50 protein-coding genes (2 of these 50 running past the window's edge) are annotated in these 57,671 nt (G+C 66.8%); 17 read left to right on the top strand and 33 right to left on the bottom strand.

The annotated features are described in order from the left end of the window. On the top strand, window positions 1-793 hold the 3' portion of the coding sequence (gene fdhD, locus AC5ZH6_RS19080) for a formate dehydrogenase accessory sulfurtransferase FdhD (protein ID WP_014360941.1). It extends 50 nt beyond the left edge of the window; only the last 793 of its 843 coding nucleotides appear in the window; its start codon lies off the left edge, out of view; its stop codon occupies window positions 791-793. 34 nt (window positions 794-827) lie between these two features. Here fdhD and AC5ZH6_RS19085 read toward each other — a convergent pair whose 3' ends face one another. The 14 genes from AC5ZH6_RS19085 to AC5ZH6_RS19150 form a co-directional block, all read right to left on the bottom strand. Continuing rightward, a complete protein-coding gene (locus AC5ZH6_RS19085; protein WP_006370398.1) occupies window positions 828-1,892 on the bottom strand; it encodes an ABC transporter ATP-binding protein in 1,065 nt (354 codons plus the stop codon). After that, the gene (locus AC5ZH6_RS19090; protein WP_006370399.1) at window positions 1,892-3,202 is read right to left on the bottom strand and encodes an ABC transporter substrate-binding protein; all 1,311 of its coding nucleotides are present in this window, start codon (window positions 3,200-3,202) and stop codon (window positions 1,892-1,894) included. Before AC5ZH6_RS19090 ends, AC5ZH6_RS19085 begins: the two co-directional genes overlap by 1 nt. Before the next feature lie 80 nt (window positions 3,203-3,282). Then, window positions 3,283-4,203: a carbohydrate ABC transporter permease gene (locus tag AC5ZH6_RS19095; RefSeq protein ID WP_006370401.1), complete on the bottom strand. Its 921-nt coding sequence runs from the start codon at window positions 4,201-4,203 to the stop codon at window positions 3,283-3,285. Beyond that, a complete protein-coding gene (locus AC5ZH6_RS19100) occupies window positions 4,200-5,117 on the bottom strand; it encodes a carbohydrate ABC transporter permease (RefSeq protein WP_020170473.1) in 918 nt (305 codons plus the stop codon). The genes AC5ZH6_RS19095 and AC5ZH6_RS19100 overlap by 4 nt, the downstream gene beginning before the upstream one ends. 132 nt (window positions 5,118-5,249) lie before the next feature. Continuing rightward, window positions 5,250-6,044: a type I methionyl aminopeptidase gene (map, locus tag AC5ZH6_RS19105; protein WP_014360942.1), complete on the bottom strand. Its 795-nt coding sequence runs from the start codon at window positions 6,042-6,044 to the stop codon at window positions 5,250-5,252. Between the two features lie 101 nt (window positions 6,045-6,145). After that, window positions 6,146-6,700: an adenylate kinase gene (locus AC5ZH6_RS19110; protein ID WP_014360943.1), complete on the bottom strand. Its 555-nt coding sequence runs from the start codon at window positions 6,698-6,700 to the stop codon at window positions 6,146-6,148. Continuing rightward, on the bottom strand, window positions 6,697-8,019 hold the full coding sequence (gene secY / locus AC5ZH6_RS19115) for a preprotein translocase subunit SecY (protein WP_006370409.1): 1,323 nt from the start codon (window positions 8,017-8,019) through the stop codon (window positions 6,697-6,699). The genes AC5ZH6_RS19110 and secY overlap by 4 nt, the downstream gene beginning before the upstream one ends. A gap of 335 nt (window positions 8,020-8,354) precedes the next feature. After that, on the bottom strand, window positions 8,355-8,795 hold the full coding sequence (gene rplO / locus AC5ZH6_RS19120) for a 50S ribosomal protein L15 (RefSeq protein WP_006370411.1): 441 nt from the start codon (window positions 8,793-8,795) through the stop codon (window positions 8,355-8,357). After that, complete coding sequence (gene rpmD / locus AC5ZH6_RS19125; RefSeq protein ID WP_006370412.1) at window positions 8,792-8,977, bottom strand: 50S ribosomal protein L30; 186 nt, start codon at window positions 8,975-8,977, stop codon at window positions 8,792-8,794. The genes rplO and rpmD overlap by 4 nt, the downstream gene beginning before the upstream one ends. Before the next feature lie 5 nt (window positions 8,978-8,982). Then, complete coding sequence (rpsE, locus tag AC5ZH6_RS19130; protein WP_006370413.1) at window positions 8,983-9,630, bottom strand: 30S ribosomal protein S5; 648 nt, start codon at window positions 9,628-9,630, stop codon at window positions 8,983-8,985. A 43-nt stretch (window positions 9,631-9,673) separates the two neighbouring features. Beyond that, entirely contained in the window at window positions 9,674-10,078 is a 405-nt protein-coding gene (gene rplR / locus AC5ZH6_RS19135) for a 50S ribosomal protein L18 (RefSeq protein ID WP_006370414.1), read from the bottom strand. A 3-nt stretch (window positions 10,079-10,081) separates the two neighbouring features. Continuing rightward, window positions 10,082-10,618, bottom strand: coding sequence for a 50S ribosomal protein L6 (rplF, locus tag AC5ZH6_RS19140; RefSeq protein WP_006370415.1), 537 nt, complete (start codon window positions 10,616-10,618; stop codon window positions 10,082-10,084). Between the two features lie 16 nt (window positions 10,619-10,634). Beyond that, entirely contained in the window at window positions 10,635-11,033 is a 399-nt protein-coding gene (rpsH, locus tag AC5ZH6_RS19145; protein WP_006370416.1) for a 30S ribosomal protein S8, read from the bottom strand. Between the two features lie 340 nt (window positions 11,034-11,373). After that, a complete protein-coding gene (locus AC5ZH6_RS19150; protein WP_014360944.1) occupies window positions 11,374-12,135 on the bottom strand; it encodes a hypothetical protein in 762 nt (253 codons plus the stop codon). 37 nt (window positions 12,136-12,172) lie between these two features. Between AC5ZH6_RS19150 and AC5ZH6_RS19155 the strand changes: the two genes are divergently transcribed. Together AC5ZH6_RS19155 and AC5ZH6_RS19160 are read left to right on the top strand one after the other, a co-directional pair. Beyond that, window positions 12,173-12,934 (top strand): DUF2127 domain-containing protein, encoded by a 762-nt coding sequence (locus AC5ZH6_RS19155; protein WP_079930639.1) that lies wholly within the window; start codon window positions 12,173-12,175, stop codon window positions 12,932-12,934. Between the two features lie 80 nt (window positions 12,935-13,014). After that, window positions 13,015-13,344, top strand: a complete 330-nt coding sequence (locus AC5ZH6_RS19160) for a cupin domain-containing protein (RefSeq protein WP_006370419.1) — start codon at window positions 13,015-13,017, stop codon at window positions 13,342-13,344. A 592-nt stretch (window positions 13,345-13,936) separates the two neighbouring features. On the opposite strand, the gene AC5ZH6_RS19165 is transcribed toward AC5ZH6_RS19160, so the two are convergent. Genes AC5ZH6_RS19165 through AC5ZH6_RS19185 form a run of 5 tightly spaced genes read right to left on the bottom strand, consistent with a single transcriptional unit; the run spans window position 13,937 to window position 21,742 of the window. Further along, window positions 13,937-14,428, bottom strand: coding sequence for a hypothetical protein (locus AC5ZH6_RS19165; RefSeq protein ID WP_006370420.1), 492 nt, complete (start codon window positions 14,426-14,428; stop codon window positions 13,937-13,939). Then, window positions 14,425-15,282 carry a ParA family protein gene (locus AC5ZH6_RS19170; protein WP_006370421.1) on the bottom strand — a complete coding sequence of 286 codons (858 nt, stop codon included), beginning with the start codon at window positions 15,280-15,282 and terminating at the stop codon, window positions 14,425-14,427. Before AC5ZH6_RS19170 ends, AC5ZH6_RS19165 begins: the two co-directional genes overlap by 4 nt. Window positions 15,283-15,306: 24 nt before the next feature. Continuing rightward, a complete protein-coding gene (locus AC5ZH6_RS19175) occupies window positions 15,307-18,258 on the bottom strand; it encodes a Z1 domain-containing protein (RefSeq protein WP_265076811.1) in 2,952 nt (983 codons plus the stop codon). Further along, window positions 18,255-19,703, bottom strand: a complete 1,449-nt coding sequence (locus AC5ZH6_RS19180) for an ATP-binding protein (protein WP_265076812.1) — start codon at window positions 19,701-19,703, stop codon at window positions 18,255-18,257. Before AC5ZH6_RS19180 ends, AC5ZH6_RS19175 begins: the two co-directional genes overlap by 4 nt. After that, window positions 19,700-21,742, bottom strand: coding sequence for a hypothetical protein (locus AC5ZH6_RS19185; RefSeq protein ID WP_265076813.1), 2,043 nt, complete (start codon window positions 21,740-21,742; stop codon window positions 19,700-19,702). Before AC5ZH6_RS19185 ends, AC5ZH6_RS19180 begins: the two co-directional genes overlap by 4 nt. Before the next feature lie 212 nt (window positions 21,743-21,954). Between AC5ZH6_RS19185 and AC5ZH6_RS19190 the strand changes: the two genes are divergently transcribed. From AC5ZH6_RS19190 to AC5ZH6_RS19200, 3 genes are all read left to right on the top strand, one after another. Beyond that, entirely contained in the window at window positions 21,955-22,563 is a 609-nt protein-coding gene (locus tag AC5ZH6_RS19190; protein ID WP_026919943.1) for a DUF4262 domain-containing protein, read from the top strand. 102 nt (window positions 22,564-22,665) lie between these two features. Beyond that, window positions 22,666-24,027 carry an AIM24 family protein gene (locus AC5ZH6_RS19195; protein WP_020170469.1) on the top strand — a complete coding sequence of 454 codons (1,362 nt, stop codon included), beginning with the start codon at window positions 22,666-22,668 and terminating at the stop codon, window positions 24,025-24,027. A gap of 201 nt (window positions 24,028-24,228) precedes the next feature. Then, window positions 24,229-25,323 carry an esterase/lipase family protein gene (locus tag AC5ZH6_RS19200; protein WP_020170468.1) on the top strand — a complete coding sequence of 365 codons (1,095 nt, stop codon included), beginning with the start codon at window positions 24,229-24,231 and terminating at the stop codon, window positions 25,321-25,323. 108 nt (window positions 25,324-25,431) lie between these two features. Here AC5ZH6_RS19200 and AC5ZH6_RS19205 read toward each other — a convergent pair whose 3' ends face one another. Beyond that, on the bottom strand, window positions 25,432-26,856 hold the full coding sequence (locus tag AC5ZH6_RS19205) for an aspartate ammonia-lyase (protein ID WP_026919942.1): 1,425 nt from the start codon (window positions 26,854-26,856) through the stop codon (window positions 25,432-25,434). Between the two features lie 121 nt (window positions 26,857-26,977). Between AC5ZH6_RS19205 and AC5ZH6_RS19210 the strand changes: the two genes are divergently transcribed. After that, a complete protein-coding gene (locus AC5ZH6_RS19210; RefSeq protein ID WP_020170467.1) occupies window positions 26,978-27,667 on the top strand; it encodes a FadR/GntR family transcriptional regulator in 690 nt (229 codons plus the stop codon). Window positions 27,668-27,697: 30 nt separating this feature from the next. Here AC5ZH6_RS19210 and AC5ZH6_RS19215 read toward each other — a convergent pair whose 3' ends face one another. The 6 genes from AC5ZH6_RS19215 to rplN all read right to left on the bottom strand — a co-directional run bounded on the left by AC5ZH6_RS19215 (window position 27,698) and on the right by rplN (window position 30,823). After that, window positions 27,698-28,117, bottom strand: a complete 420-nt coding sequence (locus tag AC5ZH6_RS19215) for a hemophore-related protein (RefSeq protein ID WP_006370430.1) — start codon at window positions 28,115-28,117, stop codon at window positions 27,698-27,700. Window positions 28,118-28,281: 164 nt separating this feature from the next. After that, window positions 28,282-29,094, bottom strand: coding sequence for a thioesterase family protein (locus tag AC5ZH6_RS19220; RefSeq protein WP_020170465.1), 813 nt, complete (start codon window positions 29,092-29,094; stop codon window positions 28,282-28,284). A 274-nt stretch (window positions 29,095-29,368) separates the two neighbouring features. Beyond that, a complete protein-coding gene (locus tag AC5ZH6_RS19225) occupies window positions 29,369-29,554 on the bottom strand; it encodes a type Z 30S ribosomal protein S14 (RefSeq protein WP_006370432.1) in 186 nt (61 codons plus the stop codon). 1 nt (window position 29,555) lies between these two features. Beyond that, window positions 29,556-30,134: a 50S ribosomal protein L5 gene (gene rplE / locus AC5ZH6_RS19230; RefSeq protein WP_006370433.1), complete on the bottom strand. Its 579-nt coding sequence runs from the start codon at window positions 30,132-30,134 to the stop codon at window positions 29,556-29,558. Between the two features lies 1 nt (window position 30,135). Then, window positions 30,136-30,453: a 50S ribosomal protein L24 gene (rplX, locus tag AC5ZH6_RS19235; protein ID WP_006370434.1), complete on the bottom strand. Its 318-nt coding sequence runs from the start codon at window positions 30,451-30,453 to the stop codon at window positions 30,136-30,138. A 1-nt stretch (window position 30,454) separates the two neighbouring features. Beyond that, complete coding sequence (gene rplN, locus AC5ZH6_RS19240; protein ID WP_006370435.1) at window positions 30,455-30,823, bottom strand: 50S ribosomal protein L14; 369 nt, start codon at window positions 30,821-30,823, stop codon at window positions 30,455-30,457. A 463-nt stretch (window positions 30,824-31,286) separates the two neighbouring features. Between rplN and AC5ZH6_RS19245 the strand changes: the two genes are divergently transcribed. From AC5ZH6_RS19245 to AC5ZH6_RS19270, 6 genes are all read left to right on the top strand, one after another. Beyond that, entirely contained in the window at window positions 31,287-45,128 is a 13,842-nt protein-coding gene (locus tag AC5ZH6_RS19245) for a non-ribosomal peptide synthetase (protein ID WP_496167674.1), read from the top strand. A gap of 62 nt (window positions 45,129-45,190) precedes the next feature. After that, the gene (locus AC5ZH6_RS19250) at window positions 45,191-45,445 is read left to right on the top strand and encodes an MbtH family protein (protein ID WP_006370437.1); all 255 of its coding nucleotides are present in this window, start codon (window positions 45,191-45,193) and stop codon (window positions 45,443-45,445) included. A 1-nt stretch (window position 45,446) separates the two neighbouring features. Continuing rightward, window positions 45,447-46,571 (top strand): ABC transporter ATP-binding protein, encoded by a 1,125-nt coding sequence (locus AC5ZH6_RS19255; protein ID WP_014360964.1) that lies wholly within the window; start codon window positions 45,447-45,449, stop codon window positions 46,569-46,571. Further along, window positions 46,561-47,343 (top strand): ABC transporter permease, encoded by a 783-nt coding sequence (locus AC5ZH6_RS19260; RefSeq protein ID WP_020170462.1) that lies wholly within the window; start codon window positions 46,561-46,563, stop codon window positions 47,341-47,343. Before AC5ZH6_RS19255 ends, AC5ZH6_RS19260 begins: the two co-directional genes overlap by 11 nt. 34 nt (window positions 47,344-47,377) lie before the next feature. After that, window positions 47,378-48,070 carry a sigma-70 family RNA polymerase sigma factor gene (locus tag AC5ZH6_RS19265; RefSeq protein ID WP_014360966.1) on the top strand — a complete coding sequence of 231 codons (693 nt, stop codon included), beginning with the start codon at window positions 47,378-47,380 and terminating at the stop codon, window positions 48,068-48,070. Continuing rightward, a complete protein-coding gene (locus AC5ZH6_RS19270) occupies window positions 48,063-49,037 on the top strand; it encodes an anti-sigma factor (protein WP_496167677.1) in 975 nt (324 codons plus the stop codon). Before AC5ZH6_RS19265 ends, AC5ZH6_RS19270 begins: the two co-directional genes overlap by 8 nt. A 109-nt stretch (window positions 49,038-49,146) precedes the next feature. Here the strand turns inward: AC5ZH6_RS19270 and AC5ZH6_RS19275 are convergent, their stop codons facing one another. Beyond that, window positions 49,147-49,593 carry a response regulator transcription factor gene (locus AC5ZH6_RS19275; protein ID WP_496167678.1) on the bottom strand — a complete coding sequence of 149 codons (447 nt, stop codon included), beginning with the start codon at window positions 49,591-49,593 and terminating at the stop codon, window positions 49,147-49,149. Between the two features lie 372 nt (window positions 49,594-49,965). Here AC5ZH6_RS19275 and AC5ZH6_RS19280 point away from each other — a divergent pair, with 372 nt between their 5' ends. Further along, complete coding sequence (locus AC5ZH6_RS19280) at window positions 49,966-50,748, top strand: acetoacetate decarboxylase family protein (RefSeq protein WP_496167679.1); 783 nt, start codon at window positions 49,966-49,968, stop codon at window positions 50,746-50,748. Window positions 50,749-50,877: 129 nt separating this feature from the next. Continuing rightward, window positions 50,878-51,930 (top strand): pirin family protein, encoded by a 1,053-nt coding sequence (locus AC5ZH6_RS19285; RefSeq protein ID WP_496167680.1) that lies wholly within the window; start codon window positions 50,878-50,880, stop codon window positions 51,928-51,930. 72 nt (window positions 51,931-52,002) lie between these two features. Here AC5ZH6_RS19285 and AC5ZH6_RS19290 read toward each other — a convergent pair whose 3' ends face one another. The 3 genes from AC5ZH6_RS19290 to AC5ZH6_RS19300 all read right to left on the bottom strand — a co-directional run bounded on the left by AC5ZH6_RS19290 (window position 52,003) and on the right by AC5ZH6_RS19300 (window position 54,706). Further along, window positions 52,003-52,731 carry a PIG-L deacetylase family protein gene (locus AC5ZH6_RS19290; RefSeq protein ID WP_231386619.1) on the bottom strand — a complete coding sequence of 243 codons (729 nt, stop codon included), beginning with the start codon at window positions 52,729-52,731 and terminating at the stop codon, window positions 52,003-52,005. A gap of 200 nt (window positions 52,732-52,931) precedes the next feature. After that, complete coding sequence (locus AC5ZH6_RS19295) at window positions 52,932-53,585, bottom strand: CE1759 family FMN reductase (protein ID WP_496167681.1); 654 nt, start codon at window positions 53,583-53,585, stop codon at window positions 52,932-52,934. Next, complete coding sequence (locus AC5ZH6_RS19300; protein ID WP_020170455.1) at window positions 53,582-54,706, bottom strand: LLM class flavin-dependent oxidoreductase; 1,125 nt, start codon at window positions 54,704-54,706, stop codon at window positions 53,582-53,584. Before AC5ZH6_RS19300 ends, AC5ZH6_RS19295 begins: the two co-directional genes overlap by 4 nt. A gap of 147 nt (window positions 54,707-54,853) precedes the next feature. Between AC5ZH6_RS19300 and AC5ZH6_RS19305 the strand changes: the two genes are divergently transcribed. Together AC5ZH6_RS19305 and AC5ZH6_RS19310 are read left to right on the top strand one after the other, a co-directional pair. Then, the gene (locus AC5ZH6_RS19305; protein ID WP_496167682.1) at window positions 54,854-55,360 is read left to right on the top strand and encodes an MTB12 C-terminal domain-containing protein; all 507 of its coding nucleotides are present in this window, start codon (window positions 54,854-54,856) and stop codon (window positions 55,358-55,360) included. Window positions 55,361-55,533: 173 nt separating this feature from the next. Further along, the gene (locus AC5ZH6_RS19310; protein WP_496167683.1) at window positions 55,534-56,100 is read left to right on the top strand and encodes a DUF4190 domain-containing protein; all 567 of its coding nucleotides are present in this window, start codon (window positions 55,534-55,536) and stop codon (window positions 56,098-56,100) included. Window positions 56,101-56,149: 49 nt separating this feature from the next. Here the strand turns inward: AC5ZH6_RS19310 and AC5ZH6_RS19315 are convergent, their stop codons facing one another. The 3 genes from AC5ZH6_RS19315 to AC5ZH6_RS19325 form a co-directional block, all read right to left on the bottom strand. After that, window positions 56,150-56,455, bottom strand: coding sequence for a hypothetical protein (locus AC5ZH6_RS19315; protein WP_238534739.1), 306 nt, complete (start codon window positions 56,453-56,455; stop codon window positions 56,150-56,152). Between the two features lie 315 nt (window positions 56,456-56,770). Continuing rightward, window positions 56,771-57,004: an MbtH family protein gene (locus AC5ZH6_RS19320; protein WP_006370451.1), complete on the bottom strand. Its 234-nt coding sequence runs from the start codon at window positions 57,002-57,004 to the stop codon at window positions 56,771-56,773. Window positions 57,005-57,102: 98 nt separating this feature from the next. Next, a protein-coding gene (locus tag AC5ZH6_RS19325) for a non-ribosomal peptide synthetase (protein WP_496167686.1) crosses the window boundary here: on the bottom strand, window positions 57,103-57,671 show its end. 13,195 nt of this gene lie beyond the right edge of the window; the window shows 569 of its 13,764 coding nt (coding positions 13,196-13,764); its start codon lies off the right edge, out of view; its stop codon occupies window positions 57,103-57,105.

Here is a 57,671-nt window from a genome sequence, read left to right on the forward strand (position 1 = left end):
ACCCACGGCGCGCGCCGACGTGCTGGCCGTCGAGGAACCACTGGAGATCCGGATCGGCGGTCGGGCACTGGTCGTCACCATGCGCACACCCGGCCACGACGTCGAGCTCGCGACCGGCTTCCTGGTGTCGGAAGGGCTGATCGCCCGCGCCGAGGACGTGGTCTCGGCCCGCTACTGTGCGGGTGCCCGGGCCCCCGGCGAACCCAACAGCTACAACATTCTCGACCTCACCCTGGCCGACGGGATCGGTGCGCCCGACGCCGTACCCGCCCGACGCTTCACGATGAGCAGTGCCTGCGGAGTCTGCGGCAAGGACAGCATCGACGCGGTGGCGACGGCGTCGCGCTTCACCGTCGACGACGACCCGCTGGCCCTCGACACCGACACCGTCCTCGCACTCCCCGACCGTCTCCGTGAGGGACAAAAGGCATTCGACCGGACCGGCGGCATTCATGCCGCAGGTCTGTTCGACGGCACCACCGGCGAGATGCTGGTGATCCGAGAGGACATCGGACGTCACAACGCCGTCGACAAGGTCGTGGGCTGGGCCCTGACCCAGGATCGACTTCCGTTGCGCGGCACCGTCCTCCAGGTCTCGGGACGGGCCAGCTTCGAGCTCGTGCAGAAGGCGGCGATGGCCGGCATCCCGATGCTCTCGGCGGTGTCCGCTCCGTCCTCTCTTGCCGCGGACCTCGCCGAACAGCAGGGGATGACGCTGGCCGGGTTCGTGCGCGGTGATTCCCTGGTGCTCTACAGCCGACCCGACCGCGTCCTGGGATCACCGGCCCGGTGAGCCGCCCACATCCCCGCTTCCGACACCGCCGCTCTCACACCCGCTCCCCCGTCTGCCCGTCGAACCAGTGAACCTCGTCGGCGACGGGCAGCAGACCGATCTCGTCACCGACGGTGAACATCTGCCGGTGATCGGCACGCACCACCACCCGCCCGTCGCGCACCGGCAGATCGGCTGCGCTGTAGACGAATTGCTCGGCGCCGAGTTCTTCGACCAGTTCGACCCGTGCAGTCACCGACCGCGGTGTCCCGGCCGCGACCAGCTCCCAGGATTCGGCGCGCATCCCGACCACCGCCTTCCCCGGCACCGCCCGCGGCGCCGGCAGGTCGGCACCACCGAGATCGACGTGCCCGTCGTGCACCTCGACGTCGATCAGACACATCTGTGGCGTGCCCATGAAACCGGCGACGAAGACATTGGCCGGATGCCGATAGATCTCCCGCGGCGTCCCGACCTGTTGCAGCACACCGCGATCGAGGACCGCCACCCGATCGCCCATGGTCATCGCCTCGACCTGATCATGGGTGACGTAAAGCGTGGTGGTGTCCAGCTTGCGCTGCAACGCGGCGATCTGCGCACGTGTGCTCACACGCAGCTTCGCGTCGAGATTCGACAGTGGTTCATCCATGCAGAACACCTTGGGGTGCCGGACGATCGCCCGACCCATCGCGACCCGTTGACGTTGCCCGCCGGACAGTTTCGCGGGTTTGCGGTCGAGCAGTTCGTCGAGTTCGAGCATCGCCGCCACCTCGTTGACCCGGGCGGCGGTGTCGGCCTTGCTCATCCCCGCGTTGCGCAGCGCGAATCCCATGTTGTCGGCGACCGTCATGTTCGGGTACAGCGCATAATTCTGGAACACCATCGCCACGTCACGGGACTTCGGTGGCAGACCGACGACGTCGGCGTCGTCGATGAGGATGGCGCCCGATTCCACCGACTCGAGGCCGGCGACCATGCGCAGGCTCGTCGACTTGCCACAGCCCGACGGGCCGACGAGCACCATGAACTCGCCGTCGGCGATCTCGAGGTCAAGGGCGTCGACGGCGGGCGAACCGTCGCCGAATCGCTTGGTGGCCTTGGCGTAGGTGACCGAAGCCATTACTTGGGCAGCTTCGGCTGGATCTGGGTGGTGTAGATCTGCTCGATCTGCTTCTGCGTATCGGCCATCGTCGCGGCGACGTCGGCGTTCTGCAGACCGATCTTCTCGAAACCGGTACCGATGATCTTGTCGCCGCCGGGAATGAACACCCGAGCGTAGTTCTGCGGCTTGGTCTTCGGCAGTTGTTCGATCGCGGTCCGGAAGTTCGGGTTCTTGTCCAGGAATGCGGTCATCGACGGCGCGGTGACCGCGGCCTTGCGCACCGGCATGTAACCGACGTTCTGCGAGAAGTAGGCCGTGTTGTCGGTGTTGGTGATGAAGTCGATGAACTTCAGCGCGTTGACCTTGCGCTCGTCGGAATTGCGGGCCGGGATGGCCAGTCCCGCACCACCGGTCGGGCAACCGATCGTGCCGTCCGGGGCCGGAAGGAACGCCGTCGAGAACCGGAATTTCGCATCCGAGGTGATACCCGAGAGGTCACCGGTGGAGGCGACCGTCGAGGCGAGGAGTCCCGCGCTGAAATCACCGGCGATGTCGTTGGAGATCTTCGCGTACCGGTCCTTGTTGATCGTGTCGCTCAGATACTGCGCAGCGGCAACGGTTTTCGGGTCGGTGAACGTCATCGTCCAGTCGTCGGAGTAGGCGCCACCGAAGGTCCAGGTGGGTCCTTGGAAGGTCCAGCCCAGGTAGTCCACGGCGTTGCCCCACCCGTGCGCCGACTTGCCCGAGCCCACCACCGACTGGATGCGCGGACCCCACTCGGCGAACTCCTGCCACGACGCCGGACCGCGGGCGGGCAGCCCGGCCTGGCTCCACACATCGGCGTTGTAGTAGAACAGCGGGGTCGACCGCGCGTACGGCAGCGCCCACGTCTTGTTATTCCACTTGTAGTCGCCGACAAGGGAATCGACGTAGCCCGACGGATCGACGCCGGCCTTGCCGAAGAGGTCGTCGAGCGGTGCGATCGCACCGATCAGGGCGAAGTTGAACCACCACACATCGCTGAGGATGATGATGTCGGGCAGTGCGCCGCCCGACAGTGCGGCGTTGAACTTCTGCGCCGCCTCCTCGTAGTTCTTTCCCGCATCGATCAACTGCACCTTGATGCCCGGGTTGGCCGCCTCGAACCGCTTGATGAGTTCCTTCTCGACGTCGGTCGACTTGCCGGGATGGTTCGACCAGAAGGTCAGGTTGTTGGGATCACCGTCATTGCTCGAGCCGCCACCCGAGCCGGCACATGCAGCGAGGGCGGCCGCAGCGGCCACGGTCAGTCCGGCGCCGAGGAATCCACGGCGGGTCAAGTCGGTCATGCGCATTCTCCTGGATGTGTGATGAGTGATGAGAGTGGGTCGGGATGGTCAAACAGGTGGGGCCACAACGGTGTACGCGATCACCCCTTGACCGCACCGGAGGTCAGGCCCTTGATCATGTGGCGTTGGAGTGCGAGAAAGACGATCAGCATCGGCAGCATCGCCAAGACCGTCGCGGCCATCACCGGTCCCCAGTTGGTGACGCCGTCGTTGTTCTGCAGCTGCGTCAGTCCCACCGGCAGTGTCGCCACGCTGTAGTCGTCGGCCATCAAGAACGGCCACAGGTATTCGTTCCATTCGTTGACGAGGGTGATGAGGGCGAACGCCACCATCGTCGGAATCGACAACGGCAACACCACACGCACGAGCAACCGGATGTGCCCGGCGCCGTCCATGCGGGCGGCCTCGATGATCTCCGGTGGGATCGACAGAAAGTGGTTGCGCATCAAGAAGGTTCCGAACGCGACCCCGGCCAGCGGCACGATGATCCCGGCGAAGGTGTTGCGGAAACCGAGTTGGGCGACCAGCGAGTAGTTGGTGATGACGGTGATCTGATTGGGCACCATCAGCGCCGCGATGATCACCAGGAACACGAGGTTCTTGCCCGGGAATCGCAAGAAGACCAGACCGTAGGCGCTGAGCACGCCGAGCACGAACTTGATGACACCGAGGATCAGCGTGACGATCAGCGAGTTGCGCAGGAACTGCCAGAACGGTACCGAGGTGGTGGCCTCCCGGTAGTTCTCGGGATGCCACGTCGAGGGCCACCACACCGCGGGCTGTACGTAGATCTCGGATCGATCCTTGAAGGAGGTCAACACGATCCACGCCAGGGGCACCACGACGACGGCCAACGCGACGAGCATCGCGAGATAACCCAGCACCTGCACCGTCCGCCGACGCCTGCGCGCACGTACGGCAATCCGTCCGCGCTCGTCGGAGACGATCGCCCCGCCGCGTCGGTGCGCGTCCGCAACCGGTGTGTCCGTGGTCGAGGTCATCGTGCGCCCCGATCCATCAGCCGTACCTGGGCGACGGTGACCACGAGCAGGATCAGGAACATGATGGTGGCGACGGTCGCACCGTACCCGGCGCGGAAGTTGCGGAAGGTCTCCTCGTAGACCTGGTAGACCATCGTCGTCGTGCCGTTACCCAGGGGACCACCGCGGGTCATCACGTTGATGATGTCGAAGACCTGTAATGAGTTGAGCAACACGGTGATCGAAAGGAAGAACGTCGTCGGACGCAGCTGCGGCAGGAGCACCTTGCGGAAATGTGTCCAGCCCGAGGCGCCGTCGACGGCTGCCGCCTCGTCGAGATCTGCCCGTTTACCCTGTAGCGCAGCGAGATAGATCACGAACGCGTATCCGAGGTTCTTCCACACGTAGGTGACGGTGATCATGAACAGCGCCCAGTGGGGTTGCTGATAGAAGTCCGGCGCCGACCCCAGTCCGAGCCGATGCATCAGGTCGTTGATCAGGCCGAAATTCGGGTCGAACACGAACTGGAAGGCGATGCCGACCGCCGCGCCCGACAGCACGAACGGGGCAAAAACCACCGACCGCACCAGGTTTCGGCCCTTGAGCTGCCGATCGAGCAGTAACGCCAGCGCCAGTCCGAGGGCCATGCTGCCGACGACCGCGACGACGGTGAACACCACCGTGTTCACGACGATGGTCGCGGTGTCCTCACGGGTGAACCATTCGCGATAGTTCGCGAGGCCGATGAACGTCGAGCCGGGCGAGGAGATGTTCCAGTCGTAGAACGACATCCGGATGTTCTCGATCAGCGGCCGATAGGTGAACACCGCCAGCAGAACGAGATTGGGGCCCACGATGGCAAGGAACAGGGCATAGGACTTCCACGGCCGACGCCGGCCCGCGCGGGGCAGCACATGTTCGTTCACCGATGGCACCCGGCGAGTATTCAGCCGGCACCTGACCGGACGCGAACGGCTGCGTTGAGCGCCGGTGAGCGATACGTGTCCGGCAGGTGTCGCCGCCTGAATCGGATACGGCGCGTCGCCGCGGTCAGCTGGGCCGAAAGATCAGGACGGTCGGTTGGTGAGGATTCGCGGCCCGTCGGCGGTGACGGCCACGGTGTGCTCCCAATGTGCGGCACGCGAGCCGTCGTCGGTGACGACCGTCCAGTCGTCGTCGAGAACGCTTGTCTCGGTCGTGCCCAGGGTGAGCATCGGCTCGATCGCGAGGGTCGACCCGACGACGAGCAACGGGCCCGAGCCGGGCGCACCCTCATTGGCCAGGAACGGTTCCATGTGCATCTCACGACCGATACCGTGACCGCCATAGCCGTCGACGATCCCGAACGCACGATCGAACTTTCGCTCGGCGTCGTGGGTGCCGGTCTCGATGGCGTGCGAGATGTCGGTGAGGCGTGCGCCGTCGATCATGGCGGCGATCCCGGCCTCCATCGACAGCCGGGTTGCCTCGGAGAGCTCGGCATCGGCCTGCGACAGTTCACCGACCCCGAAGGTCCAGGCCGAATCCCCGTGCCAGCCATCGAGAATGGCACCGCAATCGATCGAGACCAGATCGCCCTCGGCGAGAATGACAGTGCTCGACGGGATTCCGTGCACCACCACGTCGTTGACCGACGAGCAGATCGATCCCGGGAATCCGTGGTAGCCCTTGAACGACGGCACCGCCCCGGCCTGACGGATCACGGTCTCGGCGACCTCGTCGAGTTCGAGGGTGCTCACCCCGGGCGCTGCCGCCGCGCGCACGGCAACGAGCGCGGCACCCACGACGGCACCGGCGGCTTCCATCGCGTCGAGTTCCCCGGCGCTGCGGAACGGCACGCGCTTGCGTTTACGGAATCCCATCACCACACCTCATCCGATCGTCTCGGCTGGAAGAAAAGGCGCCGGGCCACACCGATCGTGCGGTGTGGCCCGGCGCCGGAAAATACTTGTGTCGGTGGACGTCAGGAGACGCCGGCACCGAGTGCGCTCAGCACCCGCTGATGCACGTCCTGGATGTCGCCGACCGCGTCGATCGTCTTCACCTGATCGCCGTAGTAGTCCAGCAGCGGCGCGGTCTCCTTCTGATACACCGACATCCGATTGCGGATGACCTCTTCGGTGTCATCGGCACGGCCACGGGCCAGCATGCGCTCGACGACGACGTCGGGGTCGACCACGAACGACAGCACCGCATCCAGCGAGGAATCGAGACCGTCGAGGATCTCGGCGAGGGCGTCGGCCTGCTCGGTCGACCGCGGGAATCCGTCGAGGATGAATCCCTTCGACGCATCCGGCTCGCCGACCCGGGCGCGCACCATGTCGACGGTGATCTCCGAGGGCACGAGGTCACCGGCGTCGAGATACCGCTTGGCTTCGATGCCCACGGCGGTGCCCTGTGAGATGTTGGCGCGGAACAGATCACCGGTGGAGATGTGCGGGATGCCGAGCGATTCGCTCAACAGTTCCGCCTGGGTACCTTTGCCTGCTCCGGGGGGGCCGAGAATGACAAGTCTCACTTCAGGAATCCTTCGTACTTGCGTTGCATCAATTGACTGTTGACCTGCTTCATCGTGTCCAGTCCCACGCCGACCATGATCAACACGGCCGTGCCCCCAAATGGCAGGTTCTGAACACCACCACTGTTCCCGATCTCCAGGAACAGGTTCGGCAGTACCGCGATGATACCCAGGTAGATCGAACCCGGCAGGGTGATGCGACTGAGCACATACCCGAGGTAGTCCGCGGTCGGTTGCCCCGGGCGGATACCCGGGATGAAGCCACCGTACTTCTTCATGTCATCGGCACGTTCCTCCGGATTGAAGGTCACCGCCACGTAGAAGTACGTGAAGAAGATGATCATCAGGAAGTACACGATGATGTAGACGTAGTTGCTCGGGTCGGCGAGATAGGTGCTGACCCAACGCTGCCAGCCCGACGGCGCCTCCGACGAGCTCTGCGTGAGCTGCACGATGAGCTGCGGCAGATACAGCAGTGACGAGGCGAAGATGACCGGGATGACGCCGGCCTGGTTGACCTTGAGCGGCAGGTAGGTCGACGACCCGCCGTACATCTTGCGGCCCACCATGCGCTTGGCGTACTGCACCGGGATGCGCCGCTGGCCCTGCTCGATGAAGACCACACCGGCGACGATGATGAGCACCGCGACCACGACGAGCCCGAAGACCAGGCCGCCTCGGCTGGTGAGGATCGTGCGGCCCTCGGCGGGGATGCGGGCGGCGATGCCCGCGAAGATCAGCAACGACATGCCGTTGCCGATGCCGCGTTCGGTGATCAGCTCACCGAACCACATCACCAGGCAGGCGCCTGCGGTCATCACCAGGACGATGATCGTCAGGCCCAGGATCGACTTGTCGTTGAGGATGTTGTCGCCGCAGCTCGAGGGCAGCAGGTTGCCGCGCACGGCCAGTGCCACGATGCCGGTGGACTGCAGCAACGCCAGCGCGACCGTCAGGTAGCGGGTGTACTGCGTCATCTTGGCCTGACCCGACTGGCCCTCCTTGCGGAGTTGCTCGAAGCGCGGGATGACCACCGTCAGCAACTGCACGATGATGCTGGCCGTGATGTAGGGCATGATGCCGATCGCGAACACCGACAGCTGCAGCAGTGCGCCGCCGGAGAACAAGTTGATCAGCGAATAGACCTGGTTGCCGCCACCACTGTTGATGGTGTCGATGCACTTGTGCACCTCGACGTAGTTCACGCCCGGTGAGGGAACCGTCGCCCCCAGGCGATACAGCACGATGATGCCGATGACGAAGAGGATCTTCTTCCTCAGATCGGGCGTCCTGAAGGCCGCGATGAGGGGGGAGAGCACTAATTCCTCCTAGAACGACCACGCGTCATCTTGCACCGGGTGTCCGGCTCACGTGCTCGGCAATCGACATTGATCAGTGGTTGCGGGGCAACAACGGTGAAACTCTAACAGCCGCTCGCGCGCGGCCCGTCCGACGTCTGGTGTGACGTCGTCGGCCGGGCACGGCCGTCGCGGCCGCCACCTTCCGATGGCGGCCGACGCTCGGACGTCATCCCCCCCGGGCGCCGGTGACCACAATAGACGTCGTGGTCGGCCGGGTGCCCCGACGCCGAGGTCCGCAGCGGCGACGACGCGGTGTCGCATCCGCTGCGGACCTCGGCTACCTGCATTTTTTCTTACTGCTCGGTCGCGCTGCCACCGGCAGCTGCGATCTTCTCCTTGGCCGATGCGGTGAATTTGTCGGCGGTGACGTTGACCGCCACACCGAGTTCACCGTCGCCGAGGACCTTCACGAGCTTGTTCTTGCGGACGGCTCCGGCGGCGACGAGCTCGTCGACGCCGATGGTGCCGCCCTGCGGGAACAGACGGGCGATGTCGCCGACGTTGACGACCTGATACTCGATCCGGTTGCGGTTGGTGAAGCCCTTGAGCTTCGGCAGCCGCATGTGGATCGGCATCTGGCCACCCTCGAAGGCGGCGGGCACGTTCTTGCGTGCCTTGGTGCCCTTGGTGCCGCGGCCGGCGGTCTTGCCCTTGGAGCCCTCGCCGCGACCCACACGGGTCTTGTCGGTCTTCGCGCCCGGAGCGGGGCGAAGATGGTGGAGCTTGATGGTCATGACTTAACCTCTTCGACTGTCACGAGGTGCGAAACCACGTTGATCAGACCGCGGTTGATCGGGGTGTCCTCGCGGGTGACCGACTTGCGGATGCCCTTGAGGCCGAGCGTCCGCAGGCTGTCACGCTGGTTCTTCTTGGTACCGATGGTGCCCTTGACCTGGGTGATCTTCAGCTGTGCCATCTCTCTCACACTCCCTGGCCGGCACGGGCGCGGAGCATACCGGCCGGTGCCACGTCTTCGATGGGGAGACCACGACGAGCCGCGACCTCTTCCGGACGCTGCAGCATCTTCAGGGCGGCCACGGTGGCGTGGACGACGTTGATCGCGTTGTCCGAGCCGAGGCTCTTGGCGAGAACGTCATGGACGCCCGCGCACTCGAGCACGGCACGCACCGCGCCACCGGCGATCACACCGGTACCGGGGCTGGCCGGACGCAGCATCACGACACCGGCGGCGGCCTCACCCTGAACCGGGTGGGTCACGGTGCCACCGATCAGCGGCACGCGGAAGAAGTTCTTGCGAGCCTCTTCGACGCCCTTCTGGATCGCGGCCGGGACTTCCTTGGCCTTGCCGTAGCCGACACCGACCATGCCCTGGCCGTCGCCGACCACCACGAGAGCGGTGAAGGAGAACCGGCGGCCACCCTTGACCACCTTGGAGACACGGTTGATCGCGACGACCCGCTCGAGCTGGTTGCGGTCGTTGTCGCGGCCACCGCGGTCACCGCCGCGACGGTCACGGCCGCCCCGGCGATCGTTGCGGTCTCCGCTTGCGTTGTTGTTGTTGTCGTTTCCGGCGGGTCCGTTTCCGCCGTCACGCTGACGTCCGGGCATCAGAGGATCCCTCCGGTCTTGGTTTGGGTACATGTGGTCATCATCAGAACTGCAGGCCTCCCTCACGGGCGGCGTCGGCGAGCGCGGCGATCCGGCCGTGGTAGTCCTTGCCACCACGGTCGAACACGACGGCGTCGATGCCGGCGGCCTTGGCGCGCTCGGCGATCAGCTCGCCGACCTTGCGGGCCTGGGCGGACTTGTCGCCACCGGCCGCGCGGACGTCGGCCTCGATGGTCGACGCCGCGGCCAGCGTGTGGCCGGCGAGGTCGTCGATCAGCTGCACGTGGATGTGGCGGCTGCTGCGCTTGACCGCGAGACGCGGACGCACCGGCGTGCCGGCGACCTTCTTGCGCAGGCGGAAGTGACGACGGTTGGTCGCGGTGCGACGGCGGGTCGACACATCCTTGCCGAGGGGCTTGCGGACTGTCTTGGCTGCTGTATCACTCATGGCTTACTTACCCGTCTTTCCGACCTTGCGACGGATCTGCTCGCCTTCGTAGCGAATGCCCTTGCCCTTGTACGGGTCCGGGCGACGCAGGCGGCGGATGTTCGCCGAGATCTGGCCGACTTGCTGCTTGTCGATACCCGACACCGAGAACTTGGTGGGCGACTCGACGGCAAAGGTGATGCCCTCGGGAGCCTCGATCGGCACGGGATGGCTGTAACCGAGCGCGAACTCGAGGTCCTTGCCCTTGGCCTGGACGCGGTAGCCGACACCGAAGATTTCCATCTTGTTGGTGTAGCCCTTGGTCACGCCCTCCACGAGGTTGGCGACCAGCGAGCGGTTCAGGCCGTGCAGGGCACGGTTGCGGCGCTCGTCGTTGGGCCGGGTGACCACGATGGTGGCGTCTTCCTGCGCGACGGTGATCGGCGCGGTGACGGTGTGGCTGAGTTCGCCCTTGGGTCCCTTGACGGTGATGGTCTGGCCGTCGATGGAGACGGTGACGCCCGCGGGGATCTCGATCGGGTTCTTACCGATACGCGACATGTTTGTGTACCTCCCCTTACCAGACGTAGGCGAGGACTTCGCCGCCCACGCCCTGGTTGGCTGCCTGGCGATCGGTGAGCAGACCGGACGACGTGGAGATGATGGCCACGCCGAGGCCACCCAGGACCTTGGGCAGGTTGGTGGACTTGGCATACACCCGCAGACCCGGCTTGGACACGCGGCGCAGACCGGCGATGCTGCGCTCCCGCGAGGGGCCGTACTTGAGGGCGACGACGAGGTTCTTGCCGACCTCCGCATCTTCGGTGCGGTAGTCGGTGATGTAGCCCTCACGCTTGAGGATCTCGGCGATGTTCACCTTGATCTTCGACGAGGGAAGAGTCACCTCGTCGTGGAACGCCGAATTGGCGTTACGCAGACGTGTCAAGAAGTCTGCGATCGGGTCAGTCATGGTCATGGTTGACCGTCAACCTTTCTCGTAGCGGTTCCCATACAGCGCCGGTCAGCGATGTGACTCCAGAGGATCGCTCCCCTGACCTGCGGTGGGCCTTCCACGAAGTGGATAGTTGTTATCTGTTCTCGTCGCCGATGCCCTTGGCTTTTCACCAGCACCGGAGACTGTTCAGTTATGGTCCACACGCGTACGTGTGGTGAGTCCCTGGCACCTGAGGCGCACAGGCAACCGGTCTAGTGTAGAGAATTCGCTGGCCAGACCCAAATCGCCGCCGGCAGCGCCGTCTCCACCGCGACAGCGCCCGTCCCCACCGCGACAGCGCCCGTCTCCACCGCGACAGCGCTCAGGGCGTGAGTGAGAAGTCGTATCGCGAGGTCGGCACGACGTCGAGTTCCCGGTCGGCGCCGAAGCGCGCGACGCTGGCCAGCATGGCGGTCAGCCGCCGCTGCAGTTCTTCGTCGTCGCCATCGCTGCCATAGAACGCGTGGGGATCGGAGATGGCCGCCATCGGGAACAGCTCTTCGACGATGCCGGTCACCCGCACATCTCCTCGGTCACCGGAATCCGTTGTCAGACAACGCTCGACGATGTTCTGGTAGTAGCCGAAAGTCGCCTGGGTGTCGATGGCCACCTGTGTGTGCTCATCGAGCCAGATCCGCAACCATTCGTCATAGGCGAGATCCTGCGGCCGTCGCAGGAGGGCGATATTGGCCAGTGCGTCGACGCGCGTGCCGTCGGCGGTCGGCGGCGGGTCGAGCGGCGCACGGGTCTGCACCTCCCACGCCGCGAAGCTGTCCACATGTGCGTCGATGCTCTCGAGCGCTGCGGCGGCATCAGGGGCCCACACGCTGATCACCGCATCGATCGGCGGGTCGAAGGTGGAGATCCGCATCGCCCCCTGCACCGCGTCGTCGGAGATGTTGATCTGGAGACGTCGGACTCCCGCGGACGCGCAGTCGGCTCGAAATGTCGGGGTCAGTAGCTGCCCGCTCCCCCAGACCGCCACCATCACCTTTCGATCCCCGAGACGCCGGCTCATGTCGGTGAGGGTAGCGGCGCCGAAGCCGCCGGCGGTCGAGATCGGCTCGACCGACCGGATGACCATCGGCCCCGTGCGGCGGGTTCGGCGTTAGTCTGCCGAAGTGAACTGGGAAGTGTTGTCATGCGGCCTGCGCGGTCACGAGACCTATCGCCCCGACGAGTCCGAACTCGCCGATCGCCTGCACGTCGACAGCGCCGCCGGCCAGGCGTGGCGGTGTCTGCGATGCGGCGACTTCGCCGTGGGTGAGCCCCGACGCAGCGGTCCTGCCGACCACGCACCCGAGGTTCCACGCGGCGCGCTGCTGCGCGACCTGATCATCATGCGGGTGCTGGCCGTCGAGCGGCTGCTCCGCGGCCTGTTCCTGGTGCTCGCGGGGGTCTTCGTCATCGAGCTACGCCACAGCCAGCAGACCCTGCAGGAGAAGTTCGACGCCGAGCTGCCCTTGTTGCGGCCGATCGCCGACCAAATCGGCTGGAACATCGACGATTCCAAAGTCGTCAGCTGGATCGAGAAGGCGACGACGCTCTCGAGCACGACGATCGTCCTTGTCGGATGCGCCCTGCTCGCTTATGGCGCAAGCCAATTCGTCGAGGCTTTCGGTTTGTGGTTCGCCAAACGATGGGGCGAGTACTTCGCGGTGATCGTCACCAGCATCTTCATCCCGCTCGAGGTCTACGAACTCGTCGAGCGTGTGACGGTGTTCAAGGTGCTGCTGCTCGCCGTCAACGTGGCCGCGGTCATCTGGCTGATCTGGAGCAAACGCCTGTTCGGGGTGCGCGGCGGCGGGGAGGCCTACCACGCCCAGCACAGCGCCGAGAGTCTGCTGACGGTCGAGCGGGCAGCCGTCGCCGACGGACACTGATCCACAGCCGCCGAAAGGCACGATCCACAGTTCCCTCGCGGTTGGTTCCGAACCCGGCCCCCGGGTGCAAGAGTGAAGGCATGGACACCAGCCACCTGACCTCGCTCGTCGACCAACTGATCGGGACCGCCCACCGCAGCCGCAGCGGCCGGGCGGCGCAGACCCTGCACGGCGACTCCTCACATCGGCTTCGGCACACCGTCATCGCCCTGGTGGCCGGGCGTGAACTGGCCGAACACGAGAGCCCCGCGGAGGGCAGCGTGCAGGTGCTGCACGGCCGGGTGACCATCACCGCCGGCGACGATGTCTGGAAGGGGCGTCGGGGCGATCTGGTGATGCTGCCCGACGCGCGGCACAGCCTGTCGGCACAACAGGATTCGGCGATTCTGCTGACGGTGATCACGGGGTAGGGCTTTCGGGTCCGCTGAAGAGACCGAAAGCACCTACTCCTCGCACCTCGTCAGGATTTGCCTTACCTCACGGTGGGCAGGCCGAAGAGTGTCGATCGTCGCTGTAGCCCTCTCCGAAACCGTGAATGGAACCCGGCCACACCTTGGCGATCCCGTGTCGACGGCCGTGGAAGCGCCATTCTCCCGCAATGGAACCCAGCTGCGAAGACCGGGACCATCAGCGCGCCGCCATCAATCGACGACGACACCCTCATCGGCTCAATGGAACACGGATCGAACTCAGGGCGACACGCAACCGCAGCTCGGACGCAGGTTTTACGCTCTCCATGCCAACCACACCAGCCATGCCGAGGTTCGTCAGCACACGGCGGTCTTACATACAGGTGACGTAAAATACTGGGAGCGTATGTTGAGACGTTGGTATGCACTTCGTCAACCGCAGGCGCGAATTAGCGGACCTCGGTCGCTGGTCGACAACGCCTTAGCGGTGACCTCGAACGATGTGCTCGAACCGGATTCCTGACCACTCGAGGACAACTCACGGCTGCCTGATCTGGACGCTCTTCGTTCGAACGACCTCGGCAGCGATGTCCTACCGGAACACACTCCCCTTGTTCTCCGACGCCTCGACGCGCTCGACGATCCACTCGGCGATCACTTCGGCCTTGCGCTTACGACTGGTTTCCTTGCGGGTGTCGAGTTCTTGCTCGGCGATGATGTCGCGGAGCTGATCAACCGTGAGCTCCCCCAACCGTGCCGTGAGACCTTGGGCACCGGATTCTCGGTAGACCACGAACGGGTCGAAGGCACCGGGCTGCCGTGCCACCCGCTTCTTCGGTGCCGGCGCGCGTTTGCGAGGTGTCGGCGCGGGCACAGCCAAAGCGGTGCCGTCGCCCGGCCGCAAAGCGTCGATCACGCCGGTCAACGCAGCGGCGAACCGAGACGATCGGTCCGCCTCGTCGATGATCACCCGCGTCAGCCCGGCGATCAACTGGGCTGCCTGCGGATTCTTGCTGTCGAGCTGGGCGAGGGCTCCTCCGATGGCGGAGTACTCCATGCGGCGGCGTGCATCGTCGGAACTCATTCGATCTTCCCCTGTGCTTCGGTCATCACATCAACGGTGAGGGCGCGGAACTGGTCGAACTGCCCCTGCGTGCCGTACTTGGTCTTGAGTGTTCCGTAGCCGGCGAATTCCGCCGCCGCAGCCACCGAGTTGGCCTCGTTGATGTAGCTGGGCAGGACGTTCTGGATGGTGGGGTCACGGCGTAGACGTTTGGTCGTCGACCGGTGCACCGCGGAATTGGCCTTGTACTTGGTGATCACCACGCCCAGTTCGACGATGGTCCGTCCGATCTCCTCGCTGAACTTGCGCACGCGATTCTGGATCTGCGGAATTCCATAGGTGGACAACACATCCGGGATCGTCGGGATGATGTAGGCGTCCGCCGCGGCCAGACCGTTGAGGGTCACCGGTCCGATGTTCGGCGGGCAGTCGATCAGGACGTAATCGTAGAAGTCGATGACCGGCGCGATCGCCTGCCGCAGAAAGCCGGTGCCCCCGTCTGCTACCCCGCCCTGCACGCGCAGGGCGCTCAGTTCTTCCTGCACCTCGATGAGATCGAGCGACGACGCGAGCAAATCGACGGTCGTCACCCGCTTCACCGGCGACACGCCCCGCTCGATCGCCTCGTCGAGCCGGAAGTACTCGGTGCCGTTGACCGCGTCGGAGAACAGCGTTGCCAGGGTCCGGCCGTTGGTGTTGAGCTCGAACCACCGTGCCTCGCTGATCATCATCGTGGTCAGGTTGATCTGCGAGTCGAGGTCGATGAGCAGCACTCGCTGACCGAACTCCGCCGACATGAACTCAGCGAGTCCGCCGGTGACTGTGGTCTTGCCGACCCCGCCCTTCAAGCTGATCGTCGCGATCACCTTTGCCATCGGGAACTCTCACCTTTCGTGTGATCACGCATCGACAATCGCCCCTGCCCCGTCCTTGCGGACGGTGAATCCGACCTTCGGCGAAGGATCGGCGAAGTACGGAAGCGCGTAGGAGAACAGGGTCGCCACGTCACGCGGGTCGGCCACACCGCGCTTGTGCGACTTGATATGCCGGCTTCGCGGCGGTGGGTCGCTGGCGAACAACAGGATCATCGCGCCGCGCGTCCGCTTCCGGAGCTGCGCCGCGAGTGGACCACCGACGTCCTTCTTCGGATTGCCGGCGATGTGCTCGATGGCGTCTCGCTCGCGCACCGCGGTGCCGGTGAATCCGGTGCGGTACTCGGCCTCTTCACGTTTGCGGTTCACGAGAGGAAGTTCTCTCGGGTAGTCGCCGATCATCACCGGCTTCTTGGTCTTCGGGATCGGCAGCAGGATCGCGAGATCTTCCAGCGCACCACGCTCGATCGCCGACTCGAAGGCCTTGCGGTGTGGCTCGAAGTCCCAGTTGGCGTCCCACACGAACTGGCTGATCGCGTCGAGAACGACGTCGGCACCGACGATCCCGTAGCGCGCCTCGAAGATCCGTGGCGTCTGGTCCTTGTCGATGAACGAGAACGAACCGGTGCGGTCGAGCGCATCGAGCAACGGACGAACGGCGCGGAAATGGCTGGCATTGTTGGCGCCGTCGCCGCGCGGGGCCTGCATCGTGAAACTGAAACTCTGTCCGCCGACGCTGCGATAACTCAACTCTGCGTTGTACATCTTGTTGGTGGCGGTCGGCTTGAGCCATGGCAGCCGCTGGAACACCATCGGCGGCACGTCTCGTGGCGTGACCATCGGCTCGCCGGCTTCGTTCAGCCCCTTGAACCTTCGCAGTTCGTCGCGGAACTCCTCCTCGTCGCCGACGATGGCCTCGAACGCGGCATACATGTCGACCACCGTCCCGCCGGGTCCGGGAACCTCCCGACCGATGAACAGCCGCACCAGATCTCGGTATCCGGGTCGGAAACCGAACCACCGCCCCATCTGCATCAGCGTGTCCGCCTGTGCAGTTCGCCGGGTGTAGTAAGTGGTGGTCAGCCCTTCGACCGTGAAACCGCGACTCAGCTTGGTGCCGCCCACCAGGATCTTCCACACCGAGCGCTCCTGGAAGTCCAACGGTTCCTGTACATAATCCTTGTCGGCGGCACCGTTGACGATGATCACCGGACTGATCCCCGCACCGATCCGGTCGCACGCCTCCCCGATGAACCCCTCGAGCTCGTCAAAGTACTGAGGGGTCGGTGTCCCCGGCTCGGCACGATCGGCCGATACCACACGAAAATCGCTGTCCCACAGCTCCTCCAGGCGCGCCAGTCCGTGCGGCTGACTGTAGCCGGCGTTCTTCCAGAGACTCTCGAAGTCGGCGGCGAGGGACTCGTGCTCCTGCTGTTTGACCGATTCGTGTACGAGCATCGTGTGGTGACGGAAGTCCCCACGAACTCCCCGGTTCTGCCGGAACAATTTGATCGCCCCGGCCAGCACGTAGGAGTCCAGCGCCCCCAACCGTTCTGCGTCACGGTCCTCGTCGCATTGGGCTCGCAGACCCCGGACAAAGGCCTTCTCGTTGGAGTTGGCGGGGGTCTTCTCGGCCGTCTCGGAGAGATCATCACCGAGGTCGGTGTCACCGTCGTGGAAGTCGGCACCACCCATGTACTGCTTGGGGCGGTCGAGGCTGACGATGAAGTCGTTCGGGAAGATGTTCACCGAATCATCCGGATCGACAAACACATTGGCGAATGGTGTGGCGGTGTAGCCGACGTACTGGCTGCGTCCGAGCCGCTCGAGGAGCAGCGAGATCTGTTCGTTGATCGCGGTGCGCTCGATCCGCCCTGCGGCAAAATTCTTGGGGTTCTGCGTGTTCACCGACGCCTGGTCTGCTTCGTCGTCGATGATCAGAGTCGGGATCTGGTCGAGCGGTGTGGGAATCCGTCCGACGTCGGCGACGAGTTTCTTCAGCACCGCCGCATTCTTCTTGACCACGGCAACCCGAACATTGCTCTGATAGAGGTTGACCGGGTCGAACAACGGCTTCGAATGGTCGACGAACTCGTAGTGCAGGGTGCCAATCCCCTTCGCGAGCGCCTTGTAGTCATCGACACGACCGGTCAGCCGACGGATGGCGGGAGCCTCGTTGGAGTGATTCGGGTCGAGCACGTGATGGAGAAACTTGCCGGCGTGCCAATCCTCATCGTTGGCGTACTCGACCTCGTCGATGTTCTGCATGCCGATGAGTTCCATGTCGAGCCGGCGCTGGGTCTGACTGCGCAACAACTCGATCGTCCCGGTCAGCACGATCACCAACCGATACCCGGCGTCGATCGCCTTCGCGATCACACCGGTGAAGTTGGCGGTCTTGCCGCTCTGCACGTAGCCGACGACCAGCCCCTTGGACTGATACGGCTCCTCGCGAGTCGGATCGGCCAGGCGCTGCACGACGGCGTTGGTGGCCACCCCCAGGTCCTCGACGGTCTCCGCACCCCACCCCTTGTCGAGGAGGAGTCGACGATAGGCAGACCAATAGAAGTCCTGCGCCGCACGCCGTTCCGGCACATACCAGGGTTCCCAGGGCTGCGGCGCAACGATCACCGTCGGCCCGCCGGCGATCGGGAAGGCCTCGGTGAGCGGCTCGAAGGCCGCGGGCGGAATCCCGAGAAGCGTATAGATCAAGGTCCTGCGTTCGGGGGTCTGTGCCTCGGTACCACCGGTCCACGCCGCGGCCTCTTCGGCGTCCCAACGAATCAGGGCCGATCGCACCGCCGACTGGACCGACGCGGCCTCGTCGGAGACCATGACGTCGACCACCAGATCCGTGGTGACGGCGGAGGGGTCGTGTCCGGCGTCCATCACGCGCCCGGCCACCGCGCCGAGGAATCGGGTGGGCGCGAGGTCGGTCGTGAACTCGCGGACCAGGGCGTCGATCACCACGTCGATCACTTCGGACTCCCCTCGTCGGCGGCGAGCGCCGCGATCAGGACACGTTGCCAGGCATCCATCTGTTCGACCTGTCTGGCACTATGCCGCACGGCGTCGAACATGTCCTGGGCAAGGAGGTACACCAGAGTCCTCAGCACGGGAACATCGTCGGCGGAACGGCGGCGCCCACCCAGTTGCGTGCGGAACCGGGCGTTGAGCCACAACGTGCGTGACTCCAGATCAACCTCGAAGAACCGATCGGCGGCCAGCACGCGCCAACCGATCGCGACCGGGTCCGCCGTGTCCACGAACGAGAAGCTGTCGGCGAACTCGTCGGCAACGTCGTCCGGTAGACCGATCCCGGGTTCGACGACGCTGATCGGCCGACGCTGTACGCGTCGGGCCGCGACGGCGGTGGTCGCCGCGTCATCGAGGTAGTCGTCGGTGAGCGCCTGGTGCAGCGCGGCGGAGAGCGTCGCGTCCAGGGTCACCCCGGACTTCTCCGGATTGATGGTGATGTGCTGGGCGAGAACGTCATCGAGGTCGACGCTCACTCGTGCCAACGCCCAGTCCGGCCGGGGCCGGAGCACGCCGAGCCACCCGCCGGCATGGAGCAGGCGGTCATTGCGGTAGACGAAAAATCCCTGCGAGTCACGACCGGGTAGGCCGCCGAGTTTGTACTCGGGTGCCGAACTGCGAGCCGGCCAGATGTGCGCCTGCACCGCGTCGCGACCGAGGGCCGCCAGTGGCCGCGGGTAACCGGCTCGCCCGCTCACCCGGTAGCCGAACGGATCGATTCCGCGCACCGTCCGCGGTGCTCCGGCACGTCCGATGGCCTCGTCGAGAACATCGATCGTGATCGCCAAGCCCGTGGCGATCAGTCGGTGGAACACGAGGCCGAGGTGCGCCAGCAGATCACCGACGACGGTCTCGAGCCAGGCGACTTGTTCTTGCGCCGACGCCGTGTTCGGAAAGGTACGGATACCCCGCCATTCCACGACGGTGCCGGTCTCGAACGGAAAGCGCGGCCGCGCGGCCGTGATGACCTTCTCCGCGTCGGCATCCGGCAGTGTGGACAGTCGTGGCGGGTCGTGACGGTCATCGACGGCGAGCCGACGCGCCACCGGAAGATTCTCTGCCGCATGCGAATACACGGTCACGGTGTCGGCTTGACTGAGGGAAGCAGCTTTCAGCCCGACACCGAAATGCCCCTGATCGGCGGCCCCATACGCGCGCTGTACGCCGTAGCGCATCGCCGCATCGATGGTGTCGGCGTCCATACCCCGACCGTCGTCGATGACCCGCAACCCGGTGATACGTCGGCCGGATTGCAGAAACCGGAGCAGTACGTGCGTTGCGCCCGCGTCGATGCTGTTGTCGATCAGATCGGCAACCGCGGTCGCGACGGTGTGATGCAGGCCGAGTGCGCGTTCGGTGGCGGTGAATGCGGTCGGTTCGGTCGTCATCGCACGGTGACCGTCCAGGCTTGCTCCAAGAGCGCGGCGACCGTGTCGTCACGGGACTGATAGCGGCTGAGGATGCGTCGCGGTTTGATGTCCGGATCGAGTCCGATCCCCGCCGCGAGCAGTGGTGCGACGTCGGAGTCGGCGACATCCTGCGGATCAGTGACGCCGATCAGGGCAAGGGCTCCGCGAACCGGGTCCGCGGCATCGGTCTCGGCGCACGCCACCACGTCGAACCCGCCGCCTTCGGAATAGGTCAGGAACACCAGATCTCCGGGCTGCGAGGACAATTCGTTGAGAAAGCGGCGGATGGTCCCGCATGTCGGGTTCGTTCCGGTCCATCGGAGCATCTGTGTACCGAGCCGGCTGGGCAACTCGCGCACGACGCCGTGGGTGCATCCCAGTGCCTGCGCCACACCGACAGGAACGGTGAATCCGGAACCACGAAGGTGTTCGGAGGTGACGCGGAGCCGAAAACACCAGGTGTCCCCGATCCGATACAGGCGGCGCGTAGGCCGGACGACAACGGCGACCGCTGTCGAATCCGCCTCTGCGGCGGAGTGTTCGGTGGCCGGACGATCAACGGCCGGCGTTCGTGGTGGCGTTTCTGACCCACCGACTTCTTCACCGAGAGACTCCGTCAGGCACCACAGGCCGTCCGGGGTGCAGGTGAAGCGCTCATCCTCATCAAGGTGTTTCACGACATGGTGTTCGGGTCGATCGGTGTTCAGCAGATCACTCAGGCGGTCGATGCCCAAAGGCCCGCGCACTTCCAGAATCCCGGCGGCATGATCGGCCAGACGGCGGGTGGACAACAACACGTTGTCGTCAAGGATCGGGATCTCGCAGTACTGCAACCACTCTCGGACCTCATCGGTCGACAGCCGAAGCGTCGACGCCGCGACGGGGACGGGCACGACAGCGTTGACGGATTCGAACTGCTCGAGCATCACGATCGTCCGCCCCTTGGCCGAGCGGAGATCGGGAGCCACCGCCCAGCCCCCGGTGACCTCGAATCCATCGTCAAGCCGGTCGAGCGCGAGCCATAGCGGCACGCCCAGTGAGGGCACCTCGGTGCGCAGAACGGGCTGCATGTCGAGCAGACGGTCGAGTGAGGTCACCGGCTGGATCTCGGCCCGAATGCTCGCGAGCAATCCGCCCGCGGTGGTCTCGAATTCACATGCAGCGGCCAGGTCCTGCTTGAGCTTGGCCACGATGCCGCCTGCTCGCCCTTTACTCACGTGCAGCCGGACGCTGAGCTGTCCCATGCTGATCGGTTCCGCGGCCATGACGAACTCGGTGAGTGCCAGCATCTCCCGGTCATCGAGTTGCTCGATCAGGTTCTCGAGCTCGTCGACCGGATTGGACTCCACCATCGTGGAGAAATCCTTGCCGGTGATCGCCGAGATCCGGGTGGCGACCTCCTGGACCTGTTCGGGAGCTTCGTCCTCGATCCCGACGGAGATGAGCGGCGCGCCCAGACTGCCGCGCAGACCGCGCCACCGTGCGAGCACTCTGAGGTCGTCGACGAGTTGCACGGCTACCGGACTGTCGGCCTCTTCGTCGGGGAGGACCCCGTGTTCGGGTAGTCGCAGGATGGACGCTCCGAGCACACCGGCGGCGACCTCCTGCACGGTGTCCGGGCTCGTGCCCTTCAACGCGAACAACGACGCCACACTGGACGACAGCAGTGTGCGGACGACTGCTCGGTCCCCGAGTCGTCGGACAACGGTCTCGGCGCGCGGATCAAGACGCAGGCCGGCGACGGGGATCGCCGGGTCGAGGAGCGGCGCGAGATCCCCGAAGGTGAGGTCCCGATGCCGCCGGACCGCAAGACGAGCCAGGCCGACGGCGAGATCGTCGAGAGACATGTCGGCGGCCGTGTCGCGCGGGGAGTCCGCGATCCACCAGTCCGACACGTTCGGGACCAGTTCTTCGAGGCAGGCGGCATCCGCCGATTCGTAGGAGTCCAGCCACGGGAAGAGGTCCACCCAGGTGTCATCGCGCAGGTCTGCGGCGTCGTACTCCGAAAACGCGAACATCACCCTCGAACTCCACCATTTCGCCACCACGCATGAGGTGATGATCTCCCCTCGGAGCTTAGCCAACCGAGGGAACCGCGCACTTCGGGCAGGCAGGTGCACCCGAGGGTTCACTCACCCGGTGGACACCGAACAGGGCAACCGATCGAGGCCTCCCGAACTTGTCGTACCCCCGTGATGTCATGAACGCACCCTCGAACAAAGGAGCGACCATGGCCGATCACGCCGCAGCAATCCGGGGCATCCCGCGCTGGCATCCCGATCCCCTCGTCCGTGAGACGCTGTCCACCATCCGCCGGTTCGGCTGGGCGGTGACAGCGGTCGGCGACGGGTGTTCGTGCGGGGATTCACGGTGCGCGCCGCCGGACTGCGCGTTCGCGTACACGACGGGTCTCGCGTTGCACTCGATCCCCGATCTGGTGGTCTTCGGTCTCGACGCACGCACCGGTTGTGAGTTGCTCAACGAACTCGGTGAGTTGTTCCACCGGGTCGACTGGCGATCGGTGGTCGACGGTCGGACCGAACTCGAGGTGCATGCGCTCGAGGTGCGGGTCCGGGTGATCGAGCTCGTCGACAAGTCCGACATGCTCATCACCAACGAGCTGTTCCCGAACCATCCTGCGCTGCAAGTGGTCTGGGCCGACGATCTGGGTACCTTCCCGTGGCAGACGGGCTATGCGCTGCAACCGATTCATCAACCGGTCAAGGGCGTCCCCGACACGAGCACCGCTCACGCCGGCGGCCCACGAGTCGTGAGTGCGTCGGTCGGCGGCAGTCGGGTCGAGTCTCGCCGTGCCCGGCGGCGCGGCCCTCGCGAGTAGAGCGGACGCCGCGCGGGGCGGGCCGTCGACTCGCCCCGCGCGGCGTACGTGAGGACCGTGGACTCCGGTCGGTCACCGGCACATATCGGGCACACTGGAACCATGCGGCACCTCGCCCCAGGACAGAACACCGCGCTGCCATCGGCGACAGTGACGGTGTCGGTGCGTTCGGTGACGCCGGTGAACACCTCGGCGGTGTTGCTGACTTCGGCTCATCGGGTTCGGTCCGATGCCGACTTCGTCTTCTACAACCAACCGACCGGCCCCGGGATCTCCTACCGCGCCGACGGTGGTGCCGACGTGCTCGACATCGACACCACACGACTACCCGCCGATATCGTCACCGTGGCCATCGCGGCCAGCCTCGACGGAACCGGCCCCGTCTCGTTCGCGACCGCGGGACGCCTGGAGGTGACCATCGCACCCGCCGGCGCCGGGGCAACCGCCGAGGAGACGATCGCCTTCTCGCCGGATGGTCTCACCAGCGAGGCGGCGGTGGTCTGTGTCGAGATCTATCGACGCGGTGATGCCTGGAAGGTACGCGCCGTCGGGCAGGGATATGACGCCGGATTGGCGGGTCTGGCAACCGCTTTCGGCATCGATGTCGAAGACGACGTACCCGTGCCCGAGTCGCCTCCGGTGCGCGATCCCCAACCGTGGCCACCCGAGGCGCCGGCCCACCCCAACGCCAGTCCGTCTCCGCCCCGACCGCAGCCCGAGGGAGCACCCATGCACAGCGATCTGTTCAACCCCGATCATTCCGAGGTCTCCGGACAGGGCATCCAGAAGCAGGGCAGCAAGATGTGTCGCATCGGCCTGTCGGGTGAGGTGATGGCGCGGGCCGGGTCGATGGTCGCCTACCAAGGCGATCTGAGCTTCGAGGCTCTCGGCTCCGGCGGCATCGGACGCATGGTGCGCCAGGCACTCTCGGGCGAAGGCGTGCCGCTGATGAAGGTGAGCGGCCGCGGCGATCTGTTCCTGGCCAACGCCGCCGCCGACGTCCACCTCATCGACCTCGACGGAACCGACGGCCTGACCATCAACGGCGCCAACGTGCTCGCCTTCGACTCCACGCTGCACTACGACATCGCGCGCGTGCAGGGGGCCGGCGCGCTCGGCAACGCCGGAATGTTCAACTGTGTCTTCACCGGTCGCGGGCGCATCGCGATCACCACCGACGGCACGCCGGTGGTTCTCACCGTCGACGCGGCCACCTACGCCGACCCCAACGCCGCGGTCGCATGGTCGTCGAGCCTGCGCACGTCGATCAAGTCCAACGATTCGTTCAACCTCGGAACCCTGATGGGGCGCAGCACCGGCGAACGACTCACCTTGGCGTTCGCCGGGCAGGGCTTTGTGGTGGTTCAGCCCTCAGAGTTGCCGCCGGGCGGATTCGTCGGCGGCACCGGCGACGGCGGACAAGCGGGCGTCGGTGGCATGCTCGGCGGGTTCCTCGGGCGCTGAACGCTTTTCGGCCCTTCATCGCCGACGAGTCACACGGCATCCGTGATACCTACTTTCAGGTAGCAAAGAGCGGACACCTTCGGGATCGGAGTACACACGTACTCTTACTGCGTGGTAACTTACGTTCTCGTCACAACGTGACGCACGACACTCGGCAGCGCCGCCACAGGGGGCGGTCACTTGTGGGAAGGGGAAATCGCAGTGCCGCATCATCGATTTTCACGACGGGCGTGGACCCGCAGAATAGCCACCACCGTGGTCGCGGTGGCCACCGGCGTGGGGGTGGCGCTGTCACTCGCGGGCCCGGCCGCCGCAGCCGACCAGCAACAGCAGCTCGCCGACTTCATCGCGGCGGGAGCCAAGAAACCTGTTGTCGCAGAGACGATTCTGGCGGGACGCAGCTCGTGGTTCACCCCGACCGGCAACGGTCCGCGCCAGGAGGGCTTCCTGCCGGCCTTCGGGTACGGGCTGACCAATCCCAACATCGCGCCGCCCGGGGCCAACGATTGGTCATGTAAACCGAAACAGGGTCAGGACCCGGTCGTCCTCGTCCACGGCACGTGGGAGAACGCGTACAACAACTGGGCGATGCTGTCGCCGGCCCTGAAGTCCGCGGGCTACTGCGTCTACGCGCTGAACTACGGCATCCTGCCGACCCTGCAAGGCGGCGGGTTGGGCGCACTGCTTCCCGGTGCCTTCGGCACGGGTGACATCGCGCAATCCGGCACGCAGCTCGGCGATTTCGTCACCAAGGTGCTCTCGACCACCGGTGCCTCGAAGGTGAACATGGTCGGCCATTCCCAGGGCGGCATCGCCGCGCGTCAGTACATCCGCTACGACGGCGGCGCCTCCAAGGTCGCCAACCTCGTCACCTTGGGCGCCACCAACAACGGCACCTCACTCGACGGAATCGGCACCCTGGGGCGCACCATCAACAACCTCGGCATCGACGTGCTCGGTCCGATCGCACTGGGCGTCGGCGCATCGGGCATCCAGCAGGTCTACGACTCCCCCTTCATCAAGAATCTCAACAAGGGCGGCGTGTACGCCGTCGGCGATGTGAAGTACACGATCATCGGCAGCCGGTACGACGAGATCACCACGCCGTACCAGTCGACCTTCTTCCCCGCGGGCACCAAGAACACGCGAAATATCGTGCTGCAGAACGGGTGCGAACAGGACACCTCGGACCATCTGTCGTTGAGCTATTCACCGCGCGCGGTGTCGATCGTCCTCAACGCCTTCGATCCGGCGGTTCCGATCGTGTGCGCGCCCAACGCCTGGCTCCTCGGCTGACGGCGAGACTCCACTTTCCGGCGAGGTGATGCCGCTCCCCCACGGCGGGAGCGGCATTGCCGTCTGCTCACCACAACCCCGAGACATCCGGGTTCTCGTCGCCGGTCATCAGCGGGGGCTGTCGCCCTCGGCGGTCACCGGACGCAGATTGGCCAGATGCGAAGGGCTGAGCAGTCGTTCGAGCTCGCCGCGCTCGAGGAGGCCCGCCTCGAGAACCAACTCGAGGACGGTACGCCCACTACGCAACGCCTCCTGGGCGATTGCGGTCGAGGCGACGTAACCCAGCGACGGGCTCAGCGCCGTGACCAGACCGATCGAGTTCTCGACCCGATGCCGCAGCGTCTCCTCGTTGGCGGTGATGCCGTCGACGCACCTGGCGGCGAGTGTCCGGCATGCCGCGCTCAGGTGGGTCATCCCGTCCGACAGGCAGGTCACGATGATCGGCTCGAAGGCGTTGAGCTGCAACTGGCCCGATTCGGCGGCCATGGTGATGGTGACGTCGTTGCCGATCACCTCATAGGCGACCTGCGAGACCACCTCGGGTATCACCGGGTTCACCTTGCCGGGCATGATCGACGATCCCGCCTGGACCGGCGGCAGGTTGATCTCACCGAGTCCGGCCCGCGGCCCCGACGACAGCAAGCGCAGATCGTTGCAGATCTTCGACAGCTTCACCGCGACACGTTTGAGAACCCCCGACAGGTGCACGAACTGACCCACATCCTGCGTGGCCTCGACGAGGTCGTGCGCACTCACCAGGTCAAGGCCGGTCTTGTCGCGGAGATGGCCGACGGCCTTGTCCGCGTAGCCGACAGGGGCATTGAGACCCGTGCCGATCGCGGTGGCACCGAGATTGATCTCGTGCACCAGGATCGCCGCCTCACGCAGACGTTGACGATCCTCGTCGATCATCACCGCGAACGCCCCGAACTCCTGACCGAGGGTCATCGGCACCGCATCCTGCAACTGGGTGCGTCCCATCTTGACGACCGAGGAGAACTCCGCGGCCTTGCGCGCAAAAGCCTGCTGCAGCACCGACATCGCCTCGTCGAGTTCACCGACTGCCCGGATGGTCGCCACGTTGACCGCGGTCGGGTAGACGTCGTTGGTGGATTGCCCGGCGTTGACGTGCTCGTTGGGGTGCAGGTGCCGGTACTCACCGCGACCGTGTCCGAGGATCTCCAACGCCCGGTTCGCGATGACCTCGTTGGCGTTCATGTTGGTCGAGGTACCCGCGCCGCCCTGAATGACGTCGACGACGAACTGATCACGAAAGCCGCCGTCGAGGATCTCGTCGCAGGCCGCGCAGATCGCACTCGCCCGCTCCTCGTCGAGGATGCCGAGATCGGCATTCGCGCGTGCCGCCGACCATTTCACCGCGGCGAGCGCACGGACGAGATGGGCGTTGGAGCCTATCGTTCGTCCGGTGACGGGGAAGTTCTCCACCGCCCGGAGGGTATGGATACCCCAGTACGCCTCGGCGGGCACCTCGCGCCGACCGAGAAGATCGGTCTCGGCTCGCTTCTGGGCCATCGTCACGTCTCACCTATCCTGCTGCCGGGCTGTCTGACAGCTCTAGTGTCATACATAGCTGAGCTATCGTCAACACGTACGACCGCTACACACACCGGATCGAAGACGGAGGACCATCCCGATGACCAGCAGTTGGGCCGACCGCCGACCCGTCACGACTCGGGTCAGCGCGGCCGAAGCGGTGTTCACCGACCTGCGCCAGGCCATCGAGAGTGGCGACCTCCCCGTCGGTGAGCGCCTCCCGTCCGAGGCCGCGCTCGGCGAGCGCTACGCGGTGAGTCGATCGGTCGTCCGGGAGGCATTGCGCTCGTGCACTGCACTCGGACTCACCGAAACCCGCACCGGCCGAGGAACATTCGTGGTCAGCAGCACGGCGTCCCACGACCTGAAGGTCGGCGAGTACACCGCGCGGGAGCTCATGGAGGCGCGGCCGCACATCGAGATCCCGGCCGCCGGGTGGGCCGCCGAGCGGCGCTCCGCCGAGGACCTGCGTCAACTCACCGAATTGACGCAGGCCATGGCGGCCGAGTCGAATCAGACCGACTGGGTCGCCCTCGACGGACAGTTCCACCTGGCGGTCACACGAGCGAGCGGCAACCGGGTGTTCCAGAACGCGCTCGTCAACATCCGCAATTCACTGACTGCCCAGTCGGCCACACTCAATCTGGCGACCGGACGCATGCGCCGATCGAACGAGGAACACGAGCGCATCGTCGAGGCCATCAGCTCCGGCGACCGGCAGGCCGCCGAGCGGGCCATGGCCGATCATCTCGACGCCGTGCAGGTGGCGGTGCGCTCGCTCACCCACTGAACCAACCAGAGTTCTTCTGCCGCAGCAGGTTCAGAACTTGTTGCAGGTGCGCAGGGCCTTCGCCATGGCGTCACGGGTCATCGTGTGCTGCTGCGCGCCGATGCCGTGATCACGCAGAAACGCCATCACCGTCGAGCGGACCGGGTGCGCGTGACGATTCTTCTCCCGCAGCGCTTTCCGCTGCGCAGGCGACAGCACGATCATCTCCTCGAAGTGCCGCTTGGCCCGCGGATGCGAGTTGATCTGCTGCCACAGCGCCGGATCCTCGACGGCGAGCGCCCGTTCGACCTGCATCACCGAACATGTCGTTCCGAAGGCCTTCGGCGGCGACGGGGGTGTCGGTGCGGCTCCGGCGATACCGGCGCCGCCTGCCCCGACCACTCCCGCAATACCGATCCCCGCAACCGCCACCGCCACTCGACGTCGCGTCGTTGCCAACCCCATCGACATTCTCCAGCCCCTTCCTCGGCACCGTGCCGACCAATAACAGCCGAAGCACACCCAATCGCGAAAACCTTTGCCGAAGCTGAGGACAAGCCGTGAGAACACCCCAGTAAGTCTGGGTGCAAGTGACGGTCAAGAGCAGGTCAACGATGTTTGCGACGTTCGTCCGATCAGGTGAAGATCGCGACGGTCTGGGTACCGGTCATCACCAGTTGCCCGTCGGCGTCCCAGGCTTCCATCGTCTGGTAGGAGTAACCGCCGCGCGACACCGCACTCGTCGACCGCAGCAAGAACCAGCCGGTGGGGTCGACGGCCTCGTCGGCGCAGATGTCGATCGACCACATCACGGTACTGATGGGCGCCCAGTCGGAGAATGCCGTCATCGCCGCAGGCGGCAGGCTGTCACCGAGCCCGACGAGGGCCACGGCCGGATCGACACCCTGCGCATCACGGTGACGCATCCACCAAAGCACTTCGGGCTCCACGGCTTTCGTCACCGGTATCGCACCGCCGGCAATGCGTCGCTCGAATTGGTCGGTGAAGCTCGGCTGCGCCCCGGGCCGCCCGCCGACGCTCGGGCAGTCCTGCGGGCCGGCGACGTCGGGGCGAGGGATCAGGGTGTGCTCGACGGAACTGTCACGCGCTCCGGCGAAGATCAGGGTCGATTGTGCCGCAACGGAATCGCCGCTGCGCGTTTCCACGGCAACGCTTGTCACCGATCGGCCTTCGCGGAGTCGTCGTGCCCGCACGGTCATCGTCTCGGTGGCCGGTGCGGTGAACGCGAACTGCGCGGCCCGCAGGGCAGGTAACGGCGCGCCGTCGGTCTGTTGGGCGGCCACGACCGCGAGTGCTGCGGTCAAGCCGCCGTACGCGGTGCGGCCCTGGGTCCAGCCGGCCGGGATCGCGAACTCCTGTGCCGGGTCGAACGCGCGAAGCACCTCGGACAGAGACGTGCTGCGGGACTCGTTGTCGGTGACCGTCATGCGGTCATTCTATGCAGGAGTGCATAGTGAGGTTGAGTGGGGTTCGATGTGGCCGAGGGGCGCCCCGTGCGGTGCGGGGCGGAACGAAACCAGCATCGGTGCAAGAGGTCTCGAGGTTCGGCGCCGGCGCGCCTCACACCTCGACCACCGATCAAAGGGGCGCCGTCGGCGAGAAGAAGAGCGCCGTCGGCGAGAGCACGACGACCCCGCCTCCCGGTGCGGGAGACGGGGTCGTCGTGAGGTGTTGTGCGCCGGTGATGTCACCGGCGGGAAGTCACCAGCTCGACTTCTGCACGCCCGGCAGCTCGCCGGCGTGTGCCATCTCGCGCAGGCACACGCGGCACAGGCCGAACTTGCGGTACACCGAGTGCGGGCGACCGCACTTGTTGCAGCGGGTGTAGGCGCGCACGGCGAACTTGGGCTTCTTGTTGGCCTTGTTGATCAGAGCCTTCTTGGCCATCTCAGTTGTCCTTCGCGTTGTTGTCCTTGAACGGGAAGCCCAGCGCGCGAAGCAGTGCGCGGCCTTCGTCGTCCGTGGTGGCCGAGGTGACGACGGTGATGTCCATTCCGCGCGGCCGGTCGATGTTGTCGATGTTGATCTCGTGGAACATCGACTGCTCGTTGAGACCGAAGGTGTAGTTGCCGTTGCCGTCGAACTGACGGTCGCTCAGACCGCGGAAGTCGCGGATACGGGGCAGCGCGATCGACACGAGACGGTCGAGGAACTCCCACATCCGGTCGCCGCGCAGGGTCACGCGGGCCCCGATCGGCATGCCCTCGCGCAGCTTGAACTGTGCGATGGACTTGCGGGCGCGACGGATCTCCGGCTTCTGACCGGTGATCAGCGCGAGGTCGGCGACCGCACCGTTGATGAGCTTGGCGTCACGGGCGGCGTCGCCGACACCCATGTTCACCACGACCTTGACCACGCCGGGGATCTGCATGACGTTGGCGTAGTCGAATTCTTTGTTCAGCGCGTCCTTGATCTCGGCACGGTAGCGCTGCTTCAGCCGCGGCTGGACCTTTTCAGTGGTGGTCATCTCAGATGTCCTTCCCGGTCTTGCGCGAGATCCGGACCTTCTTGCCGGTCTCCTCGTCGACGCGATAGCCGACGCGGGTCGGGTTGCCGTCGGAATCCACGACCATCACGTTCGACACGTGGATCGGGGCTTCCTGCGTGACGATGCCGCCCGAGGCAGCACCACGCTCGTTGGCCGAGGCGGCGGTGTGCTTCTTGATGCGGTTCACGCCCTCGACGAGGACACGCTCGCGCTGCGGGTAGGCCTCGATGACCTTGCCCTTGGCGCCCTTGTCCTTGCCCGAGATGACGATCACGGTGTCACCCTTGTGCACCTTCATGTCAGATCACCTCCGGTGCCAGCGACACGATCTTCATGAACTTCTTCTCACGCAGCTCGCGGCCGACCGGGCCGAAGATGCGGGTACCGCGGGGGTCGCTCTCACCCTTGAGGATGACGGCGGCGTTCTCGTCGAAACGGATGTAGCTTCCGTCCGGACGACGGCGCTCCTTGGTGGTGCGCACGATGACCGCCTTGACGACCTCGCCCTTCTTGATGTTGCCACCGGGGATGGCGTCCTTGACAGTGGCGACGATGGTGTCACCGATGCCGGCGTAGCGCCGCGACGAGCCGCCCAGCACGCGGATGCACAAGATTTCCTTGGCTCCCGTGTTATCGGCGACCCGCAGGCGAGACTCCTGCTGAATCATTCGATTCTCTCCTTGACCTGGATGTCGTCGACACGCCGAATCCACTGGGGCGGATCTGGCGTATCTGTGCGCCGGATTTCCGACCCGACGCACACGGCCTGTTGCCATCGGACACACGCCTGCCTGGGGTTTTCCGCTGTAAGCGGGCCTTCCCAGTGGGTTCACGAGCCGATTCGCGGCGCTCACGCACCGCAGGCAACCCGTCCAGTGTAGGTGAAACCGCAGGTGGGAACCAAATCCGCGTCGCCGCCCCTACCGCGGAGCGCGAGTCGGGGGTTTCGTCGGCCGTGCGAGGGGGGAATGCCTGGCGCGGGCGCGTCGGGGGCGCGGGGGTCGTCAGGAGTGACGGGGAACACACGTTTTCTCGCAATCCGAACCCATCTGGGCCCATCTGCCGTCCGAAGACCCTGCTGAGCCACACCCGGCACCGCACCGAGTCCGGTCCACGCCAAGGAGGCACCTCATGAGTGTTGACGACCTGACCATCGAGCTCACCGACACCGATGGCGCCATCCCGATGACCGCAGCACAGCGAGGCATCTACTACGCGCAGCTCCTCGAACCCGAGGTGCCGATGTCGGTGGCCGCGTTTGCCGAGTTTCACGACGCCGTCGACGCCGACCTGATGTGCCGTGCGGTCGCCGCCACCTCGATCGAGACCGAGTCCGGTCTGATCACCCTGGTCTCCCCCGAGGGCGATGTGACCGCCGGTGAACCCGGAGACGGTGAACCCCAGGTAAGGGTCGATCACACTCGCACCATCCCGCTGCACCGCCGCGACTTCTCCGACGCCGACGATCCGCGCGCTGCGGCGTTGGCCTGGATCGACGAGCACCGCTCACAGCCGACCGACCTGTTCTCCGACCCGCTGCTCGAGACCTACCTGCTCGAACTCGGTCCCCGCCACAGCATCTGGTACTGCTGGGGTCACCATCTGGCATTCGACGGCTACGCGGCGATGTACATGATGCTGCGCGTCGCGGCGCATTACACCGCGCTGGCCACCGGCTCCGATGTTCCGCCCGCGCACACCGCGACGATGGCGCAGGTCGCCGAGTTCGACCGCGATTGGCGTGAGTCACCGAATTTCGATGCCGCCCTGCAGTATTGGGATTCCCGCCTACACGACGAGTCAGGTGCCCCCGCGGAGATCACCTCGCTGTCCACCGGATCTGCGCCGGCCGCGCCGGTGGCGGTGGTCCGCCCGGCAGTCCTCGACGCCGATCTGATCGCCACCATCCGCGCAGTCGCCGAACGTCACCAGGTGAAGGTGGCGTCAGTCATCACGGCCGCGGTCTCGGCCTACCTCGCCAAGCTCAACAACCGCACCGAGGCGATGACCTCGCTGCCGGTGGCGTGCCGCGACAACGACCTGTTGCGCACCTCGGCGGGTCTGACGTCCAACGTGATCCCGATCCGCGTCGAGCTGACCGCCGACGACGCCCCGCGCAGCATCGGCGATCTCATCCGCGCCACCAACGGCGACGTCCGGGCGGCGTTGCGCCATCAGCGTTTCCGCCACGAGGACATCACCGGCCGGGTGCTCGACTCGCCCTCGGGACGGCGCGGCTTCTTCGGCCCGATGGTCAACGTGATGCTGTTCTTCGAGCATATCGATTTCGCCACTCTCCGAGGCGAATTGAACGTTCTGTCGACCGGACCCGTCGAAGACGCCTCGATCAACGTCTACGACGGATTCACCGGTGGGATGCGGCTGGATCTCGAGGCGAACCCGAACCTGTACTCCCCCGGGGAAATCGAGACCCACCACCGTCGGATCATCGACTTCCTCGAACGGTTCGTCCGGTCCGACGCCGGCCTGCCGATCACCTCACTGCCGCTGCCCGGGATCGACGAACAGTCGCGCATCGACGCCGCATCGCACGGCGACCCGGTCGATCTCGGCGACGCCACGGTCCTCGACCTGCTCGACGAGGCGGTCCGCACCCACACCGGGCACACCCGTTCGGGAGGCACCGCGATCGTCGACGCCACCTCCGGCGACGAACTCGATCTGGCCGACTTCACCGCACGCGCACAACAACTCGCCGACGCACTGACGGCGCGCGGGATCGGGCCGGAGTCGGTGGTCGGGGTCGCACTGCCACGCAGTGTCGAACAGGTCGTCGCGTTGCACGCGGTGCTGCGGGCCGGTGCCGCATTCCTGCCGATCGATCCGGCCGAACCGGCCGAGCGACTCGCCCACATCGTCGCCACCGCGGCCCCCACCGCGATCATCGTGGACTCCGACGGACCGGCACTGCCCACAGCCGCGGCCACACTCACCGTGTCCGAATTGTCCACCGCATCCACCGATTCCGGGACCCGCCCGTCGCGTCCGCTGCCCGATCAGCCGGCCTATGTGTTGTTCACCTCCGGGTCGACCGGAATGCCCAAGGGCGTGACGATCACCCACCGCGCGCTGGTCAACCGCCTGCGTTGGACGCAGGATCGCTACCGCCTCGCCCCCGGCGACCGGGTGCTGCAGAAGACCCCCGCCACCTTCGACGTGTCGGTGTGGGAGTTCTTCTGGCCGTTCATCTCCGGGTCGGCGCTGGTCGTACCGACCCCCGACGGGCATCGTGATCCCTGGTATCTACGTGAGGTCATCGACCGCCACGCGATCACCACCGTGCACTTCGTCCCCTCCATGCTGGCGGCATTCGCCGAGACCCTCGCCGCCGAGGTCGACAACGCGACCAGCACCCTGCGCGGCCTGCGTCGAATCCTCACCAGCGGCGAAGCGCTGACCCCGGCCACCGTGGCCGCCACCGCACGCATCACCGACGCACCGATCCACAATCTCTACGGCCCGACCGAGGCCGCGATCGACGTCACCCACCACGACCACTGCCGCGCCGACGAGACCGTCACCCCCATCGGCACACCCGTCTGGAACACCGACGCGATCGTCCTCGATCATCGCCTGTGCCCGCAGCCGGTGGGCGCGATCGGCGAACTCTATCTGGGCGGACCGCAATTGGCCCGGGGATACGCCGCCCGAGCGGACCTGACGGCGTCGCGGTTCATCGCCACCACGGACGGCCGGCGCCTCTACCGCACCGGTGACCTCGTCCGCCGTCGCACCGACGGCGCCCTGGAATACCTGGGGCGCAGCGACTCCCAGGTCAAGATCCGCGGCCAGCGGGTCGAGCTCGGCGAGATCGAAACGGTGCTGGCACAGCTCGACGGTGTGTCCTCGGCCGCGGTGGCGTTGCGCGGTGACGTCGTCGACGGTGACGTGGTGCTCGTCGGATACCTGTGCGGTGATCGCCTCGATTCCCGGGACCTGCGAAGCGAACTCGCGCAACGGCTCCCGGCGCACATGGTGCCCACCACCCTCATGCTGCTCGAGCACATGCCGACCACCGCCAACGGGAAGCTGGATCGTCGTGCCCTGCCGGTGCCCGAACGTGCGGGCTCCGAGGCGCACGTGGAGCCGGTCGGCGCGACCGAACATCTCGTCGCCGACACCGTCGGCGAGGTCCTCGGACGTTCGTCGATGTCGATGTCGGACAACTTCTTCGACGCCGGCGGCAACTCGTTGTCGGCGACCCGCGTCGCGGCACGACTGACCCGGGCCACCGGCCGCCGCGTCGGCATCCGCGACATCTTCGACTCCGCCGATCTGCGCGCACTGGCCACCGTGGTCGACGACACGGCACTCGATACCGCACCGGACTCCACTCGGTGGCGCTCCCCCAGCGGCCCGGTGCCGCTGTCTCCCGCCCAGCATCGGCTGTGGCTGACCGACCGGCTCGGTTCCGCCGAATCAGCCAACTACCACATCCCGTTCTCGGTGCGCCTCGTCGGCGAACTCGATGTGGACGCACTGCATTCCGCGCTCGTCGACGTCATCACCCGCCACGAACCGCTGCGCAGCACGGTGGTCGAGATCGACGGCACCGCGTGCATCGAGGTGCACGACGCCGCCGACGTCGACATCGATCTGACCGTCACCGACACCGACAAGGCCGTGAGCGATCTCGAATTCGCCGGCGCCCCCTTCGATCTCGCCCACGACTTCCCCCTGCGAGCACGCCTGGTCCGTGCCGGGTCCGACGATCACCGACTCACGATCGTCATCCATCACATCGCCGCCGACGGATGGTCGCTGACACCGCTGGCCGACGACCTCGCGACCGCGTATCGCAGTCGCGCCGCGGGGCGCGCCCCCGAATGGGCACCGCTGCGGGTGTCCTATTCGCAATTCAGCGCCACCAAGCACGCGGCCATGGAAAGCGATTCCGCCGCAGACGATCTCGAATTCTGGCGGGCCGCGCTTGCCGATGCGCCGGCCGAGACCGAGCTTCCCCTCGACCGCCCCCGCCCGCGTGAACACGATTCGCGCGGCGCCACCACGAGCGTCTGGCTGCCCCCTCATGCGCACGCCGCCCTACACACGGTCGCCGAATCCCGCGGCGCGAGCACCTTCATGGCGCTGCACGCGCTCGTGGCCGCCCTACTGCGCACCGGATCCACCCACGACGATCTGGTGATCGGCACTCCGGTCGCCGGACGCGGCGACGCCGACCTCGACCATCTCGTCGGCATGTTCGTCAACACGATTCCGCTTCGCACCCGCGTACACAAGCACCTGGGGTTCGATGCCCTGCTCGACGCCGTCCGTGCCGCCGATCTCGACGCGTTCGACCACGCCGAGCTGCCCTTCGACCGGATCGTCACCGAACTCAATCCGACCCGCGCCGCAGGCCATCATCCGTTCTTCTCGGTGTCGGTCGCTCTCGAGGACGCGATCACCGGCGGCCACGGTGGTGGCCGGGACAGCGCAGACGCCATCGACCTCGACTTCGCCGATCTGTCGGCCACCGCCTCGCGGATCGACGTGGGGCACACCAAGTTCGATCTGCAGTTCACCTTCACCGAACGACACGACGCCGACGGCACACCTGCCGGGATGTCGGTCGAGATCGGTTATGCCACCGCACTGTTCGATGCGACAACCATTGCCTCGCTGTCCACCCGATTGCGCCGCATCCTCGAGGCGATCGTGGCCGACCCGGGGCGCCCCATCGGCGACATCACTCTCCTCGATCCCGCCGAGCGTCTCGGCCTCGTCCCCGCCGTCGGCATGGCGGGACGTCCCGGTGAGCACCTCACCGACCTCCTCGCCGAGGCCGTGCGCGCCGAACCGGACCGCATCGCGGTGCGCGACACGACCACCTCCGTGACCTATCGTGAGCTCGACCGTCGGGCCAACCGGCTCGCACGCGAACTGCTCGACCTCGGCGCGGGCCCCGAACGCTTCGTCGCGGTCGCCATGCCCCGAGGTGTCGACACGATCACCGCGGTGTGGGCGATCACCCGGACCGGAGCAGCATGGGTGCCCGTCGACCCGACCTATCCGAGCGAGCGGATCGCGTACATGATCGACGACTCGCAAGCGGTTCTGCTGCTGACCGATTCGGGGTCGGCGCCGATGGTGAACGGCGTCGCCGGTGATCGGCGCGTCGTCATCCTCGATGAGGCCGGCGGCTGGAGCGACCACTCCGATGCACCCATCGCCGACGACGAGCGGCTCGCGCCGCTGTCGGTGGATCACCCCGCCTACCTGATCTACACCTCCGGAACGACCGGCACCCCGAAGGGCGTCGTGGTGAGTCACCGGGGGCTGGCCGACTTCGCGGCACATCAGGTGGCGCACTTCGGGTTGACCGCGCGGTCACGCACACTGCATCTCGCCTCACCGAGCTTCGACGCCTCGGTTCTCGAGATGCTGATGGCGATCTCGGCGGCGGCAACCATGCACATCGCCCCGCCCGGAATCGTCGGCGGTCGCGAACTGGCCGAGCTGATGAACGAACGGGCCATCACCCACGCCTTCCTCACACCGTCCCTGCTGTCCACGCTGAGTCCCGACGACGTGCCGGATCTGCACGCGCTGGTGATCGGTGGGGAACACCCCAATCCCGAGGCGGTTCGCGAGTGGTCGCGCGGCCCGGCGCTGTTCAACGCGTACGGACCGACCGAGACGACGGTGGTGGCCACCGTGTCGGAGGACATCACTCCGGTGGACTCGACCATCACCATCGGCCGGCCCATCCGTGGGATCGCCGCGCTGGTCCTCGACGAGCGGTTGCAACCGGTCGCGCCCGGCACGGTCGGCGAGTTGTACATCGCCGGACCGCACCTCGCCCGCGGCTATCACGGTATTCGGCCGTTGACCTCGAAGCGCTTCATCGCCAACCCCTTCGGCGCACCCGGCGACCGGATGTACCGCACCGGCGATCTGGTGCGGTGGACCTCCGAACACGAGCTGGAGTTCCGTGGGCGTACCGACGATCAGACCAAGATCCGTGGGCACCGTATCGAACTCGGCGAGATCGACGCAGTGCTGACCGCCGACGACGCCGTCGCCTCCGCAGTCACCGTCACCAGCGGCGCGGGCGAGAGCGCGAGCATCGTCGCCTTCGTCACGCTCGACGGCGACGTCGATCCCGCGTCGACGCTGGCAGGTGTCTCCGACCGCATCCGCGATCACCTTCCCGCACACATGCTTCCGCGCAACATCGTGGCGCTGTCGGCGATCCCGACCACCCCGATCGGCAAAATCGACCGCCGCGCGCTCGCCGACCCCGACACCGTCACCGCACTGAAGGTCGGTGAGATCGGTTCGGACACCGGCGAATACGTCGCTCCCGCCAACGCCGCCGAACGCATGGTGGCACAGGTGATCGCCGAGCGGTTACAGCTCGACCCGGCGAGCGTGGGTCGTGACCACGACTTCTTCGAGCTCGGCGGCAACTCGCTGCTGGCCACCCACCTGGCCGGCGCGCTGGAACAACTCGGCGGTCGTCGCATCGAGGTCCGTGAGGTCTTCGCCCATCCCACCGTCGCCGGTTTGGCGCGGCTTGCGGGCGATGTCCACGAGGACGACCCGACCTCGGTTCCGGCGTCCGACCCGCAGTCCGACGACGACGGTCCCGTCGTTCCCGGCCCGGCGCAGCAGCAACTGTGGTTCCTGAATCGACTCGGCGCCGACGACCCCGACGCCGACACCGCCTCGTACACGATCGCCTTCGCCCTCGATCTGCGCGGCGACCTCGACGTGGATGCGCTCCGGGAAGCGTTGCGCCACGCGGTCGATCGTCACGAACCGCTGCGCACCATCTATCCCGACATCGACGGACGGCCCGAGCTGCGGGTTCTCGACACCGACGACGCCGCCGTCGATCTCACGCTCGAGCACACCACCGCCGAGCTGTGGCCGCAGGCGGCCCGCGAGCTGGCCCGGCGTCCGTTCGATCTGACCCGCGACACCCCACTGCGGGTCGTATTGCACCGGATCGATTCGCCGGCAGGCGAATCCGATCATCACAAGCTGACCGTCGTCGTGCATCACATCGCTGCCGACGGCTGGTCGATGGCGCCGCTCGCGACAGACATCGCCGGCGCCTATGCGCGGATCCGCGACGGTCGATCATCGTCGCAACCGCCGCTTCGGGTCGGCTACCGCGATCATCTGCGGTGGCAGGCCCGGGGTCTCGGCGTCGATCCCGGCGCGGTCGTCCACCCGCGCCGGATCGACGACCGGGACAGTCGCCTCGCAACGCTCGCCGACTGGTGGGAGGACACCCTCTCGGGTATGGATCACACCCCGATCCTCACCCCGGACACCGCACCGGCACACAATGATTCGTCCGGCGATCGGCAGGACGCCGCCGGTGTCGTCCGCGTCGACTTCGACCGCGACATCCGCGACCGGCTGCGCAGCCTCACCGGTGATCACATCACCGAGTTCACGCTCCTGCACACGTTGCTGGCCGCAACGCTGCGGCACCACGACGCACGACCCGAGGTGCAGATCGACGGCGCCGTCTCCGACGTCGTGATCGGCACGCCGGTGTCGGGCCGCTCCGATCCGAGGCTCGCCGACATCGTGGGGATGTTCGTCAACTCGGTGGTGCTGCGCACCCCGGTCGACGGGAAGGTGACGTTCGGCCGGCTGCTCGATCAGGTCCGCGACCGTGATCTCGACGCACTCGTGCACGCCGACATGCCCTTCGAGTACCTCGTGGCCCGGCTCAACCCGCCGCGCACCGGCCGTCATCCGCTGTTCTCGATCGCGCTGGCCGCCGACGCGTCGATGCGCGACGGCGCCACCGACCTGCCACTGCCGCACCTGACGGGACTCGAGGTGTCGGCCGAGGAGGTCGAGACCGGCTCGGCTCGTTTCGATCTCGAGATCCGGCTGCGTTCGGACACACTGGTCTGCACCTACGCCACCGACGTCTATTCGCGCACCCGGGTGGAGTCGGTCGCCCGCGATCTGGTGGCGCTGGCGCATGCCGTCCTCGACGATCCCGATCGGCCCCTCGACGACGTGTTGCCCACCCGTACCTTCCAGGTACGGACCCCCGACCACGAGCCCCCGCCCCCGCGCCACCTCGCCGAGTTCCTGGAGACCGCTGCCGCCGAGTACCCCGACGCCGTCGCCGTCGACGACGGAACCGATGCGCTGACCTATCGTGAGCTCTTCACACGCGCCGAACGGTGGGCCGCGCACCTGCGCGACCTCGGCATCGGCACCGACGACGTCGTCGCCGTCGCCCTACCCCGATCACTGGACTCGGTGACGGCGACCTGGGCCGTCGCGCTGACCGGGGGCGCGGTGCTCCCGATCGATCCGCGCCATCCCGACGAGCGGATCGCCCACATGCTCACCGATTCCGGTGCGCTACTGGGGATCACCTCCGACACCCGGCTGGGTACCCTGCCACATCTGGTGTGGTGGGTCGACACCGTGTCCCTCGATGCGTGGCCACTGCGCTCGGCCTCCCCGCGGACCCCGGAAGAGGAACTGCGGGCCGCGGCGCTCGCCGAATCGAGCGCCGACCGACACCCCGACAGCGCCGCTTACGTCATCTACACCTCCGGCTCAACCGGCACACCCAAGGGCGTCATCGTCACGCACGCCGGCCTCGCCGCCTTCAGCTCGTCGCAGCGCGACCGGTACGGAGTCGAATCCGGTGCTCGCACCTTGCATTTCGCCTCCCCCAGCTTCGACGCGTCGATGCTCGAACTGTTGCTGGCCGTCGACGCCGGTGCAACCATGGTGATCGCGCCCACCGACATCGTCGGCGGTGACGAGCTGGTGGACTTCCTTGCCGCCCAAAAGATCACGCACGCGTTCATCACCCCGGCCGCTCTGGCCACCGCCGGTCACCGTGAGCTGCCGGACCTGGTGACGCTGGCCGTCGGCGGCGAAGCAACCACCGCCGAGCAGGTGTCACTCTGGGCTCCCGGCCGCCGCATGATCAACTGCTACGGACCGACCGAGACCACCATCGTCGCCACCATGTCGGCACCGCTGCAGCCGGGCGCCGAGATCACCATCGGCACACCGGTGGCCGGTACCACCGCACTCGTCCTGGACCACCGTCTGCGTCCGGTTCCCGACGACTGCCCGGGCGAGTTGTATCTGATCTCGCCGGGAGTCGCCCGCGGCTATCTGCACCGCGGCGCCCTGACCGCCACACGCTTCATCGCCGCCCCCGACCTGCCCGGGGTGCGCGCCGGCACGCCGATGTACCGCACCGGCGACGTCGTGCACCAGCGGCTCGACGGCTCGCTGATCTTCCACGGCCGCAGCGACAACCAGGTCAAGGTACGGGGATTCCGCATCGAACTCGACGAGGTGGGTGCGGCGCTCGCAGCGCATCCGGCCGTCGATTTCGCCGCTGCCGCGGTCGGTGGCAGCGGCGCCGATGCGGCACTACTCGGATACGTGCGGCTCGCCGTCAACGACTCCGACGCGCCCACCCCGGCCGATCTGCGCGCCTTCGTATCTCGCACGCTCCCGTCGCACATGGTGCCGGCCGCGGTGATCGTGATCGACGAGATCCCGTTGACCCCCAACGGCAAACTCGACCGCAAAGCCCTGCTCGCCCTGGAGCGCACGGCTGCGGCAGCCGCCGACGAACCCGCGACCGCCGCCCCGGACACCCGCTCTCCCCTCGCGCTCGTCGCCGAGACCATCGCCGGGGTACTCGACATCGACCCCGCCGAGGTCGACGCCGACGCCGACTTCTTCGGTCTCGGCGGAACCTCCTTGCAGGCCACCACCGTCATCAGCCGCCTCAACCGGCACCACGGCGGTACGGCGCTGCGGGTCCGTGATCTTTTCGATCACCCGCGGATCGGCGATCTCGCGGCGCTGGTGCATCCCGCTGCCGCACAACCCGTCCCGGTATCCGAGAAGGTCGAACAGCCCGCGGTGTCCCGTCCCGTACAGGTGCCCCCGGCACCGGTTCAGCGCGGACTGTGGTCGATCGCGCGCGCCAACCCGGCGTCGACGGACTACCTCATCCCGCTCGCCATCCGGCTCGACGGCCGCGTCGACCTCGACGCGCTGCGCGGGGCGCTCACCGACCTGGTGGCCAAGCACGTCTCCCTGCGAACCGTGTTCCCCGCGCTCAACTCCGCACCGCACGGGGTGGTCCTGGAGCACAGCCACGCGGTGATCGGCGATCTCGCCGTACAGACCGTCGACGAGCTGCCCGCAGCGATCGCCGAGCGACTCGCCCAGCCCATCGATCCGGTGTCGCAGGCCCCGATCCGGGCGCATCTGCTGGCGCAGTCGCCGGACCCCGGAAACAGCGACGAGAACGGCACTCATGTACTCCTGCTGGTGATCCACCACATCGCCGCCGACGGCGCGTCGCTGCCCATCCTGGCCGCCGACCTCGCCGCCGCCTACGCCGAGCGTCTCGCCGGCCGTACCGACGCCTGGGCCGAACCCGACGTCGACTACCGCGACTACGCGATCCGCGCGGCAGCGCTCGAGGGCGACGATCTCGCGTATTGGACCGAGCTACACGCCGATTCGCCCACCGAGACCGCCGTGCCGGCCACCCGTGCGGCAACAGCCGATGAGGCCGGCGCCGGTCGGGCGGGCACCGTCGCGGTACCGATCGACGATGCCCTGCGCAGCGATCTCCTCGCCTGGGCCCGGGAGAACGCCACCACCGGTTTCACCGTGCTGCACACCGCACTGGCGATCCTGCTGCACCGGCTCGGCGTCGGCGACGACCTGGTGATCGGCAGCCCGGTCGCCAATCGGTCCGGCCCCAACGACGACGGCCCCGCCCTGGACTGCACCGGCATGGTCGGAATGTTCGTCAACACCCTCGCGCTGCGAACCCGGGTACGGCCCGACGACACGATCTCGGAGGTGCTCGAGCGAGTTCGTGATGCCGATCTGTCGGCCCTCGATCGCCGCGACACCCCCTTCGACGAGGTCGTCGAGGCCGTGAACCCCGACCGCAGCCCCGGTCGGCATCCGCTGTTCCAGATCGCCCTGTCGGTCCACGATTTCGGTGACGGGCTCCTGGGGACGGCGTGGCCGCTGTCCGACGAGCTCACCGGCGAGATCCTCGACGTCGGCGCTGCCGCAGCGAAGTTCGATCTCCAGTTCACCGTGACCGGACTCGCCGCCCGCACCGCGCCGAGCTCCTCGGCGCCCGGCGCGATGCTCGAGGTGACCTTCGATCGGACCCGTTACGGCCACGCCGACACCGAGATCCTCGCAACTCGTCTGTTGCGGGTCGTGCGGGCGATGATCACCGACGCCGACCGCCCGATCGGCGATGTGCGGATCACCGATCCGCTCGAGGTCGCCGAGGTCAGCCCGGCACGCGGCCCCGAATCGGCACCGCCGCTCACTCTCGGCACGCTGTTCGACGAGGCGGTCCGTCGCAATCCGGACGGCTGCGCCGCGGTCGCCGAGAATGCCGACGGCACCGAGGAATCCCTCACCTACGCCGAGTTGGACGCCCGCGCCAATCGGCTCGCCCGGGTGATCCTGGGACGCGACCTCGGCGACACCGAACCGGTGGTCGCGATGGCGATCCCGCGCTCGATCGACGCACTCGTCGCCATCTGGGCGATCGTGCGTTCGGGCGCCGCCTATGTGCCGATCGACCCGACCTACCCGGCCGACCGGATCACCCACATGCTCGCCGATTCCGGTGCCGTGCTGGTGCTCACCCGTTCCGATGTCGCCGAGCGCATCGGCGACACCGTGCCCACGGTGGTCGTCGACTCGACTGCCACCCGGTCGCGACTCGGCCGCAGCGCACCCACACCGATCAGCGACCGCGAGCGTATCCCGGTGCACCGCACCGACGCCCTGGCCTACGTCATCTACACATCGGGATCGACCGGGCGACCCAAGGGCGTGCTGGTGCCGCATTCCGGACTGCGCGCGGTGCACGACGAACTGCACACCCGCATGGCGCCCGGCGCCGACTCCCGGGTACTGCATTTCGCCTCCCCGAGTTTCGATGCCTCGGTACTGGAATTCCTGCTGGCGGCATCGGGATCGGCTGCACTGGTGATCGTGCCGCCGGACCTCTACGGCGGAACGGCATTGGCCGAGTTCATCGACCGGCACCGCGTCAGCCACGCGTTCATCACGCCCGCAGCGGTGGCGAGTATGGATCCGGCGTCGGTTCCGACACTGTCGCACCTGGCCATCGGCGGTGAGGCCTACGGCCCCGACCTGGTCCGTCGCTGGGCACCCGATCGGACCGTGCTCAACGTGTACGGTCCCACCGAGACGACGATCATCGTCACCGGCAGTGAACCGCTTGTGGCGCACGCCGATCCGAACGAGATCGGCGCGCTGACCATCGGCACACCCAACAACGGTGTCGCCGCACTGGTCCTGGACCCACGTCTGCATCCGGTACCGACCGGGGTGATCGGTGAGCTGTATCTGCTCGGTGATCAGGTGACCCGCGGATATCACCGCAGGCCCGCGCTGACCGCGCAGCGGTATCTACCGGTCCCGATGGTCGCGGGCCCGGACTGGGCCGGCGCCCGCATGTACCGCACCGGCGATCTGGTCGCGCGGGACGAGCTCGGACGTCTGCGCTACGTCGGCCGATCGGACAACCAGGTGCAGTTGCGCGGCTTCCGCGTCGAACTGGGTGAGATCGACGACGCCCTGTGTGATGATCCGACAGTCGATTTCGCCGTCACCGTGCTGGTGGAGGACGACGCGGCCGAGGAGGGATCGGCGGCCCCGGCCGGCCTGCATTCCTACGTCCGCGCGGCCGACGGCGCCACGATCGACACGGCAGCATTGACCCGGCAGGTCGCGAACCGGTTGCCACGACACATGGTCCCGGCGAGTATCACCGTTCTCGACGAGATCCCGCTGACACCGGTCGGCAAACTCGATCGCGCGGCGCTGCCGCAACCCGCACGCGTTGCCGAAGCCGGTCGCGCACCCAGGCCCGGCACGGAAACCCTTGTTGCGTCGACCTTTGCCGACATACTGGGGATCGCGCCGTCCGCGGTGCACGCCGACGACGGGTTCTTCGACCTCGGCGGCAACTCATTGTCGGCGACGGAGGTGAGCGCCCGTCTGTCCTCGGCGACGGGTCGCGACATCCGGGTCAACGACCTGTTCGCGGCGCCGACGCCCGCGGAACTCGCTGCCGTACTGGGCGATTCCGCGAGCACAACGCCTGCCGGCGTCTGCAGCCCGGAGTCCGACGACCACGCACCGTCGGCGATGGCGACGGTGTTGCCGTTGCGGCGTCGACGCACCGCCGACGGCCCGGCCCCGCTGTTCGTCATCCATCCGGCGATCGGCCTGTCGTGGAGCTTCTCTTCGCTGCTGGCCCATCTGCCCGCCGACCGCCCGGTGTACGGTCTGCAACACCCGGCGCTGAGCGGCGGCGTGTCGCCGAACACGGTGGGCGAGTTGGCAGCTCACTACGTCGAGCAGATCCGGACGATCCACCCGGACGGCCCGTATCATCTGCTCGGCTGGTCGCTGGGCGGTCTCATCGCCCACGAGATGGCCGTGCAACTCACCGAGTCCGGTGAGAAGGTGGGCCAGCTGATGGTGCTCGACGCCTTCGTCGTCGCACAACGTCCCGATCTGGACACCACCCCGGATCTCGGTGCACTGCTCGCCGAATTCGGCATCCGGCCCCAGCATTCCGGCGAGCTGACCATCGAACGTGCGTGGGAGGCGGTCGTGGCCGCGGGCGGACCGCTGGCCTCGCTCGACGTCGACGAGTTCGCCGCGGTGCACCGGGTGTTCGTCGATGCGTCGCGACTCGCCGAGAACTGGCATCCACGCCGGTACGACGGTGATGCGGTGTTCGTCTCCGCGACCGCGGACACGCCGCCGGGGCCGCCGGCCATCGCCGGTTGGACCCGCGCGCTGCGCGGCCACGTCCACGAGATCCGCCTGAACTGCTCGCACGCCCGAATGTTGCAGGGCGAGAACGTACCCGGGTTCGCCCACGCCATCGCGCAGGCCTGACGCGGGCGTCACCCGGTATCGATCGAGAGTCCACACGAATCACACGAGATGGGAGCATCACGATGACCAACCCGTTCGACAACACCGACGGGGTCTTCTCCGTCCTGGTCAACCACGAGAACCAGCATTCGCTGTGGCCGGACTTCGCGCCGATCCCGCAGGGGTGGCAGCAGGTGTACGGGCCCGACGGACACGACGCCTGCCTGGCCTACGTCGAGGACAACTGGCGCGACATGCGGCCGGCGAGCCTGATCGCCGCGATGGGTGAGGCGCCCGACGCCCACCGAACCGGGAGGAACCAGGATGGGACGGCATAGCATGGCCGGCGGATTCGACCCCGACCTCAGTACCTCACACCGCGGCGCGACCGACCCGATCACCGAGCGCCTGTCCGCCACCGGCTCGGCTCCCGCACTGGAATTGGCCGGTGTGACAAAGACCTTCAACTCCGGACCGTTCGGTCGCGGGCGCAAGGTGCGCGCACTCGACGGTCTGGATCTGACCGTGCCCGCCGGGACGGTCCACGCGCTGCTCGGACCCAATGGTGCGGGCAAGACGACGACCGTCCGCGCCGTCGCCACGCTGATGCGCCCGGATGCCGGTTCGGTGAAGGTGTGCGGTCTCGACGCGCTCGCCGACCCGGGGGCCGTCCGCGACATCATCGGGGTGTCGGGCCAGTACGCCGCGGTCGACGGAACGCTCACCGGTTTCGAGAACCTGCGCATGGTCGCCCAGCTGTACGGGCACTCACGCCGTGATGCGAGCGAGCGGGCACGCGCTCTGATCAACGATTTGGATCTAGACGCCGCGGCCGATCGGCCGATGCGCACCTACTCCGGCGGCATGCGACGACGCCTCGACCTGGCCGGTGCGCTCATCAACGACCCGAAGCTGATCATCCTCGACGAGCCCACCACCGGTCTCGATCCCCGTGGCCGACGCCAGATCTGGGAGGTCATCGGGGAGCAGGTCGCCACCGGGACGACGGTGTTGCTGACCACCCAGTACCTCGAGGAGGCCGACGAACTCGCCGATCAGATCACCGTGATCGATCACGGCACGATCCGCGCGCAGGGCACCGCGACAGAGCTCAAGGAGACCACCGCGCCGGCGATCCTCACCGTCGAGGTCGCCCCGCATCACGATCGGCACGATCGTGGCAGCGGCACCGCCACCGAGGTGATCGCGACCACGCTGGCCGAGGTCGGTCTCGGCATGCCCGAGCGGATCGACGACGTGCGCTGGTCGGTACCGGTCGCCGGCGGAACGCGCAGTGCGGTTGCCGCAGTGCGTATCTGCGGTGAGTTCGGGATCGAGATCGTCGACGCCTCGGTGACCACCCCCACCCTCGACGATGTCTTCCTCCGGCTGACCGGCCGCGTCGCCGCCGACCCGCCGACGGGTGGGGACCCACAACGATTGGAGCCCAGCGATGTTCGCTGACACCGCCGTCCTGGTGGAACGAAATCTGCTGACCGTCAAACGCATCCCGACCCTGCTGCTCTCGGCGACCGTACAGCCGCTGATGTTCGTGGTGCTCTTCGCCTATGTCTTCGGCGCCACCCTCGGCGGAGCCCCCTACCGGGAGTTCCTGATGGCAGGCATCTTCACCCAGACCGTCGTGTTCAACGCCGCCTTCACCACCGTCGGTCTCGCCGGCGACATGTCCGGGGGCATCGTCGATCGTCTTCGGTCGCTGCCGATGTCACGCATCGGGGTGATCGCCGCACGCGTCGGTTCGGACATGCTGCTCGGCGCCATCGGCCTCGCGGTCATGGTGGCCAGTGGCCTGGCCATCGGCTGGCGGGTCCGCGGCAGCGCCGGCGACGCGGTGATCGCCTTTGCCGTGATCGCATTGTTCGCCCTGGCGATGGCCTGGATCGGTGCGGTCAGCGGTTTGGCGGCACCGAATGTGGAAGTGGCCCAGAGCATCGGGTTCCTGTGGATGTTCCCGGTGACATTCCTCTCGAGTGCGTTCATCTCCGCGCAAAGCCTGCCGGGGCCGCTGCGCGCGATCGCCGAATGGAATCCGGTGACCGCGGTGGCGACGATGGCACGCGAGAAGTTCGGCAACAGTGCGCCACCGGACTTCCCGACACCCTCCGGTTGGGTCGCCGACCACGCCCTGGGGTACTCGATCGGGGCGAGCCTGGTGATCCTCGCGGTGTGCGTGCCGGTGTCGTTGCTGCTCTACCGCCGATCGACGAGTCGGTAACGACTGATGATCGATCGACCGGGATCGTGACACCATGCTGATCGGACATGTCTACCGTGGAGGGGTGCCACCCTCCACCGATGACACGTCGCCGCCACACCGCGAGGCCGACACCGACGGGCACGGCGGTTTTGCCGCCGCGCCGCACCCCGACCTGTCGTTCGCCGACGATTCCGATGTCTCGATGCGCGCGTTGCTCGAGGCGTCGGCGGTCGGCGACCGGGCATCGTTCGCCCGACTCTATGACCTGACCAACCCCCGCATCTATGGTCTGGTGCTGCGCGTGATCCGGGACGCCAACTATGCCGAGGAGGTCGTCCAGGAGGCGTACCTGCAGTACTGGCAGAAGGCGTCGACGTATCGGCCCGAACGCGGCTCGGTGATCACCTGGATGATGACCATCGCCCACCGGCGCGCGATCGATCGAGTGCGCACCGAGGATCTCCAACGACGCCGGGTCACCGAGGCCGGCATCGCGCAGGCATCGGTGTCCGATCCGCTGCCACTCGAGGTGGTCGTCGACCGTGAGGAAACCCGCACATTGCGTACCTGTCTCGACGATCTCACCGATCTGCAGCGCTCCAGCATCGAGATGTCCTACTTCAACGGCCTGACCTATCCCGAGGTGGCCGCCCAGACCGACACCCCGCTGCCGACCATCAAGTCACGCATCCGGGACGGGCTGCGGCGGCTGCGCGATTGTCTGCGAGGACGCGGCCATGCCTGACACCGAGTGGCTCGACGATCACGTCGAACTGTTCGCCATCCATGCCCTCGAGGGCGCCGAGGCCGACCGGTTCGTCGACGAATACAACGGACTGACGCCGTTGGAGCGCACCATCTACGACGGCCGTATCGACGAAATCCACACCACCATGGCCGATTTCGCTGCCGGCTACGCCCTGGCGGCACGGCCGGAACTGCGTGAGCGGGTTCTCGATCACGTCTTCTCGGCGCCCGCCGACTCCACCGGACCGCCGGACTCCCCCGAGTCGGGGGTCTCCCCGGGGTCGATGTCGTCGATCTCGACACCGGCGGAGACCGATACCGGCCGGCATGCGGCGGTCTCCCCGGCCGCCGGCAGCGACAGTCCGGCCTACGCGGCGACCGGTCCGCCGGTTCCGCCGGCCCCGCCCCCGCAAGGCCCCGTCACAGAAGGCCCTGTCACAGAAGGCTCGACACCGGAAGGCCCCGACTCCGGCCGGGTCGTCGACCTGGCCGCCCGCCGACGCAGACGAGCCGCGGCGCTGGCCGCCGCGGCAATCGTCGTGGGCGTCGCGCTCGGTGCCGGGGCGCTGGTCGGACGCCAGACCGCTCCACAGCCGGCACCGACGACGTCGGCCGATCGCAACGTCCTCGACGTGCTGCAGGCACCTGACGCGGTGGTCTCGGTCGCTCGCCTGGCCGACGATCACGGAGCGATGTCGGTGGTCGCGTCGCGGACCCAGAACCGGGCCGTGGCGGTACTACGTGATCAGCGCACACCGCTGCCCTCGAATCGCACCTATCAACTGTGGCTGGTCGGCGGCGCCAACGCGCAGCCGGCGTCGGCGGGCCTCGTTGCGGGATCCGGGACGACCGATCCCCTACTTATCGAGCGCATCGATAATTCTCAGGTTCTGGCCGTCACGATCGAGCCGGAGGGTGGGTCACCGCAACCCACGACCGACATTCTCGCGCAGGTGTCACTGTGATTCCCGGCCGCCACGACGTGCTACCCGGTTGATCACGACGACCCCCGGACGCGATGGGCGCGGGGGTCGACGTCGGTCGGTGGTACCGGGATTCAGGGTGTACCGGGCCTCACCAATCCTCGAGGCGGGTGATGCCGTCCTGCAGCGCGCGTGCGAGTAGGTGCGTCTTCGTCGGTGCGGGGCGCCCGACGGCCGCATATTTCGCCCGGATTCGCGCCAGGTGGGTGCTCACGGTCGATGCCGCGATGAACAGCTGCTCGGCGGCCTCGTCCTTCGATTCGGCTGCCAACCAGGCGAGAAGGACCTCGACCTCGCGCGGCGAGAGCACCGGACGCCGGATCGGTGCGGGCGCGGGCGCGGCGCTCGGCATGACCGGGCGCATCGGCGGCCGGACCGGTGCGAGCGGACGCATCCTCAGATGCGAGCCCGGCGCGACCGGGGGCCGATAGTCGGCGATACGGGCCACCGAGGCTCGGAGGTCGCGGGGGTGACCGACCGGATGTCCGGGGGCCGGAAGGGGCATGGTGTCCGAAATATCGGAAGGCGCGGTCGTCACCGTTGGTCCTCGTTTACTGTCAGGTACCACGGCTCACGCGCGGGGATCGCGCTCGCCGTTCGCACTGGGGTCCATCAACTCTTCACAGAGAATATTAAGGCTGCGTTCAGCAACCGAATAGTCCCAACATGGGGGACGTCGTTTGCAGATGCAAGGATTAAGCGATTCGTCAATCCGTGATCTCATCAGGGGACTGCACCGCCACACCGGCGATCTCGGCACTCGCCCTGCTCACGGTGCCGAGCGGCGGCGTTCTCATCCGATCGGGAGGATCGATCCCGGCCTTCCCTCGACGCACACCACGTAGGATCACCGCGACAGCAGAAGTAGAACATGTTCTAGAACAGACTCACGGCAAGGCGAGGAACGACGATGACCCACCCTTCCCGACATGACGTACTGGGCTCGACGGTGACGATGCCGGTCGAGATCCGACACGCCCGCTGCTTCGTCGCGGGCTTCACCGCCGACGCGAGGGCGATGCAGACCGCGATCGACGCCGCCGGCGACACCCGCGGTGCGGTGGCGCCGTTGCGGATTCGTCGCGGCCGGGGCATGTGCATGCTGGTCTTCGTCGACTACATCGACGGCGATCTCGGGCCCTACAACGAATTCGGGGTGTGCTTCCTCGTCGATCCGACCACGACCGATGACGCATCCGTCCCCGGCTGTTCCCGGTCTGGCGGGTCCTGGTCCGGGTTGCGGTCGCTGTTCGCCGGCGACGCGCGGGCCCTCATCCATCGGCTACCGGTCGATGGTGAGTTCACCCTCGCCGCCGGACGCGGGATCTGGGGATTCCCGAAGATCCTTGCCGACTTCGACGTCGACCACGAGTCGGCGACCCGGCACGGCCGGGTGAGCGTCGACGGCCGGCTGATCGCCGACCTCACCGTCAAGCCGGGGATACCGATGCCCGCATCTTCGGTGGAGACCACGCTGCATGCGTACTCGCAGCTCGACGGCACTCTGCGGATGACGCCGTGGCGACTGCGGTCGATCACCGGCACCCGGACCCGACTCGGCGGCGCCCTCCTGCACCTCGGCGACCACGAGATCGCCGACGAGCTGCGCTCTCTCGGCCTGTCGCCGCACGCGCTCATGACGACGTCGGTGAGCAGCCTCGCCATGACCTTCGACGACGCCGAGGTCATCTGAGCGACTCCGGTGAGCGGGACGGCCGCGCGAGCGGGGGATCCGGCGAAACGAATCCGTAGACTGGCGGGGTCGTCCCAGCCCCGGTCGCCGAATGCCGCGACCTCCCCAGCCAGTCAGGCGGTGTCGCACGTGAGCAATCTCGAAGCCCAGCCGGCGGAAGTCGAATGCCGAACCGTCGCCCAGAACTCGGTCGCCCAGAGCTCGGTCACACAGAACTTGTCGGGCGAGAAACGACGTCCATTGCGGGCCGAGGTCCTCACCGCCCGTGACGTCCCCCTTGGCGGTCCGCGCGCGATGACGGTCCACCGAACCGTGCCCCAGCGCAGCCGATCGTTGATCGGTGCCTGGTGTTTCGCCGACCACTACGGTCCCGACGACGTCTCGGTCACCGGCGGAATGGACGTGCCACCGCATCCGCACACCGGATTGCAAACGGCGAGTTGGCTGTTCACCGGCGAGATCGAACACCGGGACACCATGGGCAATCATGCGATGGTCCGGCCGGGTGAACTCAACCTGATGACCGCGGGGCATGGCATCGCCCACACCGAGGTGTCCACCCCCGACACCACGGTGCTCCACGGCGTGCAGCTGTGGATCGCGCTGCCCGCCGACGCCGTGGACACGCCACGGGATTTCGCGCACTACGCGCCACCGCTGGTCACCGTCGGCGAGGTCACCGCGCGTGTCTTCCTCGGTGAGCTGCACGGCAGCACCTCCCCCGTGCACACCTTCACACCGCTCCTCGGCGCCGAACTCCATTTACCGGCAGGCGCGGAGATCGCCCTCGACGTTCGCGACGACTTCGAACACGGATTCCTCGTCGACTCCGGCCGCGTCGACATCGTCGACTCCACCGCCCCCACCATCGAACGCACCCAACTCGGGTACGTCGGACTCGGCGCGAGCACCATCACTTTGCGCAACCGCGCCGAGGGCGCAACTCGCATCGTCGTCCTCGGCGGTGCACCGCTGAACGAGGACATCGTGATGTGGTGGAACTTCATCGGGCGCAGCCACGACGACATCGTCGCCTTCCGCGAGGAGTGGATGGCGCACAGTGAGCGCTTCGGTCAGGTGCAGGGGTACACCGGTGAGATCCAGCACCTGCCCGCCCCCACCCTCCCCGGAACGCGCCTGCGGGCGCGGGAGAACGTGCCGGGGCGGGCGCAGGAGGGGTGAGGGGTCGTTGTCACCTGACTTGGCTCACAGCAATCGGTGACCAGCCAGCAAATGCGCCCACGCTCGGCGGAGCTACCCGGCTGCGCGTGCCCGATGAACGACGGGGGCCGATCGGCGCGGTTGAACGTGCCAGAAGCGCTCGGGCACCGTCAGTCGATCGAGCTTGAACAGGCTTGCCTGAGAACGATATCGACCTATGGCGGTCAGCTTTGCTTGCGAGTTGCCGAGCCGCGGATGCGCGACGTCCAAGTGGTGGCCTTCTCGGCGAAGTCGCCGGTGCGTTCTCGACTCCCCACGCCACCGGTACGTGCAGTAGGGCAGATCGGCGTACAGCCAGAGGTCGCAGGGTGGCGGGTCGGCCAACAGTGCCTCTCGCGTCGTGATGTGGTCCGGGTGGCCCACCCCCAGTGGCCCGATCACGAGATCGGGTGTGAGACGCGCGATCTCGCGGTGCAGAGACTCGATCACCGCTTCCGGAGAGCAGCCACCGTACTGGTTGTCGAGAAGGCCCAGGTGTATGGCGGACGCACCAAGCGCGTCAAGAGCGGCGAGGTCCTCATCGCGTCGGGCCGCCATCGCCTCCGACGACGACGAAAACCCACTCGCGCGATCCCATCCGGTGGATTGCTCCGGCAGCGGGTCGCCCGCGAACACGGTGACCACGCTTACTTCGCCCAATGCAGCGATGGTGGCGCCTGCAGAGAACACTGCGTCATCCAGATGAGGTGAGACGACGACAACACCGTTCATGATGGGCTTCCTTCTGATGAGAAGCACCGACATGAGCCGCCCGTACGCCATCTCACCTTCTTGCTTTGCCCTACTTTGTGGCACCTGGTGGGCAATCACAACCGCCGACTTGAAAACCGAGTCAGTTGACCAGGAAACCGAGACGATGAGGCTCGCGAACGGTATTCGTCGCTCAGGGAACACCACTCGACAAATTACTTACGCAGCCTTGCGACTCAGGTCCTCACGAATCACGCCCTCGGCGTGCCACCTCACCCTGAACCGCCGAGCAGCCGCGCGAAGTTCGCGATACCTGCAGACTCGGCGGCGGTGTCGTTCTGGCTGTCATTGTCGGACAACGCATCCGCGAACGCCCGGGACTGCTGTTTGCCACTCTCGAGCAGCGCCGCGAGTTCCCGTGCGGCGCGGTCGATCCGATCACGGAGGGTGGTGGTGTCACCGGAGCCGCCCGCCCAATCCTCGGCGGCGGCATAGACACCCGTGGGCACCACGATCATGCGCAGGTAGCCGAACAGCGGACGCAGCGCGTGGTCGAGCACCATCGAATGCCGTGGGCTTCCACCGGTCGCGGCGATCAGGACCGGCGTGGCCGCCATCTCGTCGACGTCCACGAGATCGAAGAACGTCTTGAACAGGCCCGAGTAGGACGCATTGAAGACCGGGGTGGCGACGATCAGGGCATGGGCACCCTGCACGGTGTCGATGGCCGCGCGAGCAGCGCCGGTGGCAAAGCCCGCGGCCATCGACCGGCCGAGGTCGACGGCGAGGTCGCGGAGATCGATTGTCGTTGTCTGCACCCGGTTTTCACCCAGCACACCGGTCACCGCCGAGACGAGCCGGTCGACGAGCATCCGCGTCGACGACGGCTCGCCGAGCCCGGCATTGACCGCGACCAGTCGGATCATGCCTGCACCTCGTGTTCCTGTATCTCGTCTTCCTCATCGGCGTGCACCGCGGCATCACGCGCCGCCACCAGCGAGGCGTGTGTCGGCGCGTCCGGGACCTCTGCGGGACGCCCCTCGGCGAATCCCTGACGCAATTCCGGCAGGACCGCGCCGAGTTCGTCGAGCTGTTCGAGGACGGTTTTCAGCGGCAGACCCGCGTGGTCGATGAGGAACAGCTGGCGCTGGTAGTCGCCGAAGGTGTTGCGGAACGACAGTGTGCGGTCGACGAATTCGGCCGGGCTGCCCACCGTCAGCGGAGTCTCCCGACTGAAATCCTCCAACGACGGACCGTGCCCGTAGACCGGCGCGTTGTCGAAGTACGGCCGGAATTCGCGGACCGCGTCCTGGGAGTTCTTGCGAATGAAGAACTGTCCGCCCAGCCCGACGATCGCCTGGTTGGCGTTGCCGTGGCCGTAGTGCTCGTAGCGTTCACGATAGAAGTCGATCAGACGCTGGAAATGCTCTGCGGGCCAGAAGATGTGGTTCGCGAAGAAGCCGTCACCGTAGTACGCGGCCTGCTCGGCGATCTCGGGGCTGCGGATCGACCCGTGCCACACGAACGGCGCGACACCGTCGAGGGGGCGGGGCGTCGAGGTGAACGACGTCAGCGGGGTGCGGAACTTGCCCTCCCAGTCGAGCACCTCCTCGGTCCAGAGCCGGTGCAGCAGATGATAATTCTCGATCGCGAGCGGAATGCCCTGCCGGATGTCCTTGCCGAACCACGGATAGACCGGGCCGGTGTTGCCGCGGCCGAGCATCAGGTCCACCCGCCCGTCGGCGAGATGCTGCAGCATCGCGAAATCCTCGGCGATCTTCACCGGATCGTTGGTGGTGATCAAGGTGGTGGCCGTCGACAGATTCAGCGTCGAGGTCTGTGCGGCGATGTAGGCCAGCGTCGTCGTCGGTGACGACGAGAAGAAGGGCGGGTTGTGGTGCTCACCAAGAGCGAAGACATCGAGTCCGATGTCCTCCGCTTTCTTGGCGATCTCGACGATGGCCTTGATGCGCTCGTGCTCGGTGGGAGCAACCCCCGTGGTCGGGTCCACCGTGATGTCGCTGACGCTGAAGAGTCCGAATTGCATGTCGCGCCTCCTGGGTTCCGGGACTGTCATCCAGCTTAACCGGACCATGGTCCGCTTAATTCCGGACGCCGGATGACCCGTCTTCCGGGCACTCTGACCTGGGTGAGTTAGTGTGGGCTTACCCGATCCTCGATGGGAGTCAGAATCATGAAGCTTCGGAAGTCCGTTGCCGCGGCCGCCCTGGCCGGTGCCGCCGTCTTCACCGTTGCCGCCTGCTCGAGCAGTGACGACAACGCCTCCACCACGACCGCGAGCACCTCGGCGGCCACGAGCGCCGAATCCAGCGCCGCGGAATCCTCCGGCAGCGACGCACCCGCTCCCGCAGATCTCGACACCGCAGCAGCTCAGGCCATCCTGGACAAGGCGCTGAACCCCGACACCTCCAGTGCCGATCTCGACGCCGTCGTCGACACCAGCAGCCCGCTGACCAAGCCCGCGATCCAGGCCTTCGCCAAGGGCTCCAAGCAGATGGGCTACACCTACAAGGTCACCAAGGTCAGCGGCGACGGCAACGATGCCGCTCTGGTGACCTTCGATGTCGGCGGCGCACACTCCGCCAGCGGCCTGCAGATGAAGTTCGTCAAGGTCGACGGAAGCTGGAAGCTCTCCGGGGACGCGGTGACCTTCCTGCAGTCGATGGCCGGCGGTCACTGACCTCCGACAACGCACTCCCGAGCGCCGCACCGTAAGCCTCCGGTGCGGCGCTCGGTGCATCTGCGACCGGTGTGGCTGTGAGCGATGAAGCTGGGACCGGATTGCCCGACGTGAGCGCCGGTAGCATGGCAGAACCCGGTGACGGCCGGGACATCGATGCCGAGGGAGGCGCTGTGCGAACCGATCAGGTCACCCGTCCGATTGCGCCCGCGGTGACCGATCGTCATGCGCGCTGGCCTCAGGTGAACGATCTGGTCGACGAGTCTGCAGAACCCGGGACCCAGCGCCCCGAAACGCCGCACACCGAAAGACCGGACCACGCAACACCGGACTTCGAGGCCCCGCTTTTCGAGATCCCGAGTCCCCGGAGCGATGTCGTGGACGGGCCGCTACCTCCGATCGGCGACCTGTGGGGTAGGGCCGAACTCGGTCCGATCCCCGAGCTCCGAACATCGGGCGTCGAACCTGTCGTCTATCCGCGGGGACGCACCGCTCCGGCGGCAACCGCAGCGGTGGTGTGCGGCGTCGCCTCGGTGCCGCTGACCCTGGCACTCGGCATCGGTGGGGTGCTGGGCATCCTGGCGATCATCCTGGGAGTGACCGCGGTACGCACGATCCGGCGAACACCGGGCATGCGTGGCACCGGTCGCGCGGTGGCGTCGATCATGATGGGGACGGGCAGTGCCCTGGTCGGGCTACCGATTCTCGCGCTCGTCCTGATGGTCGGCTCGCTGCTGTAGAGCCTGCCGCGCGGCGCACGAGCCCGCGCCGTGTTCTCGGACCGGAGGATCAGCCGGCGACGCGCAGGTGCCCGACCGTGGGCTCGAGATGCCGGCCCAGCCATGCGACCACCTGGTCGATGTTGCGGCCCTGCTCGTCGGGATCAGAGATCTCGGCCAGCGCCGGAACCGAGTGGAGCACGGCCGCGTAGAACGCCGCCTCGCGCGACATACCGTGTTGCGCCATGACCACCTCGAAGGAGTCGAGCGCCTGGTCGAGCTCGCCGTAGGTCACCATGTGCCCACCGAAGCGCACCGCCGGCAACGACGGCGTCATGTCCGCCCTGTCGCGGATGTCCTGCAGTAGTTCATTCATGTGACACTCCCCCACCCGGCTGACTTGATTCATGGTCATCACCCTTCGATCAACCTCCCCGTCGACCGAGGGCTTCTTGCAATCAAGCATCGATTGCTGCGTAACGATGTGGGTACCTTACCGCGTGAAATGTGGCGGATTACACACCGAAACTGGTAACGCCCACAACAACTACGGTATACCCGTCAACAGAAACGATAGAACTTGTGACACATGTGGTCTATGAGATTTCTGTGTCTGATGTTGAAAAGAAACGTCGCCGTGACCACTGGGGTCCCGGCGACGTTTCGTGACATCTCGTCCTACGTTCGACGGTCAGCCGTTCTCCCGGGCGGCTTTGTCTGCCTCCATCGCGTCGATGAGGCTCTTGGGGCGCAGATCGGTCCAGTTCTTCTCCACGTACTCCAGGCACGCGGCACGTGAATCCTCCCCGAACACCTTGGTCCAGCCGGCCGGGATGTCGGCGAACGTCGGCCACAGCGAGTGCTGGTTCTCATCGTTCACGAGCACGTAGAAGCGGCCGTTCTCGTCGTCGAATGGGTTCGTCATCTCTACTCGACTCCTTCAGTCAATCGTCGTTGTCCTCGAGGCGGTTAGGTGAACCTCAGTCGTGTTTCACCGTACCGTCCCCGACCTCGTCGGCGGCACTAACCCCGCCCCGGTCTCCTGCCCTCCTCCGCTACGGAATCGAGCGCTGTCAGTTCGGCGTCGAGCACCGGGCCGATGACGGCGAGCGACGCCGCATCGGCCATCCCGAGATGGTGCGTGGCGACGTCGACGTTGCGGATCTCGCCGGAGACGTAGGCGCGCCACCCGTCGGCGATCGTGCTCGGGTCGTCCTTGTCCTCGGTCGCGGTGAACACCTGCAGATCGCCGCGAAAGACCGCGGGCACGAACTCCAGGACCACCTGCGGCGACAACTCGAAGCTCGTCATGATCCGGTCGACCTGGTCGGCGCCGAGCAATCCCATGCCCTCGATCTGGGCCCGGATGATCGCGGTGACCTCCTCCGGCGTGGACGCCTGCACGTCGTCGCCGAGATCGAACAGATCGCGCCAGCCACCGAGGACGTCGACGACGACCGAACCGTCCTGCTCGGCGCCGGGTCGTGCGGTCGCCTCGGGCGCCGGCTCGACGGTCCGCTCGGTCGCCCCCGGGTCCTCCGGTACGGAGTCCATGACGCCGAGGAAATCGACGGTCTCGCCCTCGTTCTGCA

It is taken from the genome of Gordonia sp. YC-XJ4, assembly GCF_059511865.1.

What these genes read in the sequence shown, in the direction of transcription:
- AC5ZH6_RS19245 (WP_496167674.1), top strand. Translation starts at nt 31,287, where the DNA reads ATGAGTGTTGACGACCTGACCATCGAGCTCACCGACACCGATGGCGCC.
- AC5ZH6_RS19265 (WP_014360966.1), top strand. Translation starts at nt 47,378, where the DNA reads ATGCTGATCGGACATGTCTACCGTGGAGGGGTGCCACCCTCCACCGAT.
- rpsH (WP_006370416.1), bottom strand. Translation starts at nt 11,033, where the DNA reads ATGACCATGACTGACCCGATCGCAGACTTCTTGACACGTCTGCGTAAC.
- rplX (WP_006370434.1), bottom strand. Translation starts at nt 30,453, where the DNA reads ATGAAGGTGCACAAGGGTGACACCGTGATCGTCATCTCGGGCAAGGAC.
- AC5ZH6_RS19195 (WP_020170469.1), top strand. Translation starts at nt 22,666, where the DNA reads ATGCGGCACCTCGCCCCAGGACAGAACACCGCGCTGCCATCGGCGACA.
- rplR (WP_006370414.1), bottom strand. Translation starts at nt 10,078, where the DNA reads ATGAGTGATACAGCAGCCAAGACAGTCCGCAAGCCCCTCGGCAAGGAT.
- AC5ZH6_RS19180 (WP_265076812.1), bottom strand. Translation starts at nt 19,703, where the DNA reads ATGACGACCGAACCGACCGCATTCACCGCCACCGAACGCGCACTCGGC.
- AC5ZH6_RS19165 (WP_006370420.1), bottom strand. Translation starts at nt 14,428, where the DNA reads ATGAGTTCCGACGATGCACGCCGCCGCATGGAGTACTCCGCCATCGGA.
- AC5ZH6_RS19190 (WP_026919943.1), top strand. Translation starts at nt 21,955, where the DNA reads ATGGCCGATCACGCCGCAGCAATCCGGGGCATCCCGCGCTGGCATCCC.
- AC5ZH6_RS19220 (WP_020170465.1), bottom strand. Translation starts at nt 29,094, where the DNA reads ATGACGGTCACCGACAACGAGTCCCGCAGCACGTCTCTGTCCGAGGTG.
- AC5ZH6_RS19305 (WP_496167682.1), top strand. Translation starts at nt 54,854, where the DNA reads ATGAAGCTTCGGAAGTCCGTTGCCGCGGCCGCCCTGGCCGGTGCCGCC.
- AC5ZH6_RS19185 (WP_265076813.1), bottom strand. Translation starts at nt 21,742, where the DNA reads ATGTTCGCGTTTTCGGAGTACGACGCCGCAGACCTGCGCGATGACACC.
- rpsE (WP_006370413.1), bottom strand. Translation starts at nt 9,630, where the DNA reads ATGCCCGGACGTCAGCGTGACGGCGGAAACGGACCCGCCGGAAACGAC.
- AC5ZH6_RS19315 (WP_238534739.1), bottom strand. Translation starts at nt 56,455, where the DNA reads ATGAATGAACTACTGCAGGACATCCGCGACAGGGCGGACATGACGCCG.
- AC5ZH6_RS19210 (WP_020170467.1), top strand. Translation starts at nt 26,978, where the DNA reads ATGACCAGCAGTTGGGCCGACCGCCGACCCGTCACGACTCGGGTCAGC.
- AC5ZH6_RS19160 (WP_006370419.1), top strand. Translation starts at nt 13,015, where the DNA reads ATGGACACCAGCCACCTGACCTCGCTCGTCGACCAACTGATCGGGACC.
- AC5ZH6_RS19170 (WP_006370421.1), bottom strand. Translation starts at nt 15,282, where the DNA reads ATGGCAAAGGTGATCGCGACGATCAGCTTGAAGGGCGGGGTCGGCAAG.
- AC5ZH6_RS19085 (WP_006370398.1), bottom strand. Translation starts at nt 1,892, where the DNA reads ATGGCTTCGGTCACCTACGCCAAGGCCACCAAGCGATTCGGCGACGGT.
- AC5ZH6_RS19250 (WP_006370437.1), top strand. Translation starts at nt 45,191, where the DNA reads ATGACCAACCCGTTCGACAACACCGACGGGGTCTTCTCCGTCCTGGTC.
- AC5ZH6_RS19225 (WP_006370432.1), bottom strand. Translation starts at nt 29,554, where the DNA reads ATGGCCAAGAAGGCTCTGATCAACAAGGCCAACAAGAAGCCCAAGTTC.
- AC5ZH6_RS19295 (WP_496167681.1), bottom strand. Translation starts at nt 53,585, where the DNA reads ATGATCCGACTGGTCGCGGTCAATGCCGGGCTCGGCGAGCCGTCGTCG.
- AC5ZH6_RS19090 (WP_006370399.1), bottom strand. Translation starts at nt 3,202, where the DNA reads ATGACCGACTTGACCCGCCGTGGATTCCTCGGCGCCGGACTGACCGTG.
- AC5ZH6_RS19215 (WP_006370430.1), bottom strand. Translation starts at nt 28,117, where the DNA reads ATGTCGATGGGGTTGGCAACGACGCGACGTCGAGTGGCGGTGGCGGTT.
- rplO (WP_006370411.1), bottom strand. Translation starts at nt 8,795, where the DNA reads ATGACCATCAAGCTCCACCATCTTCGCCCCGCTCCGGGCGCGAAGACC.
- AC5ZH6_RS19255 (WP_014360964.1), top strand. Translation starts at nt 45,447, where the DNA reads ATGGCCGGCGGATTCGACCCCGACCTCAGTACCTCACACCGCGGCGCG.
- AC5ZH6_RS19290 (WP_231386619.1), bottom strand. Translation starts at nt 52,731, where the DNA reads ATGGCGTACGGGCGGCTCATGTCGGTGCTTCTCATCAGAAGGAAGCCC.
- rpmD (WP_006370412.1), bottom strand. Translation starts at nt 8,977, where the DNA reads ATGGCACAGCTGAAGATCACCCAGGTCAAGGGCACCATCGGTACCAAG.
- AC5ZH6_RS19280 (WP_496167679.1), top strand. Translation starts at nt 49,966, where the DNA reads ATGACCCACCCTTCCCGACATGACGTACTGGGCTCGACGGTGACGATG.
- map (WP_014360942.1), bottom strand. Translation starts at nt 6,044, where the DNA reads ATGGGATTCCGTAAACGCAAGCGCGTGCCGTTCCGCAGCGCCGGGGAA.
- rplE (WP_006370433.1), bottom strand. Translation starts at nt 30,134, where the DNA reads ATGACCACCACTGAAAAGGTCCAGCCGCGGCTGAAGCAGCGCTACCGT.
- rplF (WP_006370415.1), bottom strand. Translation starts at nt 10,618, where the DNA reads ATGTCGCGTATCGGTAAGAACCCGATCGAGATCCCCGCGGGCGTCACC.
- AC5ZH6_RS19205 (WP_026919942.1), bottom strand. Translation starts at nt 26,856, where the DNA reads ATGGCCCAGAAGCGAGCCGAGACCGATCTTCTCGGTCGGCGCGAGGTG.
- AC5ZH6_RS19260 (WP_020170462.1), top strand. Translation starts at nt 46,561, where the DNA reads ATGTTCGCTGACACCGCCGTCCTGGTGGAACGAAATCTGCTGACCGTC.
- AC5ZH6_RS19300 (WP_020170455.1), bottom strand. Translation starts at nt 54,706, where the DNA reads ATGCAATTCGGACTCTTCAGCGTCAGCGACATCACGGTGGACCCGACC.
- AC5ZH6_RS19095 (WP_006370401.1), bottom strand. Translation starts at nt 4,203, where the DNA reads ATGACCTCGACCACGGACACACCGGTTGCGGACGCGCACCGACGCGGC.
- rplN (WP_006370435.1), bottom strand. Translation starts at nt 30,823, where the DNA reads ATGATTCAGCAGGAGTCTCGCCTGCGGGTCGCCGATAACACGGGAGCC.
- AC5ZH6_RS19270 (WP_496167677.1), top strand. Translation starts at nt 48,063, where the DNA reads ATGCCTGACACCGAGTGGCTCGACGATCACGTCGAACTGTTCGCCATC.
- AC5ZH6_RS19320 (WP_006370451.1), bottom strand. Translation starts at nt 57,004, where the DNA reads ATGACGAACCCATTCGACGACGAGAACGGCCGCTTCTACGTGCTCGTG.
- AC5ZH6_RS19150 (WP_014360944.1), bottom strand. Translation starts at nt 12,135, where the DNA reads ATGGTCATCCGGTCGGTCGAGCCGATCTCGACCGCCGGCGGCTTCGGC.